This window comes from Streptomyces sp. NPDC088097, from assembly GCF_044741845.1.
In the GTDB taxonomy this organism is placed as follows: Bacteria; Actinomycetota; Actinomycetes; order Streptomycetales; family Streptomycetaceae; genus Streptomyces.
The window spans coordinates 456,650-514,320 of record NZ_JBIUTJ010000001.1 but is presented as its reverse complement, the minus strand read 5'-3'; the positions used below and the strand labels follow the sequence as shown (position 1 = coordinate 514,320).

At 73.2% G+C, this 57,671-nt stretch carries 47 protein-coding genes (2 of these 47 running past the window's edge); 23 read left to right on the top strand and 24 right to left on the bottom strand.

The annotated features are described in order from the left end of the window. The 3 genes from ACIOD1_RS02265 to ACIOD1_RS02255 form a co-directional block, all read right to left on the bottom strand. Positions 1-1,643: the 5' portion of a SpoIIE family protein phosphatase gene (locus ACIOD1_RS02265; protein WP_401899664.1), read on the bottom strand. It extends 598 nt beyond the left edge of the window; the window shows 1,643 of its 2,241 coding nt (coding positions 1-1,643); its start codon is at positions 1,641-1,643; its stop codon lies off the left edge, out of view. Between the two features lie 278 nt (positions 1,644-1,921). Beyond that, a complete protein-coding gene (locus tag ACIOD1_RS02260; protein WP_401899663.1) occupies positions 1,922-2,629 on the bottom strand; it encodes a DUF402 domain-containing protein in 708 nt (235 codons plus the stop codon). A 103-nt stretch (positions 2,630-2,732) separates the two neighbouring features. Then, positions 2,733-4,136 carry a class II fumarate hydratase gene (locus tag ACIOD1_RS02255; RefSeq protein WP_365617830.1) on the bottom strand — a complete coding sequence of 468 codons (1,404 nt, stop codon included), beginning with the start codon at positions 4,134-4,136 and terminating at the stop codon, positions 2,733-2,735. A 107-nt stretch (positions 4,137-4,243) separates the two neighbouring features. On the opposite strand from ACIOD1_RS02255, the gene ACIOD1_RS02250 reads away from it, so the two are divergent. Then, positions 4,244-5,782, top strand: coding sequence for a ricin-type beta-trefoil lectin domain protein (locus tag ACIOD1_RS02250; protein ID WP_401900439.1), 1,539 nt, complete (start codon positions 4,244-4,246; stop codon positions 5,780-5,782). A 95-nt stretch (positions 5,783-5,877) separates the two neighbouring features. Here the strand turns inward: ACIOD1_RS02250 and ACIOD1_RS02245 are convergent, their stop codons facing one another. The 3 genes from ACIOD1_RS02245 to ACIOD1_RS02235 all read right to left on the bottom strand — a co-directional run bounded on the left by ACIOD1_RS02245 (position 5,878) and on the right by ACIOD1_RS02235 (position 9,190). Beyond that, positions 5,878-6,684 (bottom strand): glycerophosphodiester phosphodiesterase, encoded by an 807-nt coding sequence (locus tag ACIOD1_RS02245; protein ID WP_401899661.1) that lies wholly within the window; start codon positions 6,682-6,684, stop codon positions 5,878-5,880. Positions 6,685-6,767: 83 nt separating this feature from the next. Further along, on the bottom strand, positions 6,768-7,370 hold the full coding sequence (locus ACIOD1_RS02240; RefSeq protein WP_365617824.1) for a hypothetical protein: 603 nt from the start codon (positions 7,368-7,370) through the stop codon (positions 6,768-6,770). 155 nt (positions 7,371-7,525) lie between these two features. Further along, complete coding sequence (locus tag ACIOD1_RS02235) at positions 7,526-9,190, bottom strand: fumarate hydratase (protein ID WP_401899658.1); 1,665 nt, start codon at positions 9,188-9,190, stop codon at positions 7,526-7,528. Between the two features lie 151 nt (positions 9,191-9,341). Between ACIOD1_RS02235 and ACIOD1_RS02230 the strand changes: the two genes are divergently transcribed. Together ACIOD1_RS02230 and ACIOD1_RS02225 are read left to right on the top strand one after the other, a co-directional pair. Then, positions 9,342-10,028: a DUF1707 domain-containing protein gene (locus ACIOD1_RS02230; protein ID WP_401900437.1), complete on the top strand. Its 687-nt coding sequence runs from the start codon at positions 9,342-9,344 to the stop codon at positions 10,026-10,028. Between the two features lie 150 nt (positions 10,029-10,178). Next, positions 10,179-10,589: a WhiB family transcriptional regulator gene (locus tag ACIOD1_RS02225; RefSeq protein WP_401899656.1), complete on the top strand. Its 411-nt coding sequence runs from the start codon at positions 10,179-10,181 to the stop codon at positions 10,587-10,589. 134 nt (positions 10,590-10,723) lie between these two features. Here ACIOD1_RS02225 and glpX read toward each other — a convergent pair whose 3' ends face one another. Then, complete coding sequence (glpX, locus tag ACIOD1_RS02220; protein WP_365617818.1) at positions 10,724-11,755, bottom strand: class II fructose-bisphosphatase; 1,032 nt, start codon at positions 11,753-11,755, stop codon at positions 10,724-10,726. Positions 11,756-11,979: 224 nt separating this feature from the next. Here glpX and ACIOD1_RS02215 point away from each other — a divergent pair, with 224 nt between their 5' ends. Beyond that, positions 11,980-12,510, top strand: a complete 531-nt coding sequence (locus ACIOD1_RS02215) for a DUF4245 domain-containing protein (protein ID WP_365618054.1) — start codon at positions 11,980-11,982, stop codon at positions 12,508-12,510. 106 nt (positions 12,511-12,616) lie between these two features. Here the strand turns inward: ACIOD1_RS02215 and ACIOD1_RS02210 are convergent, their stop codons facing one another. The 4 genes from ACIOD1_RS02210 to ACIOD1_RS02195 all read right to left on the bottom strand — a co-directional run bounded on the left by ACIOD1_RS02210 (position 12,617) and on the right by ACIOD1_RS02195 (position 16,289). Continuing rightward, on the bottom strand, positions 12,617-13,207 hold the full coding sequence (locus ACIOD1_RS02210) for a malonic semialdehyde reductase (protein WP_365617817.1): 591 nt from the start codon (positions 13,205-13,207) through the stop codon (positions 12,617-12,619). A 105-nt stretch (positions 13,208-13,312) separates the two neighbouring features. Further along, positions 13,313-13,534, bottom strand: a complete 222-nt coding sequence (locus tag ACIOD1_RS02205; RefSeq protein WP_365617816.1) for an exodeoxyribonuclease VII small subunit — start codon at positions 13,532-13,534, stop codon at positions 13,313-13,315. Positions 13,535-13,598: 64 nt separating this feature from the next. After that, positions 13,599-14,840, bottom strand: a complete 1,242-nt coding sequence (gene xseA / locus ACIOD1_RS02200; RefSeq protein ID WP_401899652.1) for an exodeoxyribonuclease VII large subunit — start codon at positions 14,838-14,840, stop codon at positions 13,599-13,601. A 33-nt stretch (positions 14,841-14,873) separates the two neighbouring features. Next, positions 14,874-16,289, bottom strand: coding sequence for an APC family permease (locus ACIOD1_RS02195; RefSeq protein ID WP_401899650.1), 1,416 nt, complete (start codon positions 16,287-16,289; stop codon positions 14,874-14,876). 86 nt (positions 16,290-16,375) lie between these two features. On the opposite strand from ACIOD1_RS02195, the gene ACIOD1_RS02190 reads away from it, so the two are divergent. Continuing rightward, on the top strand, positions 16,376-17,380 hold the full coding sequence (locus ACIOD1_RS02190; protein WP_365617810.1) for a 4-hydroxy-3-methylbut-2-enyl diphosphate reductase: 1,005 nt from the start codon (positions 16,376-16,378) through the stop codon (positions 17,378-17,380). A 21-nt stretch (positions 17,381-17,401) separates the two neighbouring features. Continuing rightward, the gene (ppgK, locus tag ACIOD1_RS02185) at positions 17,402-18,157 is read left to right on the top strand and encodes a polyphosphate--glucose phosphotransferase (protein WP_401899649.1); all 756 of its coding nucleotides are present in this window, start codon (positions 17,402-17,404) and stop codon (positions 18,155-18,157) included. Between the two features lie 58 nt (positions 18,158-18,215). On the opposite strand, the gene ACIOD1_RS02180 is transcribed toward ppgK, so the two are convergent. Beyond that, a complete protein-coding gene (locus tag ACIOD1_RS02180; RefSeq protein ID WP_365617807.1) occupies positions 18,216-18,650 on the bottom strand; it encodes a DUF6542 domain-containing protein in 435 nt (144 codons plus the stop codon). 174 nt (positions 18,651-18,824) lie between these two features. Between ACIOD1_RS02180 and ychF the strand changes: the two genes are divergently transcribed. From ychF to ACIOD1_RS02165, 3 genes are all read left to right on the top strand, one after another. Then, the gene (gene ychF / locus ACIOD1_RS02175; protein WP_365617806.1) at positions 18,825-19,913 is read left to right on the top strand and encodes a redox-regulated ATPase YchF; all 1,089 of its coding nucleotides are present in this window, start codon (positions 18,825-18,827) and stop codon (positions 19,911-19,913) included. Positions 19,914-20,104: 191 nt separating this feature from the next. Further along, positions 20,105-22,747 carry a BTAD domain-containing putative transcriptional regulator gene (locus ACIOD1_RS02170; RefSeq protein ID WP_401899647.1) on the top strand — a complete coding sequence of 881 codons (2,643 nt, stop codon included), beginning with the start codon at positions 20,105-20,107 and terminating at the stop codon, positions 22,745-22,747. Between the two features lie 92 nt (positions 22,748-22,839). Next, positions 22,840-23,523, top strand: a complete 684-nt coding sequence (locus ACIOD1_RS02165) for a DUF4232 domain-containing protein (RefSeq protein WP_401899645.1) — start codon at positions 22,840-22,842, stop codon at positions 23,521-23,523. A gap of 174 nt (positions 23,524-23,697) precedes the next feature. On the opposite strand, the gene ACIOD1_RS02160 is transcribed toward ACIOD1_RS02165, so the two are convergent. Beyond that, complete coding sequence (locus ACIOD1_RS02160) at positions 23,698-24,684, bottom strand: SMP-30/gluconolactonase/LRE family protein (protein ID WP_365617800.1); 987 nt, start codon at positions 24,682-24,684, stop codon at positions 23,698-23,700. A 77-nt stretch (positions 24,685-24,761) separates the two neighbouring features. Between ACIOD1_RS02160 and ACIOD1_RS02155 the strand changes: the two genes are divergently transcribed. From ACIOD1_RS02155 to ACIOD1_RS02140, 4 genes are all read left to right on the top strand, one after another. Next, on the top strand, positions 24,762-25,199 hold the full coding sequence (locus ACIOD1_RS02155) for a MarR family transcriptional regulator (RefSeq protein ID WP_365617798.1): 438 nt from the start codon (positions 24,762-24,764) through the stop codon (positions 25,197-25,199). A gap of 135 nt (positions 25,200-25,334) precedes the next feature. Beyond that, positions 25,335-26,510, top strand: a complete 1,176-nt coding sequence (locus tag ACIOD1_RS02150) for an alpha/beta hydrolase-fold protein (protein ID WP_365617797.1) — start codon at positions 25,335-25,337, stop codon at positions 26,508-26,510. A 337-nt stretch (positions 26,511-26,847) separates the two neighbouring features. Further along, a complete protein-coding gene (locus ACIOD1_RS02145) occupies positions 26,848-27,867 on the top strand; it encodes an alpha/beta hydrolase (protein WP_401900436.1) in 1,020 nt (339 codons plus the stop codon). Next, entirely contained in the window at positions 27,864-28,652 is a 789-nt protein-coding gene (locus ACIOD1_RS02140; protein ID WP_401899643.1) for a trypsin-like serine peptidase, read from the top strand. Before ACIOD1_RS02145 ends, ACIOD1_RS02140 begins: the two co-directional genes overlap by 4 nt. Positions 28,653-28,700: 48 nt before the next feature. On the opposite strand, the gene ACIOD1_RS02135 is transcribed toward ACIOD1_RS02140, so the two are convergent. From ACIOD1_RS02135 to ACIOD1_RS02125, 3 genes are all read right to left on the bottom strand, one after another. Further along, positions 28,701-29,618 carry an EamA family transporter gene (locus ACIOD1_RS02135; RefSeq protein ID WP_401899641.1) on the bottom strand — a complete coding sequence of 306 codons (918 nt, stop codon included), beginning with the start codon at positions 29,616-29,618 and terminating at the stop codon, positions 28,701-28,703. Positions 29,619-29,662: 44 nt separating this feature from the next. Next, a complete protein-coding gene (locus ACIOD1_RS02130; protein ID WP_365617790.1) occupies positions 29,663-30,481 on the bottom strand; it encodes an isocitrate lyase/phosphoenolpyruvate mutase family protein in 819 nt (272 codons plus the stop codon). 163 nt (positions 30,482-30,644) lie between these two features. Then, on the bottom strand, positions 30,645-31,766 hold the full coding sequence (locus ACIOD1_RS02125) for a threonine synthase (RefSeq protein ID WP_365617788.1): 1,122 nt from the start codon (positions 31,764-31,766) through the stop codon (positions 30,645-30,647). Between the two features lie 230 nt (positions 31,767-31,996). On the opposite strand from ACIOD1_RS02125, the gene ACIOD1_RS02120 reads away from it, so the two are divergent. The 8 genes from ACIOD1_RS02120 (at position 31,997) to ACIOD1_RS02085 (ending at position 41,978) form a co-directional block, all read left to right on the top strand. Further along, on the top strand, positions 31,997-33,571 hold the full coding sequence (locus ACIOD1_RS02120) for a S8 family peptidase (protein ID WP_401899638.1): 1,575 nt from the start codon (positions 31,997-31,999) through the stop codon (positions 33,569-33,571). 165 nt (positions 33,572-33,736) lie between these two features. Continuing rightward, entirely contained in the window at positions 33,737-34,936 is a 1,200-nt protein-coding gene (locus ACIOD1_RS02115) for a DUF4190 domain-containing protein (RefSeq protein ID WP_401899636.1), read from the top strand. A 137-nt stretch (positions 34,937-35,073) separates the two neighbouring features. Beyond that, positions 35,074-35,826: a GntR family transcriptional regulator gene (locus ACIOD1_RS02110; protein ID WP_365617782.1), complete on the top strand. Its 753-nt coding sequence runs from the start codon at positions 35,074-35,076 to the stop codon at positions 35,824-35,826. A gap of 217 nt (positions 35,827-36,043) precedes the next feature. After that, complete coding sequence (locus ACIOD1_RS02105; RefSeq protein WP_401899634.1) at positions 36,044-37,729, top strand: purine-cytosine permease family protein; 1,686 nt, start codon at positions 36,044-36,046, stop codon at positions 37,727-37,729. Between the two features lie 160 nt (positions 37,730-37,889). After that, a complete protein-coding gene (locus ACIOD1_RS02100; RefSeq protein WP_365617778.1) occupies positions 37,890-38,084 on the top strand; it encodes an SPOR domain-containing protein in 195 nt (64 codons plus the stop codon). Between the two features lie 27 nt (positions 38,085-38,111). Beyond that, complete coding sequence (locus ACIOD1_RS02095) at positions 38,112-38,576, top strand: (deoxy)nucleoside triphosphate pyrophosphohydrolase (RefSeq protein WP_365617776.1); 465 nt, start codon at positions 38,112-38,114, stop codon at positions 38,574-38,576. Positions 38,577-38,738: 162 nt separating this feature from the next. Continuing rightward, the gene (locus tag ACIOD1_RS02090; protein ID WP_365618052.1) at positions 38,739-39,167 is read left to right on the top strand and encodes an ATP-binding protein; all 429 of its coding nucleotides are present in this window, start codon (positions 38,739-38,741) and stop codon (positions 39,165-39,167) included. Between the two features lie 177 nt (positions 39,168-39,344). Further along, positions 39,345-41,978 carry a SpoIIE family protein phosphatase gene (locus ACIOD1_RS02085; protein WP_401899630.1) on the top strand — a complete coding sequence of 878 codons (2,634 nt, stop codon included), beginning with the start codon at positions 39,345-39,347 and terminating at the stop codon, positions 41,976-41,978. Positions 41,979-42,057: 79 nt separating this feature from the next. On the opposite strand, the gene ACIOD1_RS02080 is transcribed toward ACIOD1_RS02085, so the two are convergent. From ACIOD1_RS02080 to ACIOD1_RS02045, 8 genes are all read right to left on the bottom strand, one after another. Then, complete coding sequence (locus ACIOD1_RS02080) at positions 42,058-42,597, bottom strand: hypothetical protein (RefSeq protein ID WP_401899627.1); 540 nt, start codon at positions 42,595-42,597, stop codon at positions 42,058-42,060. A gap of 138 nt (positions 42,598-42,735) precedes the next feature. Then, positions 42,736-43,455 carry a PspA/IM30 family protein gene (locus ACIOD1_RS02075; protein WP_365617773.1) on the bottom strand — a complete coding sequence of 240 codons (720 nt, stop codon included), beginning with the start codon at positions 43,453-43,455 and terminating at the stop codon, positions 42,736-42,738. 109 nt (positions 43,456-43,564) lie between these two features. After that, positions 43,565-45,649, bottom strand: a complete 2,085-nt coding sequence (locus ACIOD1_RS02070) for a TPM domain-containing protein (RefSeq protein WP_401900433.1) — start codon at positions 45,647-45,649, stop codon at positions 43,565-43,567. A 151-nt stretch (positions 45,650-45,800) separates the two neighbouring features. Further along, positions 45,801-48,953 (bottom strand): protein kinase, encoded by a 3,153-nt coding sequence (locus tag ACIOD1_RS02065; RefSeq protein ID WP_401899624.1) that lies wholly within the window; start codon positions 48,951-48,953, stop codon positions 45,801-45,803. 64 nt (positions 48,954-49,017) lie between these two features. Further along, complete coding sequence (locus ACIOD1_RS02060; RefSeq protein WP_365617769.1) at positions 49,018-49,794, bottom strand: succinate dehydrogenase/fumarate reductase iron-sulfur subunit; 777 nt, start codon at positions 49,792-49,794, stop codon at positions 49,018-49,020. Then, on the bottom strand, positions 49,791-51,698 hold the full coding sequence (locus ACIOD1_RS02055; RefSeq protein ID WP_365617768.1) for a fumarate reductase/succinate dehydrogenase flavoprotein subunit: 1,908 nt from the start codon (positions 51,696-51,698) through the stop codon (positions 49,791-49,793). The genes ACIOD1_RS02060 and ACIOD1_RS02055 overlap by 4 nt, the downstream gene beginning before the upstream one ends. 1 nt (position 51,699) lies before the next feature. Beyond that, entirely contained in the window at positions 51,700-52,524 is an 825-nt protein-coding gene (locus ACIOD1_RS02050; protein WP_365617766.1) for a hypothetical protein, read from the bottom strand. Between the two features lie 150 nt (positions 52,525-52,674). Continuing rightward, the gene (locus ACIOD1_RS02045; RefSeq protein WP_365617764.1) at positions 52,675-52,914 is read right to left on the bottom strand and encodes a hypothetical protein; all 240 of its coding nucleotides are present in this window, start codon (positions 52,912-52,914) and stop codon (positions 52,675-52,677) included. Positions 52,915-53,277: 363 nt separating this feature from the next. On the opposite strand from ACIOD1_RS02045, the gene ACIOD1_RS02040 reads away from it, so the two are divergent. Together ACIOD1_RS02040 and typA are read left to right on the top strand one after the other, a co-directional pair. After that, positions 53,278-55,572, top strand: coding sequence for an ABC transporter family substrate-binding protein (locus tag ACIOD1_RS02040; RefSeq protein WP_401899620.1), 2,295 nt, complete (start codon positions 53,278-53,280; stop codon positions 55,570-55,572). 372 nt (positions 55,573-55,944) lie between these two features. Further along, positions 55,945-57,671 carry the 5' portion of a translational GTPase TypA gene (gene typA / locus ACIOD1_RS02035; protein ID WP_365617760.1) on the top strand. It continues 178 nt past the right edge of the window, so the window shows 1,727 of its 1,905 coding nt (coding positions 1-1,727); it begins with the start codon at positions 55,945-55,947; its stop codon lies beyond the right edge, outside the window.

The window sequence follows — 57,671 nt, the reverse complement described above, 5'->3', positions numbered from 1 at the left end:
CCGTCCGTGTAGAGCAGCAGGGTGGCCCCGGCCGGGGCGTCCAGCTCCACGGCCTCGAAGTCCACGCCGCCGACCCCGATGGGGGCGCCAGGCGGTACGCGGAGCACCTCGGCGCGACCGCCCAGGTGCAGGAGCACCGGCGGCGGGTGGCCGGCGTTGGCGATGGTGATCCGGTGCGAGACGGGGTCGTAGACCGCGTAGAGGCAGGTGGCCATCCGGTCGGAGCCGAGCCGCTGGGCCTGCTCGTCCAGGTGGTGCAGCACCTCCGCCGGCGGCAGGTCCAGCTGGGCCAGCGTCTGGGCCGTGGTGCGCAGCTGGCCCATGATCGCGGCCGAGGTCATGGAGTGGCCCATGACGTCGCCGACGACCAGCGCGACCCGGCTGCCGGGCAGCGGTATGGCGTCGTACCAGTCCCCGCCGACCCGGGCCGTCTCGGCGGCGGGCAGGTAGCGCGAGGCCAGCCGGACCCCGGTGGGCTGGGGGAGGCCGTCGGGCAGCATCGTGCGCTGGAGCTCGTCGGCGATGTACGCCTCGCGGCCGTAGAGCATCGCCTTGTCGATGCCGAGCGCGGTGTGCGTGGCCAACTGGGCGGCCACGAGGAGGTCGTTCTGCTCGAAGGCGTCCCGGTCCGGGGTGCGCAGGAACACCGCCGCGCCGATCACGCGCCGCCGGCCCCGCAGCGGGGCCAGGATGGCCCGCTGACCGCGCGGCACGGGGTGCTCGGAGCCCAGCAGCTCCGCGAGCGCGTCCTTGGCCCCCGCGGCCGAACCGAAGACGGGCCGTACGCCGCGCAGCACCTCGGCGAGGGCCCCGCCCGTCCGGATCTCGCACAGCTCGGCGGCCGGCAGGTCACCCTGCGGGCCGACCAGCGGCAGTTGGCTGAAGTCGAGTTCGCCGGAGGCCCCCGCGGCCCCCGCGCCCTCGGAGGAGTCCGCGGCCTGGGTGATCTCGTCGATCGGCCGGAGCCGGTCGGTGCGCCTGAGCCTCAGGACGACGGGTCCGACGGGCCGCTCGTCGCCCACGGGAAGCGGGTCGCGCAGGTAGACGAGGATGGCGTCGGAGAAGGTGGGCACGGTCGCCCGGCACAGACCGAGGACGATCTCGTCGAGGTCGATGCCGCGCGCGATCCGCCGGGTGGCGGCGCCGACGAAGCGCAGCCGGTCGCCCTCGCGACGTGCCACGCTCAGCTCGCCGCTTGCGGAGACCGAGCCGGAACCGGAGACCGGGTCGGAACCGGAGAGCGGCGGCGCCGTCCCCGACAAGGGCGCCGGTGTGGGCGCCGGGACCATTCCGGAAAGGGAACCGGAACCAGAACCGGAACCGGGGACGAGCGGGGACAGGGGGCCCGGTGCGGGCACCGCCTCCGCCTCGCGCCGGCCCGCGTTGCGGGCGGCCTCGCCGTCCCGGGTCCGGGCGTCCGCCGGTCCGGCGTCCGCCGGTCCGTGGCCGGCCGCGCCGCCGCCCGCGCCCGGGACCGTCGCGCCGCGCGAGCGCGGCACCTCGGCGCCGGCGGGCGGGGTCTGCGCATGCGTGCGTACGGCCTCGGCCGCCGCGCGGGGCGCCTTGCCGTGGCCGACCTCGTCCGTTCCTCCGCCGGAGGCAGCGGGCTGCGGGCCCTCCTGGGAGGTGGGGTACTCCGTCACGCGTGGAAGTCCGTCCGTTCGCGCTCGATGTGCGCTGCACTCAACTCGGTCAGTCGCGGTATACCCGCTCAGCGGCGGGGGCACCATCGCCCCCGGTATCCTCCCCCAGACTTCGTCCGGGAGTGCCCCTGTCCGGCTCGCCACCTCTCCCTCGGCGTGGACCTCCGGTCAAGTACCGTCCGCCCCGCGTCATTTGTGGCGGCGGGCCCGTAGGGCGCACCGCGCACGACCGGCGGAGGACGATCCTACGTTTGAACCCCGGGGGCGCATCAAGGGTCTCATGAGGTCATATGCGCCGGGGTGCGGTCCCAGTCCTCGGGGAGGGCCGGGACGGTCCAGGTCGGATCGGGTCTCCAATCCTCCCAGCCGTCACCGAACGGAGGGCCCCAGGCCTTGATCACGTCGAGGGCCGCACGGCCGGCCTCCTCGACGCGTCGCGCCTGTTCCGCGGCCATCAGGCCGGTCCGCTGCGCCTGCGCGAACTCGTCCTCGTCGCGCCACTTCCAGGTGCGGTCCGGGTAGACGGAGATGTCGAGGAAGTGGTCCACGGAGTCCACCCCGCCGGACCACCGCGCGCGCGGCTCCTCCAGGTTCACGTACCAGCTCTTGAACCGCCAGCCGTGTTCCCAGAACAACCAGACCGACCACGGCTCCCCGGGCCGGGCCAGCTTGAGCACCCCCGCCCCGTGCCAGCGCGACCGTACGGTGGTGCGCGGGGCGGTGTAGCGGGTCGCGAGGGGCTCCTCGTGGACCGGGGTGCCGTCCGCGAGCACGGGCTTGACGCATTCGGTGCCGGGGGCCATCCACACCGCGAGCAGTTCGTCGGTGTCGCGGACCACGGTCACCGGGCGGGCGATGTGCACCTGCCCCTCCAGCCCGGGGGCGTGGTCGCGGTAGCGCCAGAGGATCCGGTCCCCGGGCGCCCAGTGCGCGCCCCGCGTGAGGTCGTGGTCCGCGCCGCTCCGGGACCTGTGGGCAGCTGTCATGGGCAGATCTTAGGGCGGGCACCCCCCGAGTGGCCGCGGTGCAGGTCGCGGAGGGGGGCGGGAACGGTAAACGACCGGATTCGGCCCCTGCGCGGGGGCCCGCTCAGGGCTGGGTCATGCGCAGGACGTCGAGGGCCTCGTCGAGTTCGGCGAGGGTGAGCGCGCCCCGGTCCACGTAGCCGGACTCCAGGACGACCTCCCTGATCGTCTTCCGCTCGGCGAGGGCCTTCTTGGCGACCTTGGCGGCCTCCTCGTAGCCGATGTAGCGGTTCAGCGGGGTCACCACGGAGGGGGAGGACTCGGCGTACTCCCTGGCCCGCTCGGAGTTGGCGGTGATCCCGTCCACCGTGCGGTCGGCCAGCAGGCGGCAGCCGTTGCCGAGGAGGCGGACGGATTCGAGGAGGTTCCTGGCCATCACCGGGAGCATCACATTGAGCTCGAAGTTCCCGGCAGCGCCCGCCACGGCGACCGTCGCGTCGTTCCCCATCACCTGTGCGGCGATCATCAGCACGGCCTCGGGGACGACCGGATTGACCTTCCCGGGCATGATCGAGGACCCCGGCTGAAGATCCGGCAGATTGATTTCGGCCAATCCGGTGCGCGGCCCCGATGCCATCCAGCGCAGGTCGTTGCAGATCTTGGTCAGTGAGACGGCGATCGTACGGAGCATCCCCGAGGTCTCCACCAGCGCGTCCCGCGCCCCCTGGGCCTCGAAGTGGTTGCGCGCCTCGGTCAGCGGCAGCCCGGTGGCCGCGGCCACCTCGGCGATCACGGCCGCGGAGAAGCCGGGCGGGGTGTTGATGCCGGTGCCGACCGCCGTGCCGCCCAACGGCAGCTCGGCCAGCCTCGGCAGGGCCGCGCGCAGCCGCTCGACCCCGTAGCGGACCTGGACGGCGTAGCCGCCGAACTCCTGGCCCAGGGTGACCGGGGTGGCGTCCATGAGGTGCGTGCGCCCGGCCTTGACGACCCCGGCGAACTCCGTCTCCTTGCGCTCCAAGGCGGACGCGAGGTGCTCCAAGGCGGGGATCAACTCGTTGGCGACGGCGCCGGTGGCGGCGATGTGGATCGAGGAGGGGAAGACGTCGTTGGAGCTCTGCGAGGCGTTGACGTGGTCGTTGGGGTGCACGTCGCGCCCGAGCCGTTCGGTGGCGAGGGTGGCGATGACCTCGTTGGCGTTCATGTTGGACGAGGTGCCGGAGCCGGTCTGGAAGACGTCCACGGGGAACTGGTCGTCCCAGCGGCCCTCGGCCACCTCGGCGGCGGCCGAGCGGATGGCCTGCGCGACGTCCTCCTCCACCACGCCGAGCCGGGCGTTCACGGCGGCGGCCGCGGCCTTGATCCGGGCGAGGGCCTCGATGTGGGCGCGCTCCAGGCGCTGGCCCGAGAGGGGGAAGTTCTCCACGGCGCGCTGGGTCTGAGCCCGCCATTTGGCGTGCGCGGGGACCCGTACCTCGCCCATGGAGTCGTGCTCGGTGCGGTACGCGTCGGCCTGCTGATCGTCGGTCATGTCCTCAGCTTCCTCGAAAAGTTGAGCAATTGTCTTGTTCGAAGTGTTCCCAAGTCCGCTACCGGCCAGTAAATACCGTGGGTAACACCGATATCGCGGAGGCGTTCATGGCTCGTTCGGGTACCGGATCCAGGTTCAGATCTACCTTTGCGGCGGTCGCCGCCGTGGCGGCCGCCCTCGGTGGCACCGCCGCCATCACCCCCATGGCCCAGGCGGCCCCTGCCGCCCCGGGCTCCACGGCCCGCTCCGTCGCACCCCTGTCACCGGAACTGGAGGCGATCCGGGCGGCCGAGGCCACCAAGATCTACGGGGACCCGGCGGTCCGCCCCCTCGCGGAGCGCAAGACGGGGCTCATCTCGCTCGGCGACAGCGAGATCTCGGGCGAGGGCGTCGGCACCTACGACCCCGCCACGAACACCCCGACCAACCAGTGTCACCGCTCGCCCGACTCGGCCATCCACCGCACCGGGATCCCGGCCGACCTGACCTTCAACGTGGCCTGCTCCGGGGGCTACACCGGCAACATCCGGATCGGCGGCAGCAAGCAGTACGCCGACGAGCTGGTCCAGAGCGACAACCTCGCCGTCAAGGCCCGCAACACGAAGATCAAGATGGTGCTGCTCGTCGCCGGCGCCAACGACGACCTCCAGTTCGGCCCCGTCATGACCGACTGCGTCACCCGGTGGGTGCTCAGCCAGGGCACCTGCGAACCCAAGTACGGACCCGGCTGGCAGGCCCGCGTGGACGGCCTCAAGCCCAAGGTGGAGGCCACCGTCGCCGACCTGAAGACGGTCATGCGCGACGCGGGCTACGCCGACTCCGACTACAAGCTCGTCGTGATGGGCTACCCCAGCCCGATCGGCCCCGACTTCAACGACAACCCGAACTTCCCCGGCAAGCTCCCCGGAGGCTGCGGCGGCTACGACTCCGACGCCACCTGGGGCCGCAACTACGCCGTGCCCACCTTCGAGAAGGGCATGCGGGCCGCCGCCCTCGCCTCCGGCGCGATCTACCTGGACAACTCCCGCCTCTTCCACGGCCACGAGGTGTGCATGGAGGACACCTGGGCCCGCGGGCTCTACCTCGACCTCGGGGACCACTTCCCGTGGGACGAGAACACCGCCCGCCAGTCCTTCCACCCCAACTACCGGGGCCACGGCGCCTTCGCGTCCTGCTTGACCCAGCTCTACGCCTCCGGCCTGCGCGAGGCCTCCTGCGCCGACCCCGCGAGCACCGGCACCCCCGTCCTCCAGGCCGGGGCCTGGGACGACCTCTACACGCCCCTCAAGAACGAGGCCACCGGCAACTGCCTCGACACCTTCGGCGGCTCCAGCGCCAACGGCACCAAGGTGGTCGGCTGGGACTGCCACGGCGGGCGCAACCAGGGCTGGTGGTACGACTCCGCCCGCAAGGCCGTGCACGTCGAACTCACCCAGGACCGCTGCCTCGACGTCCCCGGCGGCTACACCGGCGGTACCGCCCTGGTCCTGTGGAACTGCCACGGCGGCGCCAACCAGCAGTTCGTCCGCGACGGCGCCACCCTGCGCCCCGCCGCCGCCACGGGCATGTGCCTGACGGTGTCGGCCGCGCACGAGCCGCTGCGCCTCCAGCCCTGCAACGGCTCGGCCAACCAGCGCTTCGCCTAACCCCCGCCCCCCAGGGGGCTCCACCGCGACACCGCGACACCGCGACACCTCCCCACCCGGCCGGCGCACCCCGGCCGGGTGTCACCGGCCGGGTCTCACCGGTCCGGCAGCGACTCGCGCACGTCACGCGGCCGGTTGGTGATGATCGCGTCCACCCCGAGCCGTACGCACAGCTCCACGTCCTCCGGCTCGTCCACCGTCCACACCCGTACCCCCAGCCCCTTCGCCCTCAGCCGGGCCACCAGCCCCGGGTCCCGTCGGACGAGGTCGATCCCCGGTCCCGCGTGGGTCGCGTACGGGGGACGGGCCGGGCGGAGCCGGCGCTCGACCAGGTGCACGGCGGGCAGGCCGGGTGCGAGCCGGTGCATCCGGTTCAGGGCGGTACGGGAGAAGCTCATCACCTCGACCAGGCCCGAGCGGCCGTCCGCCAGCCCGTGCTCCCGAAGCGTCCGCACCAGCTCGGCCTCCAGCCGCCCGCCCGCCCGCGAGGGGTGCTTGGTCTCCACGGCCAGGGCGACCGGCCGGGGCGCGTCCAGCGCCTCCCGCAGCAGCTCCTCGAAGAGCAGCACCCGGGACCCCGCGTGGGCGGGCCCCTTCCACGCCCCGAAGTCGAGCGCGGCCAGCTCCTCGTAGGTCATCGCGGAGACCGCGCCCCGCCCGTCGGAGGTCCGCTCCACCCGCCGGTCGTGCACGCACACCAGACGCCCGTCGGCGGTCAGCCGCACATCGCACTCCAGGCCGTCGGCCCCGTCGGCGACGGCCTGACGGTAGGCGGCGAGGGTGTGCTCGGGGTGCTCGTACGAGGCCCCGCGGTGGGCGATCACCCGGATGCGGGCGGCGTTCCGGTCGGCGTTCCGGTCGGCGGTCCGGAGGGAGTTCCGGAGGGAGGGCGTCAAGGTCATGGCGAAATCATGGCAAACCGGGGTGAACAGGCGACTTCGCCTCTGTGACCCCGACGTTAACCCCCCTCGCACGGCGGAGCCGATCAGTGGGGCAGCGGCGCCAGTGGCGCCGGGGTGACCGTGAAGCCGCCCTTGACGACCGTCGTGAAGGGGGCCAGGGCCATGCAGGTGCCCACCGTGGCCTCGGGGGGCGTGCCGTCGGGCAGCACGTCGACGTTGCCGACGCCCCACGAGAAGCCGAGGCGGTCGGGCTCGCCGTGCTGCCCGTCCTGGACGCTGATGCCGATCCGCTTGCCCACCTCGGCGCCGTCCCCGCTCGTGATCACCGCGCTGAGCGTCGCCGTCCGGCCTCCCGTGACCAGGCAGTCCACCTCGGCCTCCGAGGTGCGGGTGTCGCCGTTCGCGTCGGCGTGGTGGTGGACGGTCACCTTGCCGCGCGCGTCCGTCGGCAGGCCGTTGCGGGCGTCCGGGTGGTTCAACGGCCTGCTGAACGAAGCCGATTCGGCCTCCACCGTGAAGCGGATGTCGTCCTTCGGGACGTACGCGTACAGGACCGAGGCCGCCCCGTGGACGGCGGCGACCCGGGCCGCCGGGGCGGCGGCCGGACCGGGGGCGACTGCGGCGACGGCGGCCGACAGCGCGGCGGTGGAACCGGCGACGGCAAGGGTGCGGGTGCGGCTCTTCATGGTGAACTCCCGTGGTCCAGAGGCTCTTCGGCTACGGGTGAAGCCTCGCCGCGCAGCGCCCCGCGCTCCATCTGCCGATCGGCGGAAACGGGCGAGGGGCCCTCCGCCGATCGGCAGAGGGCCCCTCGCGGGACCGCTGTGGAGGTCGTGGGCCGCTACAGGCCCGGGCCGCGGACCGGGATGTGGGTGAACGTCGGCTCCGGGGCCGGGTTCTGGAAGAAGTCGTTGCCCTTGTCGTCCACGACGATGAACGCCGGGAAGTCCTCGACCTCGATCTTCCAGACCGCCTCCATGCCGAGCTCCTCGTACTCCAGGACCTCGACCTTCTTGATGCAGTCCTGCGCGAGCCGCGCCGCGGGGCCGCCGATCGAGCCGAGGTAGAAGCCGCCGTGCGCGCCGCACGCGTCGGTCACCTGCTGCGAGCGGTTGCCCTTGGCCAGCATGACCCTGGAGCCGCCCGCCGCCTGGAACTGCTCGACGTAGGAGTCCATGCGGCCGGCCGTGGTCGGGCCGAAGGAACCCGACGCGTAGCCCTCGGGGGTCTTCGCGGGGCCGGCGTAGTAGACCGGGTGGTCCTTCAGGTACTGCGGCATCTCGGCGCCCGTGTCCAGCAGCTCCTTGATCTTGGCGTGCGCGATGTCGCGCGCCACGACCAGCGGGCCGGTCAGGCTCAGACGGGTCTTGACCGGGTGCCGCGTGAGGGTCGCGAGGATCTCGTCCATCGGCTGGTTCAGGTCGATCGAGACCACGTCCGCCGCCTCGTCGAGGTGCTCGTCCGTCGTCTCGGGCAGGAAGCGCGCCGGGTCGGTCTCCAGCTGCTCCAGGAAGACGCCCTCGGCGGTGATCTTCGCGGTGGCCTGGCGGTCGGCCGAGCAGGACACGGCGATCGCGACCGGCAGGGACGCGCCGTGGCGGGGCAGGCGCACCACGCGCACGTCGTGGCAGAAGTACTTGCCGCCGAACTGCGCGCCGATGCCGATCTTCTGGGTCAGCTCGAAGACCTGCTGCTCCAGGGCCTCGTCGCGGAAGCCGTGGCCCAGCGGGGAGCCCTCGCGCGGCAGCTCGTCCAGGTAGTGCGCGGACGCGTACTTGGCGGTCTTGAGGGCGTGCTCGGCGGAGGTGCCGCCGACGACGATCGCCAGGTGGTATGGCGGGCAGGCCGCCGTGCCCAGCGAGCGGATCTTCTCCTCCAGGAACTTCATCATGGAGGCCTCGTTGAGGACCGCCTTGGTCTCCTGGTAGAGGAAGGACTTGTTGGCGGAGCCGCCGCCCTTGGCCATGAAGAGGAACTTGTACGCGCCGCCGTCGGTCGCGTACAGCTCGATCTGCGCGGGCAGGTTCGAGCCGGTGTTCTTCTCCTCCCACATGGTGAGCGGGGCCATCTGCGAGTAGCGCAGGTTCAGCCGGGTGTACGCGTCGTAGATGCCGTGCGAGAGCGCCGCCTCGTCCGCGCCCTCGGTGAGCACGTTCTGGCCGCGCTTGCCCATGACGATCGCCGTGCCCGTGTCCTGGCACATGGGCAGCACGCCGGCCGCCGCGATGTTCGCGTTCTTCAGCAGGTCCAGCGCCACGAACTTGTCGTTCGCGCTCGCCTCCGGGTCGTCGATGATCCGGCGGAGCTGGGCGAGGTGCGCGGGGCGCAGGTAGTGCTGGATGTCGTGGATCGCCTCTTCGGCGAGCTTGCGCAGCGCCTCCGGCTCCACCTTGAGGAACGTACGGCCGTCCGCCTCGAAGGTGGACACGCCCTCGGCGGTCACCAGTCGGTACGGGGTGGTGTCCTCGCCCAGGGGCAGCAGGTCGGTGTACGCAAACTCTGGCATGACGGCAGTCGTTCCTCACTCGGCAGGCGGCGCTGGCGACCGGTTTGGCAGCGCGGCTATCCAGCGTAGGACCTCCCCGCCGGCCGGTCGTTGTGAGGTAGGGCTCACTTGGCAGTATCGCGATCTATCGTGTCTCGCTATGCTGACCTCCGTGGACCTGGAAAAGCACCCCGCCGCCCCCGCCCCCGAGGCCCCCGCCCCCGAGGCCCCCGCCCCCGTGGGGCTGCGGGCCTCCGACGCCGATCGGGACCGGATCGCGCAGATCCTCTCCGACGCCCTCGCGGAGGGCCGGCTGACCGCCGAGGAGCACTCCGAGCGCCTCGACTCCCTCTACGCCTTCAAGACGGTGCAGGAGCTGGACGTCCTCGTACGGGACCTCCCGGGCGCCCCCGGCCCCGCCGCCGCGGCCTTCCCTGGCCCGGACCCGACGCCCGCGCGCGGCGGCCCCGTCGAGACGGTCGTGGCGGTGTGCAGCAGCGCCGCCCGCAAGGGCCGCTGGAGGCCCGGCGCCCACACCCGAGCCGTCTCGGTGATGGGCGACATCACGATCGACCTCACCGAGGCCGTCTTCGAGCAGCAGGTCACGGAGATCAACGTGACCTGCGTCCTCGGCAACGTGGAGGTGCTGGTCCCGGAGAACGTCACCCTGCGCGGCTACGGCAGCGGGGTCCTCGGCAACTTCGAGGTGCGCGGCACGGGCCACGGCGCCACCGACCCGCAGGCCCCGGTGGTGATCGTCCGCGGCTTCGCGCTGCTGGGCAACATCGAGGCCCGCCCCAAGTTCGGCGCCTTCCTCGTCGACCTCGCCGCGCGGCTGCGCAAGCGCCTGGACGGGTGAGCTTTCGCGCCCGCGTGCGCCGGGTCCGCGCGCGGATCGTTTTCGGTCGAACCTCCCGCGCCCGGTGGCACGCGGCGCTTAGGGGCACGCCCAGCGGGTAGGGACTGGTGCATCGTCTCTCGCTCGCGTATACGTCGTCAGGAGTAGACCGTGCCGCTTCCGCCGCATCAGTCCCTGCAGGCAGCCGTCGTCCAGGGCGTCCAGGGTCCCGGCGCGCGCCCGACCGTCGTGCCGAGGCCACGGGTGCCGGCCCGGGAAGAGGACGGCCCCTGGCACGCTGAGGCCGTCTGCCGCAGGGACGAGGCGGGTCTCTTCTTCGCACCGTCCAAGGAGCCCACCGCCGCCCGACTGGCCCGCGAGGAAGCCGCCAAGCGGGTCTGCGCGCGCTGCCCGGTGATGGTGGCCTGCCGGGAGCACGCGCTGCTCCAGCCCGAGCCGTACGGGGTCTGGGGCGGCCTCACCGCCGCCGAGCGCCGTGTGGTGCTGGGCCGCCGGCGCCGTCGGGCCACCGAACTGCTGCCCGGGGCCGCCGGGCCCGGACCGATCGCCGCGGCGGGCTGAGCGGACCCGCGCACCGGGGCGGACCCCGGCGCACGGGCCGCGCGTACCGCACGACGAAGGGGCGGACCCCCGCACAGGGTCCGCCCCTTCGTCGTGCCGCCCGCGGCCCCGGTGTCGGGGCCCGCGCGCCGCTCCTACTTGGCGTGGTCGAAGTCGATGGCGCTGTAGGCGCGCAGCTTCGACAGGCGGTGCGTGGAGTCGATCTGTCGGATGGTGCCCGACTTCGAGCGCATGACCAGCGAGGACGTGGTCGCGGTCTCGGCGCGGTAGTGGACGCCGCGCAGCAGCTCGCCGTCCGTGATGCCGGTGGCGACGAAGAAGACGTTGTCGCCGGAGACCAGGTCGCTCGTGTGCAGGACCCGGTCGAGGTCGTGGCCCGCGTCGATGGCCTTCTGGCGCTCGGCCTCGTCCTTCGGCCACAGCTTGCCCTGGATGGTGCCGCCGAGGCACTTGATGGCGCAGGCCGAGATGATGCCCTCGGGGGTGCCTCCGATGCCCAGGAGCAGGTCCACGCCGGTGCCCTCGCGCACCGCCATGACCGAACCCGCGACGTCGCCGTCCGAGATGAACTTGATGCGGGCGCCGGTCTCGCGGATCTCCTTGACGATGCCCTCGTGGCGGGGGCGGTCCAGGATGACGACGGTGACGTCCTCCACGGCCATGCCCTTGGCCTTGGCGACCCGGCGGATGTTCACCGAGGCGGGGGCGTTGATGTCGACGAAGTCGGCGGCCTCGGGGCCGGTGACGAGCTTCTCCATGTAGAACACCGCGGACGGGTCGAACATGGTGCCGCGGTCGGCGGCGGCCAGGACGGCGATGGCGTTCGGCATGCCCTTGGCGTTCAGGGTGGTGCCGTCGATCGGGTCGACCGCGATGTCGACCTCGGCGCCGGTGCCGTCGCCGACACGCTCGCCGTTGAAGAGCATGGGGGCCTCGTCCTTCTCCCCCTCGCCGATGACGACGACGCCGTTCATGGAGACGGTGGAGATCAGGGTCCGCATCGCGTTGACCGCGGCGCCGTCGGCGCCGAGCTTGTCGCCGCGCCCGACCCAACGGCCCGCGGCCATGGCGGCGGCCTCGGTGACCCGGACGAGTTCCAGGGCGAGGTTGCGGTCGGGGGCCTCCGGAGAGACTTCGAGCTGGGGCGGCAGGTTGTGCTCGGTCATCGGAGCGCACCTTTCTGTACGGCGACGGCCGGAAGTGAGGGTGCTCGAACTCTATCGGTACGTCGACATATTGAGCAGGGCGGGTCACGTATGAGCGGTATATCGGTCAGACCGTTGGCCTGAGCGAACACCTTGTGCTCCGACGCTTCCCCGTTCCGCGTCCGCCACACCCACCCCGGCGCTGATCGCGTCCGGCGATGCGGGACGATGGGGGCGTGGCAGGTATGAAAGGCAAGCAGACGATCTGGGACATGGTCCGGTCTCTGGCCGTGATCGGCGTGGTGGTGGCGGGGATCTACCTCTTCATCCCCCACGACGACGAGGCCGACCCGACCCGCACGGTCGACTACCGGGTGGAGACGCTCACGGCCCGGCGCGCGGCCCCGTACCCGGTGGCGGCCCCGGTGGGGCTGGCGCCGGAGTGGCGGGCGACCTCGGTGACGTACGAGCGCAGGAACGCGAACGCCTGGCACCTGGGCTTCCAGGACCCGGACCGGCAGTACGTGGCGGTGGAGCAGTCCAGCGACACCTCGGCCAAGTACCTGGAGCGGGTCACCCAGAAGGCCGAGGCCACCGGGCAGACCCAGCAGGTCGGCGACCTGGCCTGGGAGCGCTGGGACGGCGAGAAGTACGACGCGCTGGTGCGCCGCGAGCAGGGCTCCGTGACGGTCGTGACCGGGACCGCCGGCTTCGAGCGGCTCGGCGCGATGGCGGCGGCGCTGGAGTTCCGGCAGGGGCCGGAGGCCGCCCGGTAGGGGCGCCCGCGTCCCCGTACGCACACAACGCGAGAAGGCCCCCACCCGGGAATCCCGGGGCGGGGGCCTTCTCGCGTGCGTGCGGTCGCCGTACGGGCCCGTGGGCTCAGACGGTGGTGACGACCTGGTCGAAGTCCAGGCGCGGGGAGCGCGGGAACCAGGCGTCCTCGCCCGGCTTGCCGATGTTGACCACCATCAGCGGGGTGTGGTCGGCGTCCAGGAACTCCTTCTGGACACCGGCGAAGTCCAGACCGGTCATCGGGCCCGCGGACAGGCCGGCGGCGCGGACGCCGACGATGAAGTAGGCGGCCTGGAGGGCGCCGTTGACCAGGGCGGACTGCTCGCGGACCGGGCGCTCGGAGAAGAAGGCGTCCTTGGCCTGCGGGAAGTGCGGGAGCAGCTGGGGAAGCTCCTCGTGGAACTCGTTGTCCGCGGAGAGGATCGCGACCAGCGGCGCGGCGGCGGTCTTGGCCTGGTTGCCCTGGGCCATGTGCTTGACGAGGCGCTCGCGGGCCTCGGGTGAGCGGACCAGGGTGATGCGCAGCGGGGTCTGGTTGAAAGCGGTGGGGCCGTACTTCACCAGGTCGTAGATCGCCTGGACCTGCTCCTCGGTCACCGGCTCGTCGGAGAACGAGTTGGCGGTACGGGCCTCGCGGAACAGCAGGTCCTGAGCGGCGGCGTCGAGCACGAGAGACATCGGAAAGCCTTCTTCTGTACGGAGGTGAAGCGCGGTGTCTCCGACTGTACGGCGGAAGTAGATGAACTTTCAACTAAATCGGCCGGGGGTGGTCGGTGATCCCAATCACTCGCCGGGCTCCGCCGCCTCGCGGGCGGCCAAGGCCGAGTCCAGGCGGGCGCGGGCGCCCTCCAGCCAGTGCCGGCAGACCTTCGCCAGCTCCTCGCCGCGCTCCCAGAGCGCGAGGGACTCCTCCAGCGAGGTACCGCCCGCCTCCAGCCGGCGGACCACCTCCACGAGCTCGTCGCGGGCCTGCTCGTACCCCAGCGCCGTATCGGTTTCAGTCATTCCCGTTCCCACTCTCCATCGTATGTGTGCACTACAACCGCATGCGGCGCCCGGAGGCGTCCGCTCACGCGGACCCGCCGTCGGCCGGCGCCGCGACGCTCACCGCGACCGTCACCGCGAACTCGCCGGCCGCCACCCGCGCCCGCAGCGGCTCACCCGGCGCGACCTCCTCCGGCGCCCGCACCACGTGCCCGTCCGCCCGCTGGAGCACCGCGTACCCGCGCTCCATCGTGGCGGCCGGCGACAGGGCCACCACCCGGGCCAGGGTGTGCTCCAGCTCCGAGTCGGCGCGGTCCAGCAGGTGCCCGAGGGTGCGCCGGGTGCGGGCCAGGAGCGCCTCCAGCTCCGCCTCCCGGGTCTCCACCATCCGCTGGGGGTGGACGAAGACCGGGCGGGCGAGCGCGTGCGACAGGCCCCGCTCCTCGCGGTCCAGGAGCGAGCGCAGGGCGCGCAGCCCGCGGCCCTGGAGCTGGCTGACCCGCTCCAGCTCCTCGCCGACGTCCGGGACCACCTTCTTCGCGGCGTCCGTCGGGGTGGAGGCCCGCAGGTCCGCGACCAGGTCCAGCAGCGGGGAGTCCGGCTCGTGCCCGATCGCCGAGACCACGGGCGTACGGGCCGCCGCGACGGCCCGTACGACCTCCTCGTCGGAGAAGGGCAGCAGGTCCTCCACGCTGCCCCCGCCCCGGGCCACGATGATCACGTCCACGTCGGGGCGCGCGTCCAGCTCCTTGACGGCCTCGATCACCTGCGGCACCGCGTGGACCCCCTGGACGGCCACGTTGCGGACCTCGAAGCGGACCGCCGGCCAGCGCCGCCGGGCGTTCTCCAGGACGTCGCGCTCGGCCGCCGAGGCCCGCCCGACGACCAGCCCGATCAGCTGCGGCAGGAACGGGAGCGGCTTCTTGCGGTCGAGCGCGAAGAGGCCCTCGGCGGCCAACGACCGCTTGAGCCGCTCCAGCCGGGCGAGCAGCTCGCCGATGCCGACCGGGCGGATCTCGGTGACCCGCAGGGAGAGCTGCCCGCGCGGGGCGTACCACTCGGGCTTGGCGAGGACGACGACCCGCGCGCCCTCCGTGACCACGTCCGCGACCTCCTCGAACACCTGGCGGAAGCAGGTCACGCTGACCGAGATGTCGTGGGAGGGATCGCGCAGGGTCAGGAACACCACCCCCGCCCCGGGCCGCCGGGACAGCTGGGTGATCTGCCCCTCCACCCACACCTGGCCGAGCCGGTCGATCCAGCCGCCGATCAGCCGGGAGACCTGTCCGACCGGGAGCGGCGCGTCCGCCGACGTGTTGAGAGCCATGCAGGCAGGCTAACCGCCCCGGCTGACAGCGTCTCAGGGACGGGGCCCCGCGTCGGGCCCCTCGGCGGCCCCGGCCGTCCCCGCCGCCCCCGCGCCGGGCGTGCGACGGCCGCGCTGGGCCACCAGTACCGCCAGGCCGATCGCCAGCCAGACGGCCCCGACCACCTGGGCCGTCCAGGACGCCTCCACGATCACCGCGACCGTCACCAGGGCGCCCAGTACCGGGACGACCAGGTGCGGCAGCCAGCGCGGCGGCCCCTCCTCCCGCCGCACCACGAACCAGCCCACCACCGAGGCGTGCAGGAGGGTGAAGGCCACCAGCGCCCCCACGTCCACCACGGAGACCAGGTGGTCGAGGCCGTCGTCGCGCCGGGCCGCCCACACCGCCGCCACCAGCGTCACCGTCGCCGCCACCAGCAGCGCCGCCCGCGGGGTCCCGTCCGAGGTCCGCGCCAGCACGCGCGGCAGTCGCCGCTCACGGGCCATCGCGAACAGCAGCCGCCCCGCCGCGGCCTGCCCGGCGAGGGCCGCGAAGGCCGCCCCGATGGCCTTGCTCACCGCCACCAGGTCGTGCAGCCAGCCCCCGACCGAGGCCTCCACCGCGTTGTAGAAGGCGGGCCCCTGCGCCGCCGGGTCGGCGGCCAGCTCCGCCGAGGACACCGGCGTGAGCAGGGCCGCCAGGTAGGTCTGTGCGACGAACAGGGCCCCGGTCAGCGCCAGGCAGAACAGCACGGCCCGGGCCACCTTCGCCGAGCCTCCGGTGACCTCCTCGGCGAAGGAGGCGATGGCGTCGAAGCCCAGGTACGACAGGACCGCGACCGACACCGCGCCCAGCACGGCCGCCGTGCTGAAGCCGAGGGAGCCGTCACCGGACAGCGGGGACAGCCAGCCGCGCCGGGGCCCGTCCTGGACGAGCACGGTCACCGCCGCCACCACGAACACCAGCAGCACCACGATCTCCAGGGCCAGCACCGCGAAACCCACGCGCGCGGCCGCCCGTACGCCCCAGAGGTTCAGGGCGGTGGTGATCACCACGGCCAGCGCCGTCCACACCCACCGGGAGACCTCCGGGACCAGCGCGTTCATCGCGATCCCGGAGAAGAGGTACGCGACGGCCGGGATGAGGAGGTAGTCCAGCATCGCCATCCAGCCGGCGATCAGCCCCGGCCCCTCCCCGAGGCCCTTGCGGGCGTAGGTGAAGACCGAGCCGGCCTGCGGGGCCACCCGCACCATCTGCGCGTAGGAGAAGGCGGTGAAGGCCATGGCCACGGTCGCCACGAGGTAGACGAGGGCCACGGCCCCGTGCGACTTGGCGTCGAGGGTGCCGAAGATCCCGACCGGGGCCATGGGGGCGATGAAGAGCAGGCCGTAGACGACCAGATCCCGGAACCCGAGACTCCGCCGGAGCGCCGTGGAGGCGGGCGCGGCGGAATCGGTGGCGGATGTCATCGTTCCTCCGGGGTAGGGCCGGGACGGACGTTCGACCAAGTCTGTGTCGAACGGGCGACGTCCGGCCTGCTGGAGACCCCCGTACGATGGACGGCATGACTGCTCCCGCCCCCGCTGCCGCTTCCCGCCGCGTCCTGCTCGCCGCCCCGCGCGGTTACTGCGCGGGCGTGGACCGAGCCGTGATCGCCGTCGAGAAAGCCCTTGAGCAGTACGGTGCGCCGGTCTACGTGCGCCACGAGATCGTGCACAACAAGTACGTCGTCCAGACGCTGGAGAAGAAGGGTGCCATCTTCGTCGAGCGGACGGAGGAGGTGCCCGAGGGCTCCATCGTGATGTTCTCCGCGCACGGCGTGGCGCCCGTGGTCCACGAGGAGGCGGCGCGCGGCAGGCTCGCGACGATCGACGCCACCTGCCCGCTGGTCACCAAGGTCCACAAGGAAGCCGTCCGGTACGCCAACGAGGACTTCGACATCCTCCTCATCGGCCACGAGGGCCACGAGGAGGTCATCGGCACCTCCGGCGAGGCCCCCGACCACATCACGATCGTGGACGGCCCCGACGACGTCGCGGGCGTCGAGGTGCGCGACGAGTCGAAGGTCGTGTGGCTCTCCCAGACCACGCTGTCGGTCGACGAGACCATGGAGACGGTCGACGCGCTGAAGACCCGGTTCCCGCTGCTGGTCTCCCCGCCGAGCGACGACATCTGCTACGCCACCTCGAACCGCCAGGCCGCCGTCAAGGTCATGGGCGCCGACTCCGACCTGGTCATCGTCGTCGGCTCGAAGAACTCCTCGAACTCCATCCGCCTCGTCGAGGTCGCCCTGGACGCCGGCGCGCGCGCCGCGTACCTGGTGGACTTCGCGAGCGAGATCGACGAGGCCTGGCTGGAGGGCGTCACCACGGTCGGCCTGACCTCGGGCGCCTCGGTGCCGGAGGTCCTCGTCGAGGAGGTCCTGGAGTGGCTGACGCTGCGCGGCTACGCGGACGTGGAGATCGTCAAGACGGCCGAGGAGTCGATCGTCTTCTCCCTGCCGAAGGAACTGCGCCGCGACCTGCGTGCGGAAGCAGCCGAACTGGTAGCCGACAAGTAGTTCCTTTCGTACGGTATGTCCATGCAGATCATGGGTGTGGACATCGGCGGATCCGGGATCAAGGGCGCTCCCGTGGACCTGGAGCGCGGCGAACTCGCGCAGGAGCGCCACAAAGTACTGACACCGCATCCGGCCACCCCCGAGGGGGTGGCCGCGTGCGTGGCGGAGGTGGTCGGAGCCTTCGACTGGAAGGGCCCGGTCGGGGTCACCTTCCCCGGCGTGGTCACGGACGGGGTCACCCGCTCGGCGGCCAACGTCGACAAGTCCTGGGTGGGCACGGACGCGGCGACGCTGCTCTCGCGGGAACTCGGCGGGCTGCCGGTGACGGTCCTCAACGACGCGGACGCGGCGGGCGTCGCCGAGATGACGTACGGGGCGGGGCGCGGGATCGACGGCACCGTGATCCTGCTGACCCTGGGCACCGGCATCGGCAGCGCCCTCTTCCGCGACGGCCTCCTCGTCCCGAACACGGAGCTGGGCCACCTGGAGCTCAAGGGGCACGATGCCGAGACCCGGGCCTCGGTCAGGGCCAAGGAGGACGGGGACCTGAGCTGGGAGCACTGGGCGCACCGGCTCGACAAGTACCTGGCCCACGTGGAGATGCTGTTCTCGCCGGACCTGTTCATCCTCGGCGGCGGCGTCAGCCGCAAGCCCGAGAAGTTCGTCCCGCTGCTGGAGGGGATCCGGGCGAAGATCGTCCCGGCCGAGCTCCAGAACAACGCGGGCATCGTCGGCGCGGCGATGGCGGCCCGCAAGCACGGGACGGCGCCCGCGTAGGGCCGCGCGGGTTCCCCGCCCGGGGGACCCGCGTACTGCTTCGTACCTCTTCGTACCGCTAGGCGGGGCTGCTCCGCCGGGCCGCGGCGGCCCGGCGGCGTCCGCTCAGCGCCGCGCGGCGCCCCAGCGCGATCAGGGCGGCGGCGAGGGTGCCCGCGTACAGCCACCCGGCGTGCAGGGACAGCGCCGAGACCACGCCCATGAGGTGCCCGCCGAAGCCGCCGGAGCCGCCGGAGACGAGCCAGACCCCGGCGGCGAAGGCGATGGGGGCCGAGACGGGCGCGGTGACCAGGTCGGCCGGCCGGACCCAGACTCCGACGGCGGCGGCCACGGGCAGGAACAGCAGCCCGTAGACGAAGAGCGAGGAGTCGAACAGCAGCCGGCAGACCCCGGCGACCAGGAGCATCGCGGCGCACGCGAACAGCCCGGCGCCGAGTCCGGTCAAGCGGGGCCGGGGCAGCCGGCGGGCGGCGGCGGGCCGGGGCCGACGCACCTGAGGGTGAGGTACCGAACGCGTTTTGTAGTGCTCCACCGCACCAAAGTAGGCGGCCGACCCCCACGGAAGCCCCCCGGACACGCGTACAACACGTGTCCGCTCATCGGAAAGTAAACTGTCCGACGGCCCACTCCGGGTCGCCGCCCCCTCCAGCTACGGGAAGTCGCCAACGTGTCGCTCACGATCGGAATCGTCGGCCTGCCGAATGTCGGCAAGTCGACCCTTTTCAACGCCCTGACCAAGAACGACGTGCTGGCGGCCAACTACCCGTTCGCCACGATCGAGCCGAACGTCGGCGTCGTCGGCGTCCCGGACACGCGTCTGGCCGTCCTCGCGGGCATCTTCGGCTCGCAGAAGGTCCTCCCGGCCACGGTGGACTTCGTCGACATCGCGGGCATCGTGCGCGGCGCGTCGGAAGGCGAGGGCCTCGGCAACAAGTTCCTCGCGAACATCCGCGAGTCCGACGCGATCTGCCAGGTCATCCGCGCCTTCAAGGACGAGAACGTCGTCCACGTCGACGGCAAGGTCTCGCCGAAGGACGACATCGAGACGATCAACACCGAGCTGATCCTCGCCGACCTCCAGTCGATCGAGAAGGCCGAGCCGCGCCTCACGAAGGAGTCCCGCCTCCAGAAGGAGAAGGTCGCGGTCCTGGCCGCGGTCGTCGAGGCCAAGGCGATCCTCGAAACCGGCGACACCCTCTTCTCGAAGGGCATCACCAAGGGCACGGAGAAGGGCGACCTCCTCCACGAGCTGCACCTCCTGACCACGAAGCCGTTCCTGTACGTCTTCAACGTGGACGAGGACGAGCTGACGGACGAGGCCTTCAAGGACGAGCAGCGCGCGCTGGTCGCCCCGGCCGAGGCGATCTTCCTGAACGCCAAGCTGGAGGCGGAGCTCATCGAGCTGGAGGACGACGAGGCCCTCGAACTCCTCCAGTCGGTCGGCCAGGAGGAGCCGGGCATGGCCACCCTCGGCCGCGTCGGCTTCGCCACCCTGGGCCTGCAGACCTACCTGACGGCCGGCCCGAAGGAAACCCGCGCCTGGACCATCAGGAAGGGCGCGACCGCCCCGGAGGCGGCGGGCGTCATCCACACCGACTTCCAGCGCGGCTTCATCAAGGCCGAGGTCATCTCCTTCGCCGACCTGGTCGAATGCGGCTCGGTCGCCGAAGCCCGCTCGAAGGGCAAGGCCCGCATGGAGGGCAAGGAGTACGTCATGCAGGACGGCGACGTGGTGGAGTTCCGCTTCAACGTCTGACGTTTCGCGCGCAGGGCGGAAGGGGCCGGGCTACCCGGTGAATCGGCCCCTTCGTGGTTCTTCGCGCGGTCGCGTGGGGAGCGCTCGGACAGCTCCCGTCCGTCGGGCCGGGGGTGGCGGGGGTTGTTCGGTGGGGTGGTTCGGGGTGCGTATCCTCGGGGTTTGGTGGTGGGGAACGCGGGGGGTGGCGGGTGGAGTTTCGGCTGCTCGGGTCCGTGGCGCTGGTGACCGGGCGCGGGGACGTGGTGCCGGGGCCCGCCAAGCGGTGCAGTCTGCTCGCCATGCTGCTGCTGAGGCCCAATACGGCCGTGCAGGTCGGCCGGTTGATCGAGGCGCTCTGGGAAGAGGAGCCGCCCGCCCACGCCCGGACCGTCCTGCAGGGGCACGTCTCGCGGTTGCGCGCGCTGCTCGCCGAGCACGGGGCGCGGGAGTACGGGGTCGAGATCGCCACGCAGGGGGCGGCGTACGTGCTGCGCGTGCCGGAGTCGCTGGTGGACGCGCACCGCTTCGAGGAACTCGTCGGGCTCGCCGGGATGCAGGGCGGACCGGCCGACACCGTGAGGATGCTGCGCGAGGCGCTCTCCTTCTGGCAGGGGCCCGCCCTCACCGGAACCGTGCAGAGCCTGCACCTCCAAGGGGCGGCCGGCGGTCTGGAGGAGCTGCGGATCGCCTCGGTGGAGGCGCTGGCCGAGGCGTACGGGCAGCTCGGTGAGCACGGCCGGGCCGCCGCCGTGCTCCGTACCGAGGCCGTCGCGCACCCGCTGCGGGAGTCCCTCGCGGCCGCGCTGATGCTCGCGCTGGGCCGCTCGGGCCGGCAGTCGGACGCCCTCGGCTGGTACCACCGCACGCGCCGGCTGCTCGCCGAGGAACTCGGTGTGGACCCGGGCGAGGTGCTCGCCGGGGCCTACGCCACCCTCCTGCGCTCCGCCGAACCGGCGCCCGTCCCCGACCGGCCGTCCGACCGGCCCGCCGTCCCCGAGCTGCTGCCGCGCCCGCCCCGCGGGTTCACCGGCCGGGCGGCCGAACTGGCCGTGCTCGACGGGGTGGTGGGCGCCGACGAGGCGCCCGTCTGCCTGGTCACCGGCCCCGCCGGCGTCGGCAAGACCGCCTTCGCCGTCCACTGGGCGCACCAAAGGCGCGCGGACTTCCCCGACGGGCGGCTCTTCCACGACCTGCGCGGCTTCAGCGACGCGCCGCCGTCCGAACCGGGCGTGATCCTGCGGGAGTTCCTCCTGGCCCTCGGGGTGGCGCCGCAGCGGATGCCGGAGACGGCCGACGCGATGGGCGCGCTGTTCCGCTCGCTCACCGCGCGGCGCCGGCTGCTCGTCGTACTCGACAACGCACGCTCCTCCGAGCAGGTCCGGCCGCTGCTGCCCGGCGGTGACCACTGCGCGACCGTGGTCACCAGCCGCGACCGGCTCGGCGGCCTGATCGCCTCCGACGCCGCCCGCCCGGTGCCCCTGCGGCACCTGCCGCCGGACGCCTCGGCGGCGCTGCTGACCAGCGTGCTCGGTACGGAGCGGGTCACGGCCGAACCGGAGGCCGCCGCGCGGCTGGCCACGCTCTGCGACGGGCTGCCGCTCGCCCTGCGGGTGACGGCGGCCCGCCTCGCCGAGCGACCGCAGTGGACGCTCGACGAGATGGCCGCCGAGCTGGCCGACGAACAAGGACGGTTGGCCGCCCTCAACGTGGAGGACACCGGGGTCGCCGCCGCGCTGCGCCTGACCGTGCAGCAGCTCCCCGACTCCGCCGCCCGGATGTTCCGCTCCCTGGGTCCGCACCCGGGCTCCGACGTGGACCGCTTCGCCGCGAGCGCGCTCGCCGGGACCTCGCCCGCCCAGGCCTCGGCGGACCTGGACCGGCTCGCGGCGGCCCACCTGCTCACCGAGTCCGTCCCCGGCCGCTGGGCCGCGCACGACCTCGTACGGCTCTACGCCCGTCAGGTGGCCCCGCAAGCGGACCCCGCGGGCGTGCGCCGGCTCCTCGACCACTACCTCGCCACCGGGCTCGCGGCGGACGCCGCCGCGGAACCGGGCTCCCAGCCCTGCTTCACCGTACCCGCCGACTTCCGACGGCCGCCGGCCGTACGGGAGTTCGAGGACCGCTGCGCCGCCATGGCCTGGTACGAGGCGGAACGGGCGGCCCTGAAGGGCGCGGCCCTGACCGCCGCGGAGCTGGGCCTGCACGACCGGGCCTGGCGGCTCGCCCTCGTCCCGTGGCCGCTGATGCTGTGGCGGATCCGGGACGGCTGGACCCCGCTCCTCGAAGCGGGACTGGCCTCGGCGCGGGCCGAGGGCGACCTCGCCGCGCAGTCGCGCACGCGAGCGCTGCTCGGCTGGGTGCTGCACGAGGAGGGCCGGGACGTGGAGGCCCTCGTCCACCTGGAGGAGGCGCCCGGGCTGGCCGCGCGGGCCGGGGACCCGATCAGCGAGGCGATCGCGTACGTCAACCTCGGCGTGGTCCTGGACGGCGTCGGGGAGCGGTCCCGCGCGGGCGACCTGATGGCCCGGGCCGTCTCGCTCGCGGACCGGATCGGCCACCCCTCGACCCAGGTGCTCACCCTTCACCACCTGGCGCGCCACTGCCTGGACGAGGGGGCGTACGAAGCGGCGCTCGGGCACGTCACCGGCGCGGAGCGGCTCGTCTCGCCCGACGCGAAGGTCGGCCGGGCCCAGTTGCAGATGACCCGGGGCGAGGCCCTGGCCGGACTCGGCCGCCCGGCGGAGGCCGCCGACCTGCTGGGACGGGCCGCCGCGGCGGCGGAGGCGGTCGGGTTCACCGAGGGCGCGGAGCGGGCGGCGCGGCTGCTGTCGCGGCTGCCGGCGGATCGTTAGCGACGCGCAAGCGGGACGGCAGCGCGACCCCGGAAGCTGTATCCAGCACCGAACGCGGGGCCGACCGATCGTCACGGGGGAGACCCACCACCATGCGCACCCACCGGAAGAACACCGTCCTGGTCCTGGCCGCCGCGGCCGTCCTCTCGCTGGGAACGACCGCCTGCGGCGGGACCGGTGGCGCCTCCAAGGCCGCGCCGCACACGAAGGCCCCGCCGGCGGGCGGGCAGTCGACGGACGGCGCGGGCGGCGCAGGCGGCGCGGTGGGCAAGGACGGCGCGACGGCCGACGGTACGGGCAAGGCCGGCGGCCCCGCGAAGGTGACGGGCACGGTGTCCAAGGACGCTCCCGCGTGCGCCGCCAAGGACGTCAGGATCACGGTGGCCAAGGCGGACGAGGTCCCCACCGAGCACGTGGTCCTGACCGCCGTCAACGCCTCGGGCCGCGCCTGCCGGCTCTTCGAGTACCCGCTGATCGCCTTCGGCGACGTCCAGACCGCCAAGGACGTCCCGGCGGTCGCCAAGAGCAAGCCGGCCGCCCCGATCGTGCTGAAGGCCGGCGAGCCGGCGTACGCGAACGTACGGGTCGCGGGGGGCGGGGCCCACGAGGGCAACAAGGTCGTCGCCCGGTTCAACGTGAACCTGTTCGCGGCGAACGGTCCCGCGGAGGGCAGCGTCGTCGTCACCGCGCCCGCCGGCGGCATCGCCGTGGACGCGGCGGCCGCCAAGACCGGCTACTGGACGTACGAGCTGCGCAACGGCGCCGACGACTTCTGAAGGGGACGCGCGGACGTCTGCCGCCACCCCCACCAGATGCGCGGCCCACGATGCTCTCGGCCACTGCCCCCGGCGGTCGAGTGAGGAACGGCCCGACCCGCCACCAGGCGGGTCGGGCCGCCCTTGTCCCCGGACCCGCGCGGGTCCGCAGGGAATGCCCGCCTGGAAGCCCGCCTAGAAGCCGCGGACCGAGGCGATCGTGAACGCCGTCGGGGACCCCGTCGACGGGGTCATGGGGCCGCCCTTGTCGAACTGGGAGCGGACCACCAGGGTGGCGCCCCGGCCCCGGGCCAGTGTGGTCGGGATCTGGAGCGAGGGGTCCGTCACGGTGCGGGTCAGCCGGGCCCGGGTGCCGTCCGCGGCGAGCTGCCAGCGGGTCAGGGTGTTCGGGATGTTGTGGGCCACCCGGAGCGTGCCGTCGGGGGAGAGGTCGAGGCCGTCGGCGAACTTGAGGTCGCCGCCGGTCAGGGCGACCCGGCTGAGGGCGCCCGTGCGCAGGTCGACGCGGTGGAGGTCGCCCGCCGTCATGTCGACGGCGAGGAGGTAGCGGCCCGCCGGGTCCGAGACGATGCCGTTGAGCGCGAAGCTGCCCGGGGGCGAGGGGGTGAGCTGCCCGCTGAGGTCGTAGGCCGCCGTCAGCGGGCCCGAGCCGGCGCGGACCTGGGCGGGGGTGACCCGGTAGATCACCGAGCGGACGCTGTCCGTGAGGTAGGCGGTGCCGTCCGGGGTGAGGGTGAGGTCGTTGAGGAAGCGCGGGTCGGTGCCCGGGACCTCGAAGTGGGCCAGGCGCGCGCCGGTGCGGGTGTCGTACACGGCGACCCCGGCCGTGGAGTCGGTGACCCACAGGCGCCCCCGCGCGGAGTCGACGCGCAGGCCGTTCGCCGTGTGCCGGCCGTCCGTTCCGGCGGGGAGGAAGACCTCGGCGACCCGGGTTCCGGGGCGGGCGCGGTAGACGGTGCCGTCCGCGTACGAGCCGACGTACGCCGTGCCCGTGCGCGGGTCCGTGGCTATGCCCTCCGGGTAGACCTTGGTGCCGGGGAGCGTGAAGGCCGTGGTGACCCGGGGCGGGGAGGGGGCGGGCGACGCGGAGGCGGTGGTGGTGGCGAGGGCGGCCGTCAGGGCGAGGGCGGCGACCGGCAGGAGCTTCGGGAACGACGGCACGAGTGAGCCCTTTCGAAGAGGTGTTCCCGAAGACTAGTTAGAGGTCTAATGATTGGCAAGGGTCGTAGGATGCCCGCATGACCTCCATGCCCCCCGAGGAGCGCATCGGCTCGCACGTCAAGCGAGCCGAGCAGGCGCTCCTCGCGGCGAAGAACACCGCCTGCAAGCCGGCGGCAGTAACGGTTCCTCAGTACGCCGCCCTGCTCTGGCTCGCCGAGAAGCCCGGCCTCTCCGCCGCCGGCCTGTCCCGGCTGTGCGGGGTGACGCCGCCGACCATGAACACCGTCCTGAAGAACCTTCAGGAGCGCGGGCTCATCGAGCGGACCCCCCACGAACTGCACCGCAACGTGTTGGAGACCCGACTCACCGACGAGGGGCGCGCCGTGATGGAACGGGCGGACGAGGGGGCCGTGCGCGTCGAGCGGGCGCTCGCCGCCGCCTTCTCCGCCGAGGAACGGGAGCGGCTCCTGGAGCTGCTGGGGCGGTGCGCCGAGGTGCTCGACACCCTGCGGTGACCCGACCGACCCCTGGTGTTCGGGGCGAGTTTTTGCCTGCGCTTGGAACTTTCCGGATGATTCGCACATCCAGATAAAGGGATGTACGCCGCTCTGTCCCGCCCGGGGCAGGCACGACCGTTCGGAGCGAAGTCCGTGCACGAAGACCCGCAGCAGTCCTACGGCCGGGAGCCCGAGCGGGATGGGGAGCGCGGCGGGCGCCGGAAGGCACGGCGCGCGCGGTGGATCGGCGCGGGCGTCGTCTGCGCGCTGCTGCTCGGCGGCACCGGCTTCGCGGCGTGGAAGAACGAATGGTTCTCCGGCAACGGCGAGGCCGTCAGCTTCGGCGGGACCGACACCCCGGCGGCCGGCTCGGGAGGCGCGTCGGGCTCCGGTTCGGGCGCCGGCTCCGGCTCCGGTCAGAAGGGGGGCTCGGCCGCGCCCTCCACCCCGGCCGCGCCCACCGGCGACCCGGACGTGCTCCTGCCGTCGGGCCCGAAGTCCGAGTTCAAGCAGACCGCCAAGCTCGACGACGGCACCGTCATAGCCAAGACCCGCCTGGTGGGCGCCAAGTCCGGCTTCGAGGGCGACGTCTGGGTCTGGACCCCGAAGGAGTACGGCGACCCGAAGTACGACAAGAGCGCCTTCCCGGTCCTCATAGCCCTCCCCGGCGGCAACGGCTTCCCGACCAACTACTGGGCCGACCGCAGCCTCGGCCTCCAGAAGGCGATCGCCGAGGGCGTCCAGGCGGGCACCAGCCTCCCCTTCATCCTGGTCATGCCGGTCCTCAACCCTGACAACAAGTACTACTACGACGGGGCCGACATACCGGGCCAGCCCAAGATGGGCAGCTGGATCGCCGAGGACGTCCCGGACTTCGCCCGCGCCAACTTCCGCACGTACAAGTCCCGCGACGGCTGGGCCTTCATGGGCTCCTCCTCCGGCGCCTTCGTCGGCATGAAGACCCTCCTGCAGTACCCGGACCGCTTCAAGGCCGTGATCGCCAGCGGTGGCGAGATCACCCCCGACTCCCCGCTCTGGAAGGGCCACCAGGCGGAGATGGACGCGAACAACCCTGAGAAGCTCGCGCAGAAGCTGATCGACGCCAAGGGCCCCGAGGTCTACATCAACTTCCAGATCGGCACCAAGGAGTCCGGCCGGGCGCGGATGACGACCTTCGTCCAGCAGTACGGCAAGGGCCCGGTCAAGACAACCATCCGCGACATCCAGAACGGCGAGCACAACGGCTGGCACTACGTGCGCGGCATGAAGGAAGGCTCGCTGGAGTGGGTCAGCAAGGTGCTGAAGGGTCCCAAGCCCGAGGCCGGCTGACCCGCCCACCCGGCTCGCCCGCCGGTCCGCCGGCTCCCGTGACCTTCCGCCACGTGGCCCTCGCCACGTCGCCCCGGTCCCAGGCAACCCCTACGGTCGTTCACACCTCTGTACAGGTGTGTAAGGGGGACCAATCGGTCCGACCCGCGCCCAACCAGGGCGCCGGAGAAGGAACGGGAACAAATCCGTGCAGCAAGACCAGCAAGGCGACGGCGGCTCGACGACCCAGGACGCCGGGGCGCCGCACGACGGCCCCACGACCGAGGACCGCACCGCGCCCCACGACGGCCCCACGACCGAGTCGGGGCCCGACAGCGCCGGCCGGCGGCCCGGGCGCCTGCGCAAGACCCTGATCGGTGGCGGGATCGCCGCCGTCCTCGCCGCCGGGGGCGGCGGGGCGTACGCCTTCGGGCTCTTCTCCGACCTGGGGGAGCCCGTCTCCTTCGGGAAGACCCAGGAGTCGGCCGCCGCGGCCGAGGACATCCGGCCCGGCGTGCTGATGCCCACCGGCCCGAAGGCCCCGTTCGCCCGCACCAGCAGGCTCCCGGACGGCACCCAGATCGGCATGACGACGCTGACCGGCCCGAAGTCGGGGTTCAAGGGCGACGTGTGGGTGTGGGTGCCCAAGGAGTACGACGACCCGCGCTACGCCAAGAGCGCCTTCCCGGTGCTGATCTCCCTGCCCGGAGGCCGCGGCTACCCCAAGAACTACTGGGGCACCGGCCCCGCCCTCGGCCTCCAGCAGGCCGTGATCGACGGGGTGAAGGCGGGCACCAGCCTGCCCTTCATCCTCGTCATGCCGGTGATCAACGCCGACACCAAGCACCACTTCGACGGCTCCGACATCCCCGGCCAGCCCAAGATGGGCACCTGGATGGCCGATGACGTGCCGGATTTCGCGAAGGCCAATTTCCGCACCTTCACCTCCCGCGACGGCTGGGCCTTCATGGGGTCCTCCTCGGGCGGCTTCGGCGCCTTCAAGAACGTCATGAAGTACCCCGAGCGCTTCAAGGCGGTCATCGCCAGCGGGGTCGACTTCGTCCCGGACTCCCCGCTGTGGAACGGGAACCGCCAGGCCATGGACGCGAACAACCCCGAGAAGCTCGCCGAGAAACTGATCAAGGCGGGCGGCCCGGACGTCTACGTGAACTTCCAGATCGGCACCAAGGAGAGCGGTCGCGAGGCGGCCGAGCGGTTCATGCGCACGTACGGGAGGGGCCCCGTGCACACCCGGCTCCAGGTGATCCAGGATGGTGAGCACAACGGGAAGTCGTACGTGCGTGGCATGAGGGAGGGCTCCCTGGAGTGGATCAGCAAGGTGATGCGAGGACCGACCCCCGACCCCGGCGTGGGATGAGCCCGGTGGTGAAGGGGGTCTCCGCGGCCGCCGCCGCCGGGATCGCGGCCGTGTGCGCGGTCGTGTTCCTCAAGGCGTCCGGCGAGAACGCGGTGCACCCCTTCCCCACCGTCGGCGTGCTCATGGCGGGCGGCGAGCACTGGTGCACGGCGAGCGTGGTCGACAGCCCCCGGGGCAACGTCGTCGCCACCGCCGCGCACTGCGTCGCCCCGGCCGGCGAGGACGGACAGCCCGGTGAGGTCGCCCACGACGGCCTCGCCATCGGCGAGCTGTCCTTCGCGCCCGCCTTCTCCGGCGAGGGCGCGGGGACCCAGCCCCTGGGGGTGTGGAAGGTCCGCTCGATCCACGTGGACGAGCGCTGGACGAAGTGGGGCGACGACACCGCCGACTTCGCCTTCCTGACCATCGAGCCCGACGCGCAGGGCCGCAGCGTCCAGGACCGGGTGGGCGCGGGCGAGGCCCCCAAGGCCGACTGGACCTCGGGCTACGAGCGGGAGGTCACCGTCGTCGGCTACCCCGAGTCCGACCACAACCCGCACAACCGGCCCGTCTCCTGCACCACTCGGACCGCCCACGACGCGGACGACCCCGACATGCTCTACATGAGCTGCTCGGGCTTCTGGACGGGCACCAGCGGCAGCCCCTGGATCGCCGACCGGGGCGGTAGCGGGCAGCCGGGCCGGCTGATCGGGGTGCTCAGCGGCGGTGACACGGACGTGGACTCCACGGCCGCGCTCTACGACGAGAAGGCCAAGGCGCTCTACGAGCGGGCGGCCAAGGGCTGAACCGGCGGCGCGCCCGCCGCTCCGGCCGCCCCCGGCCCGAGCGCCCCGCTACTTCTTGCGCTCCGTGCTGACGATCGCGCCCACCGAGGCCACCACGATCGCGCCGCCGACCAGGATCGGCCAGGTCAGGGCCTCGTCCAGGATCAGCGCGCCCAGCGCGACGGCCACGACGGGATTGACGTACGCGTACGTGGCCACCAGCGACAGCGGCGCCCCCGACCGGAGCAGCCACGCGTACGCGGTGAAGCCGACCACCGAACCGATCAGCACGAGGTATCCCAGGGCCACCCAGGAGGCGGTGGAGAAGGAACCGAGGTCGAGGCCGTGGTGCTCGCCGCGCAGCACCCCGACCAGGACGCCGGCGCTCCCGCCCGCGAGCATCTGGTAGGCGCTGCCCGTGAAGGGGTTGGTCGGCAGCGGCAGCTTCGATCCCGAGAAGGTGCCCAGCGACCACAGCACCGACGCCACCACGACCAGCAGCACCCCCGACAGCCGGACCTCCCCGCTGAGCCCCGGGCTGGTCAGGACCGCCAGCCCCGCGAGCCCTACCAGCACCCCGAGCAGCGTCCGCAGCGGGGGCCGGTCCCCGGTGAGCGCCCGCAGGACGACCACCCACATCGGGACGGCGGCCACCAGCAGCGCGGCCAGCCCGGACGGCACGGAGGTCTCGGCCAGCACCACCAGGCCGTTGCCGCCCAGGATCAGCAGCAGGCCGACCACCACCGCCGAACCGACCTGCGCCCGGGTGGCCTTCAGCGCGGCCGGCCCGAACCGCCAGGCGACGATCCCGGCCAGCACCAGCCCGGCGGTGATGAAGCGGAACCCGGCGGAGAGGAAGGGCGGCATCGTCTGCACGACGATCCGGATGCCGAGGTAGGTCGAGCCCCAGACGACGTACACGAGACCGAGGGCGGTCCACACCGAGGCGGGCGCCGGGCGGCTCTTTACGGGGGTCAGGGTGCTCATGGCCGGATCCTACGGTCGGTGGCCCCTGCATGCTTCCCGGTATCTCAGCCCTTGAGCAGGCCGTTCACCTCGCCGTACGGGAGGGAGTGCGCGAGCGCCCCGTACGTCCCGTCGGCCAGCAGTTCCTCGGTGGCGCGCCGCACCAGGGCATAGGCGGCCTCGGCCACCCACGCGCCGAGGCTGACCCGGGCCACGCCGAGGGCGCCCAGCTCGGAGACGGAGGGGGCGGAGGGGCCGACGAGCACGTTGAGCGGGGCGTCGACGCCCTTGGCCAGCTCGGTGAGGACCGCGGGATCCAGGACGCCCGGGACGAAGACGCCGGAGGCGCCGGCGGCGAGGTAGGCGGCGGCGCGGCGCAGGGTCTCGTCGAGCCGGGTCTCCGGGGCGCCGAGGCCGAAGAGGTACGTGTCCACGCGGGCGTTGATGTAGAGCGGGACCCCGGCGGCGTCGGCGGCGGCGCGGGCCGCGGCCAGTCGCTCCGCGTGCTCGGCGGGGGCGCGGTTGCCGTCCTCGATGTTCACGCCGACCGCGCCGGCGGCCAGCACCCCGGCGACGGTCTCGCCGACGGCGGCGGCGTCCACGCCGAAGCCGCCCTCGATGTCGGCGGTCACCGGCACGGACACGGCCGAGGCCACCCGGGCGATCAGGTCCAGGGCGCGGTCCCGGGAGAGGGCGTCACCGTCGGGCGCCCCGAGGGACCAGGCCACCCCGGCGCTGGTGGTGGCGACGGCGGCGGCCCCGGCGGCCTCCACGAGACGGGCACTGGCCACGTCCCAGGCGTTGGCCAGGGCGAGCGGGGCGGCGGGCGTGTGCAGGCCGGCGAAGGCGGTGGCGCGGGCCGCGAGGTCAAGGTGGTTGCTCATGGGGCCAGTTCACCAGCCGCACGGGGTCCCGGCCGGCGGATTTCCGTCGCCGTCCTTCCCGGACCCCGGACCCCGGACCCCGGGCCCGGACCCCGGACCCCGGGCCCGGACCCCGGACCCCGGACCCCGGGCCCGGAGCGCCCCCTCGGAGCGGCGGTTCGGGTCAGTGGGGCGCGGAGGGCAGGCCGGACTTGGTGCCCGAGCCGCAGAGGGGGATCACCGTGGTCCGGCCGCGCAGGGGGTCGTCCGGGGCGTGCGGACCGACGGCCGCCCAGCAGGCCGCCGCCGTCGGCTCCACGTAGAGGCCCCGGCGTGCCAGGTCCCGCTGGGCCTCGCGCAGCCGGTCGTCCGGGACGGTCAGGAAGGTGCCGCCGGACTTCCGCACCGCGGCCAGGATCTGCCGGGCCCGGGGCGGGGCCGGGATGGCGATGCCCTCGGCCAGGGTCGGCAGCTGGGGCACCGGCTCGGCGTCCTGCGCGCCGGCCGCGAAGGCGGCGGCCAGCGGGGCGACCGCCTCGGCCTGCACCGCGATCAGCGCGGGCGGCCGCACTCCGCGCCGGGCCAGCTCCTCCACGGCGAGGGCGGCGCCGAGCAGCAGCGTGCCGTTGCCGACCGGGACGACGAGGGTCTCCGGGAGCCGGCCCCCGAGCGCCTCCCAGATCTCGTACGCGTACGTCTTCGTCCCGTGCAGGAAGTAGGGGTTGAAGACGTGGCTCGCGTAGAAGACCCCCGGCTCGTCGGCGACCTCCCGGGCGGCCAGCGCGGTGGCCTCGCGGCCGCCCGGCACGATCCGTACGGTCGCGCCGTGCGCCCGGATCTGTTCCGTCTTCTTCTCCGAGGTGCCCTCGGGCACGAAAACTTCACAACGCAGTCCGGCCCGCGCGCAGTACGCCGCCACGGAGGTCCCCGCGTTGCCGCTGCTGTCCGCGACCACCCGCTCCGGGGCCAGCCGGCGGGCCACCTCCGCGAGCATCACCGCGCCCCGGTCCTTGAAGGACAGCGTCGGCATCAGGAAGTCGAGCTTGGCGTGAATCCGCTCCGCCAGCGGCACCAGCGGGGTGTGCCCCTCGCCCAGGGACACCGAGAACGCCCCCGGCAGGGGCAGCGCGGCCGCGTACCGCCACAGGGAAGGGGGCCCGGCCGCCGGTTCCAGGGCGCCGGCCGGATCCGGTGCGAAGTCGAGGTCCCAGGGTCCGGCGCAGAGCGGGCAGCACCACGGGGCGGTCCGCACGTCCGCGCGCGTTCCGTCCTCGGGGCAGAGGTAACCAGGCAGTGCGTGCGACATGTGCGGAGCGCCTTTGCTCGTTCATGGCCGTTGTATGGCACGGATGTTACGCGTCCGTTGTCCTCTTGTGGGATGACGCACGGCTGGGTCAACCTTTCGGAGGCGACGGGCCGTTGGGCTCTTCGAATTGTCATGGGCATGCCGTCCTGTCCTCGGGCATGCCCGCACGTGCTCCGGGCCCCACCCGCACACCCCCCGCAACGCACCACCCAATGAGGAGGACCCCTCACATGTCCGTGATGCGTCACACCCGCCGGAAGTTCGCCGGCATCAGCGCGACCGCCGTCGTGGCCCTCGCGCTCGGTACGGCCGCCGCGTTACCCGCCTCCGCGGCCGACTCCGGCCCGCAGGGCGTCATCGAGAACGCCGGAGTGGCGGGCGCCGTCCCCGGCAGCTACATCGTGACCCTGAACGACTCGGCGGCCCGCTCCACCGCCCCGAGCGGCAAGGCCGTCGCCCAGCGCTACGGCGCGAAGATCGACCGGACCTACAGCGCGGCCCTCAACGGCTACTCCGTCGAGCTCTCCGAGGCGCAGGCCCGGAAGCTCGCGGCGGACCCGGCCGTCAAGTCGGTCGTGCAGAACCGCGTCTTCACCGTCGACGCCACCCAGCCCAACCCGCCGTCCTGGGGCCTGGACCGCATCGACCAGCGGGCCCTCCCGCTGAACCAGAGCTACACCTACCCGGACAGCGCCGGCGCGGGCGTGACGGCCTACATCATCGACACCGGCGTCCGCACGACGCACCAGGACCTCGGCGGTCGCGCCTCCGACGGCTACGACGCCATCGACAACGACAACACCGCCCAGGACGGCCACGGCCACGGCACGCACGTGGCCGGCACCGTCGGCGGCACCACGTACGGCGTGGCCAAGAAGGTCAAGATCGTCGGCGTCCGGGTGCTCGACAACAACGGCTCGGGCACGACCGCCCAGGTGGTCGCGGGCATCGACTGGGTGACCCGCAACGCCGTCAAGCCGGCCGTGGCCAACATGTCGCTGGGCGGCGGGGCCGACTCCGCGCTCGACACCGCCGTGCGCAACTCCATCGCCTCCGGCATCACCTACGGCGTGGCCGCGGGCAACGAGTCCACCGACGCCTCCACCAAGTCGCCGGCGCGGGTGGCCGAGGCCATCACGGTGGGCGCCACCACCAACACCGACGCCAAGGCGAGCTACTCCAACTACGGCACCATCCTGGACATCTTCGCCCCCGGCTCCTCCATCACCTCCTCGTGGGGGACGGGCGACACGGCGACGAACACCATCTCGGGCACCTCGATGGCCACCCCGCACGTCGTGGGTGCGGCGGCCCTGTACCTCGCGCAGAACCCGGGGAGCACCCCGGCGCAGGTCCGTGACGGCCTGGTCGCGGCGGCCACCCCGAACGTGGTGACCGGCCCCGGTACGGGTTCCCCGAACCGCCTGCTCAACGTGGGCGCCGGCACCACCCCGCCGAACCCGGGCACCCGCTTCGAGAACGCCGCCGACTACGCGGTCAACGACAACTCCACCGTGGAGTCGCCGATCACCGTCAGCGGGATATCCGGCAACGCTCCGGCGACGCTGAGCGTGCCGGTCGACATCACGCACACCTACGTCGGTGACCTGAAGGTCGACCTGGTCGCCCCCGACGGCACGGTCTACAACCTGCGCAACCGCACCGGCGGCAGCGCGGACAACATCGTGGCGACCTTCACCGTGAACGCCTCCTCCGAGGTGGCCAACGGGGTGTGGAAGCTGCGGGTCGCCGACCTCGCGAGCGCCGACACCGGGAAGATCGACTCCTGGGCCCTGCAGTTCTGAGGGCTTCGAGCGGGACGTGAACCGGCCACCGTCCGGGCGGCCGGGCGGCCGGCGCGATAGGGGCCGGATCGCGCGATGAACGCGGGGGCGACCGATTTCTCGGTCGCCCCCGCTGCGTACGATTCGCGCATTCGTTCGCCCCCGCCGTCATGGAGTCCCCGCCCTGTGAGCACGCCGCCCGCTCCGCAACCCCCCTCCGGCCAGGGCCCCGAGCCCCACCACCCGGGCCTCCCGTCCTCGCCGCCGGTGTGGGGCGCGCCCGCTTACGGATACCCGGTCGCGCCCGGGTACGCGTACGGATACCCGGCCGCGCCCGGGTTCAGCGGCTTCGCCGTCGCGTCCCTGCTGGTCGGACTGCTCTGCCTGCCGCCGCTGGGGATCGTCTTCGGGGTGATTGCCCTGGTGCGGACGGCGGGGGGCCGCGAGCGAGGCAGGGCGCTGGCGGTGGTGGGCCTGACGGTCTCGACGGCGATGACGGGCGTCCTGGTCCTCGGCGTCGTCCCCCGACTGGGCGGCTACCTCGACCGGGCCGCGGTCGCGATCGCCTCGCAGCGGCCCGAGGGCCGGCCGGTCGATTCCCGTGCCCTGGGCGTCGGCGACTGCTTCAACGTCGAGGGCGGCGACCTCTTCGGCGCGGACCCGCGGCCCTACCGGATCGCCTGCGAGGAGGTCCACGACGCCGAGGTGACCTTCGCCGGCGCGCTCCCCCTGGCCGGTGCGCCGGAGGATTCCGCGCTGGACCGGGCGGCGCGGGAACGGTGTTGGATGGCGGAGGACGATTACGTGAGGGACACCTGGGCCCTGCCCGCGGACGTGCAGATGATCTACTACGGGCCCTCGGAGGAGGACTGGCGCGACGGGTACGAGAGGCTCTTGTGCGTGCTCGGCACCCCGGACGGGGAGCACCGCGGGAGCCTGCGCGTGCGCGAGGACCTGACTCCCGAACAGACCGCCCTGACGAACACGCTGAACACGGTGGACCGGGCGCGGCTGGGCAGCCCCGACCCCGAGGTGGAGAACGCCCTGGCGGAGTACCGGGAGTGGGCGGGTCGGGTCGAGACGGAGCTGGGCCGGGAGGCCCGACTGCTCGCGGAGCCGGTGGAGCCGGCGGCGAGTGCGGCGGCGGCCGCGCAGCTGAAGGCGGTGGAGGCGAGCCGCGCGCACTGGCGACGGGCAGCGCGGGCGAGGGGGGCGAAGGAGTTCCGGGTGGCGTGGGACGCGGCGCGGGCCCCGCTCGACCCGGAGACGGAGAAGGTGTTGCGGGGGGCGTTCGGGCTGGCGACCACGGTTCCGGAGTGGCTGTCGGACTATGTGGAGGGTTCTGGTCCGGATGGCGGGGGAGGTCCGTCGTCGGAGTCGATCTGAAGTCCATCGGGTAACGCGCGGTAGCGGGTTTGAGTGACCTGGCTTCATCACTTCGGGTGAAACTCTGGCCCGTGCTTGCGCACTTCAACCGTCGGTTGCCAGGGTGTAGCTGTCTGTCAACCTGATGGGAGTGGCCAGTGACTTTCGGTGAGCAGCCGGCCTATCTGCGCGTCGCCGGGGATCTGCGACGGAAGATCGTCGATGGGTCCCTGCCCCCGCACGCCCGCCTCCCTTCCCAGGCCCGGATCCGCGAGGAGTACGGAGTCTCCGACACGGTGGCCTTGGAGGCGCGCAAGGTCCTCATGGCGGAGGGCCTGGTCGAGGGCCGCTCGGGATCCGGTACGTACGTGCGCGAGCAGCCGGTGCCCCGGCGGGTCTCCCGTTCCGGCTACCGGACGGGCGGCGCCTCGACGCCGTTCCGCCAGGAGCAGGCGGAGTCGGGCGCCCGCGGCACGTGGGAGTCGAACAGCGAGCAGGCGGGGGCGCCGACCGAGATCGCCGAACGGCTCGGCATCGAGCCGGGGGACCGGGTCATGCGCACCCGGTACGTCTTCCGCGACGCGGGGGAGGCGATGATGCTCTCCACCTCCTGGGAACCCCTGGCCGTGACCGGTCGGACCCCGGTGATGCTGCCGGAGGAGGGGCCGCTGGGCGGCTCGGGAGTGGTCGACCGGATGGCGGCGATCGACGTGGTCGTGGACAACGTGGTCGAGGAGGTCGGGGCCCGGCCGGGCCTGGCCGAGGAGATCATGTCGCTCGGCGGGGTGCCCGGACACGTGGTGCTGGTGGTCAGCCGCACCTACTTCGCGTCGGGCCGGGCCGTGGAGACGGCGGACGTGGTCGTCCCGGCGGACCGCTACCGGCTCGCCTACCACCTCCCCGTACGGTGACCCGGCCGCACGCCGCCCGCACGCCGACCGCGTCGGGCGGGCGGCCGGAGGGCGGTGGGCGCGTACGGGACGGCGGTGAGGGGCCCGGGGCGCGGGCTCGCCCCGGCGGCCGGCGGTGACGGGCTCGCCCCGGCGGTGACGGGGTGAGTCGGGCGTAACGCGCGGGCAATGCCGGGGTGTGACGGGTCGTCACGCGCGGGCCCTACATTCCGGCGCTATGACCGACACCGCCCCCGCGCCGCAGGCTCCCGCGCCGCCCCGCCGCAGCTACGCCAAGCTCGCCGCAGACGAGAGCCGCGAGGACTACTCGTTGCGGTACGCCCCCCAGTCCTTCCGACGCTGGAGCCCCGCCACCGTCGCGGGCACCGCGCTCGGCGGGATCGCCTACCTCGCCGACTTCGCCATCGGCGCCTCGATCGTCTTCGCCTACGGGTTCACCAGCGGGGCCGCCGCGATCCTGGCCGCCGCCGTGATCATCTTCCTGACCGGCATCCCCATCGCCCGCGCCTGCGCCACGTACGGCCTGGACATGGACCTGGTCACCCGGGGCGCCGGCTTCGGGTACTTCGGGTCGACGCTGACCTCCCTGATCTACGCCTCCTTCACCTTCATCTTCTTCGCCCTCGAAGGCTCGATCATGGCCCAGGCCATGCACCAGGCCTTCGGCCTCCCGGTCCAGATCGGCTACCTGCTCACGACGTTGATCGTCATCCCGATCGTGTTCAAGGGCATGGGCGCCCTCGCCAAGGTGCAGGCGTGGACCCAGCCCGTCTGGCTGATCGGCCTCGTCCTGCCCTTCCTCGTCCTGGCCTTCGAGTCCCCGGACTCCTGGGGCGCCTTCGCCCACTTCGGGGGCACCGAAGGGGCCGGCTCCGGCTTCTCCTGGATCGGCTTCGGCTTCGGCACCGGGATCGCCCTGTCCCTCATCGCGCAGATCGGCGAACAGGCCGACTACCTGCGGTTCATGCCCGCCAAGACCCCCGCCAACAGGCGGGTCCGGCGCCTCGCCGTGCTCGCCGCCGGCCCCGGCTGGGTGATCATCGGCGCCGCCAAACAGCTCGGCGGGGCCTTCCTCGCCTTCGTCGCCCTCGAAGCGGTCGGCAAGACCCACGCCCTGGAGCCGATCGCCCCGCAGGTAGAGGCGCTGCGCCCCTGGCTCGGCACCTTCGCGCTGCCCGCCGCCGCGCTCTTCGTGATCGTCTCCCAGGTGAAGATCAACGTCACCAACGCCTACAGCGGCTCGCTGTCCTGGTCCAACTTCTTCTCCCGCGTGACCCATCGCCACCCCGGCCGCGTCTGGTACATCTTCCTGAACCTCGCCATCGCACTCACGCTGATGGAGATGAACATGTTCGCGATGCTCGGGAAGCTGCTCGGCTTCTACTCCAACGTCGGCATCGCCTGGATCGCGGCCGTCGCCGCCGACCTCGTGATCAACAAGCGGCTGGGACTGAGCCCGCCCTACATCGAGTTCAAGCGCGCCTACCTGTACGCCGTCAACCCGGCGGGTTTCGGCGCGATGGTGATCGCCTCCGCCGTCTCGATCCTCGCCTTCTTCGGGCTCTTCGGCACCTACGCGGAGGCCTTCTCCACCTTCATCGCCGCCGGACTGGCCCTCTCCCTGTGCCCGTTGATCGCGTGGCTGACCAAGGGGAAGTACTACCTCGCCCGTCCGAACACGGTGAGCGGCCCCGGCGCACGGGTCGAGGACGTCACCGCGACGCACACCTGCGCGGTGTGCGAGACGGCGTACGAACTCCCGGACATCGCCGACTGCCCCGTCTGGTCCGGACCGATCTGTTCCCTGTGCTGCTCCCTCGACGCCACCTGCGGTGACGTGTGCCGCAAGGAGCCCCGAGGGGGCGCGGTGATCCTCCCGATGCCCTCCGTACGCCGGGGCTGAACCGGCGCGGACGGCCATTTCGTACGCCTGGCCGGATGCGTACGCCCCCCAGGTACCTCTTCGTGAAAAACCGTATCCGCTCAGTAAAGGTCGGGCGTAAGCTCGGGCATATGCGCAATGCGGTTTCCCGGTCAGGTACATCGGCGGAGGGTGAAGCTCGATGAACGACAGCGGTGCCCTGCTTCCATGGCTGGTCATACGTCAGGACGACAACGGCAACCGCTACCGGGTGGGTCGCTACTCCACCCGGGCCGAGGCCCAGAAGGTCGTCGACAGCCTCGACGACCGGGGTCACAAGCAGCTCTACTGGGTCGAGCGGGTCGGGCAGGGGAGCCAGACCGCCACGACGAACTGACGTCAGGCGCCGGCATAGGCTCCGTCCATGACTGTACGAGTGGTCGTGGGCGGAGCCCTTTGTCATGACGGGCGCCTGCTGGCCGCCCGGCGCAGCGCGCCCCCCGAGCTGGCCGGCCGCTGGGAACTCCCCGGCGGCAAGGCCGAACAGGGGGAGTCCGTCCCCGAGGCGCTCGTGCGCGAACTGCGCGAGGAGCTCGGCGTCGAGACCGAGGCGCTGGAGCGGATCCCGGGGGAGTGGCCGCTCAAGCCCGGGCTGGTCCTGCACGTGTGGACCGCGCGCCTGCTGGCCGGGGAGCCCGCCCCGCTGGAGGACCACGACGAACTGCGCTGGCTCGGCCCGCACGAGCTGGACTCGGTGGACTGGCTCGACCAGGACCGCCCTGCGGTCGAGGAGGCCGGACGCCGGCTGCGCGCCGCCGGCGACCATGCGGGCGGCGGCGATCACGAGGGTGGCCGTGGGGATCACACCGGGGCGCGCCGGGGCGCGTGAGGGTCGCGTTCTAGGCCGTCTGCGCCACAGTGCGCCGTGCGTGGGGGATCGGGTGGGATCGGGTGGTACGGCGCCCCGAATGTAGGGTATGTCGCTATTGTCCCTATCTCGTCCCTCCTTCGTCCCCGACGAACCGGACTGGGGTCGATGGTGGCCCGGGAAGTGATCGGCGTGATCGACACAGACGGCGAATGCGCCGAGTGGGCCTTTCCCGCCGAGCCCGGTGCCGTCCGCACCGCCCGCCATGCCGTGCGCGGCACGCTGCGTTCCTGGGGCCTCGACTCCGTCGGCGACGTGACCGTCCTGCTGGTCAGCGAGCTGGTGACCAACTCCCTGCGCTACGCCTCCGGCCCCATCGGGGTCCGCTTGGAGCGCCGCAACCCCGACGGGGAGGGGCTCGTGGGAGGGCCCGCCCTGCTCGTGGAGGTTTCCGATCCGCTTCCGGACCCGCCGCGCGAGCGGGTGGCCACACCGGACGACGAGGGGGGGCGCGGGCTACACCTCGTGGCCGTGTCCGCGCAGCGCTGGGGGACCCGGCACGGGAAATCGGGGAAGACCGTGTGGTTCGAGTTGGCTCTTCCTGGTGAGTAACAAGGGGAAGGGTGGCAAGGGGGTCTCCCGGTGGCGCAGCCTGGGGGAGACCGCCGGGCATGGCTGAAAAACAACGGGACCCTTTTGTGATCGTGAACGCCGTGCCGTACGGGGCCGTGGTGCTGAATACTTCGGTCATGGCCGGTCCGGTTGCGGTGAGCTGGAGGGGACGGTCGCGTGAGCGAGATACCTGCGCAGGCACATCAGGCCCGGTTGTCCGGGGAGGCGTGGCACGACTCCTTGTGGCACAGCAGCCCGCCTGGCTCGATATATGACTACATAAAGGTCGCTTCCTTCTCGATCGGTCCGGACGGGCTCGTCGACCAATGGAGCCTGCGCGCCGAGGAGCTGTTCGGGCTCACCGCCGCCCAGGCGGTCGGGCGCGACCCCGTCGAGGCCTTCATGCCGCCCGAGCTGCGCGCGGGCGGTCATCGCAAGGTCGCGGAGATCCTCGACGGCAAGGAATGGACGGGCCTGGTCCCCTTCCGGATCCCGGGCGGCGACGGCGCGCACGGGGTCGCGGAGATCTATGTGATGCCCACCCAGACCGAGAGGGCCGAGCGGGCGGCACTGTGCGTGGTCGTGGACGTCCGCGCGCTGCGACGTATCGAATCCGATCTGGCTGCCTCGCAGGCGATATTCGGTCAATCACCCTTCGGCTTCCTGCTCTTCGGCACGGACCTCACCGTGCAGCGCGCCAACAGCCGTTTCGCCACCGTCTTCGGGGGCGCCGTGGAGGAGCACCGCGGCCGGACCGTGCACGACTACCTCCCCGCCCACCAGGCCGACCGCATGACGGAGGCCCTGCGCCGGGTCCTGGAGACCGGCGAGTCCGTCACCGACCTCCGCATCACCGGGGCGGCCCCGGGCGGCCGGGGCAGGGGCGAGCGCCACTGGTCGATCAACCTCTACCGGGTGCACGGCGGCACCGGCCGTCCGATCGGGGTCGCGGGCCTGGGCACCGACGTCACCCGCCGCCACCTCGCCGCCCGCGAGGCCGCCGGGGTCCGGCGCAACCTCGCCCTGCTGAACGAGGCCGGGCACCGCATCGGCAACTCCCTCGACCTGGAGACCACCGCCCGCGAACTCCTCGACGTCACCGTGCCCGGCTTCTGCGACCTGGCCGCCGTCGACCTCTACCAGGGGTTGCTGCTCGGCGACGACGACCGGCCCGCCCGGCCGCAGGGTCCGGGGATGCCCTCGCTGCCCGGGCAGGGGACCGGACGGGCCCCGTCGGCGCCGCTGCGCCGGGTGGCCTTCTCCTCCGCGGTCTCCGACGCCCCGCTGTCGGGGCCCGGACCGCTGGTGGCCGTGGGGGAGGTGCACCGGTACCCGGCCGCCTCGCCCGGCGCGCTGGCCCTGCGCACCGCCCGGCCCCGACTGGTGGCCGGGGGCGGCGCGGACGACCTCGTCCAGTCCACGCTGATGGTGCCGTTGGTCGCCCACGACACGGTGGTGGGCCTCGCGCAGTTCTCCCGTACGAAGGGCAGCGAGCCCTTCGGCGAGCGCGACCGGGCCGTCGCCGTGGAACTCGCCGCACGGGCCGCCGTCTGCATCGACAACGCCCGCCTCTACCGGCGCGAACACGAGCGGGCCCTGATACTGCAACGCAGCCTGCTGCCCCCCGGCGACCCGGAGGCGGCCGGCCTGGACATCGCCTGCCGCTACCTGCCGGGCAACGCGGCGACCGAGGTCGGCGGGGACTGGTTCGACGTGATCGAGCTGCCCGGCCACCGCACCGCCCTGGTCGTCGGCGACGTGATGGGTAGGGGCCTGCGGGCCGCCGTGGCGATGGGCGAACTGCGCACCGCCGTACGGACCCTGGCGCTGCTCGACCTGGAGCCGGCCGAGGTGCTCACCGCCCTCGACGAGATCGCCCGCGGGCTCGGCGCCCCCGGGGGCTCCCAGCAGGCCTCCCGGGCCGCCCTGCACTCCCGGGACGCCGACCGCTCCGAGGTGTACCTCGCCACCTGCGTGTACGCCGTCTACGACCCGGTCACCCGGCGCTGCACCATCGCCAACGCGGGCCACATGCCGCCCGTGCTGGTCGAACCGGCCGACGAGGGCGGCCTGCCCCGCCCCGGGCTGTTGTTGGAGATCCCGACCGGGATGCCGCTCGGCGTGGGCGGCGAGCCCTTCGAGGAGGTCGAGGTGGAACTGCCCGAGGGCGCCCTCCTGGCCCTCTACACGGACGGGCTGGTCGAGTCCCGCGACCACCCCCTGGAGGAGGGGCTGCGCGGACTGCGCGAGGCGGTCGCGGATCCGTCCCGCCCGCTGGAGGAGGTCTGCGACCACGTCCTGGACACCCTCCCCACCCGGCACGGCGAGGACGACATCGCCCTGCTCATGGCCCGGGTCCAGGGGCTCCCCTTGGACGCGGTGGGGGACTGGCAACTGCCGCGCGAGGCCCGCTCGGTGGGCCGGGCGCGGGAACTGGCCCGGGCGAAGCTGCCCGGGTGGGGGCTGGAAGGGCTGCTCGACACCACGGAGTTGCTGGTCAGCGAGCTGGTCACGAACGCCCTGCGGTACGGGGAGGGGGAGATCCGGCTCCGTCTGCTGCTGGACCGGACCCTGGTCTGCGAGGTCTGGGACGCCAACCTGGCCCAGCCGCGCCGCCGCCGCGCCCGGGACACCGACGAGGGCGGCCGGGGCCTCCAACTGGTCGGCCTGCTCTCGGCGGGCTGGGGCACGCGCCGCACCCACCGGGGCAAGACGGTCTGGTTCGAACTCCCGCTCCCGATGCCGGGCGGCCCGGTGCCCGAGACCGGCACGGAATTGTCGGCGGAGGAGTTGCTCGGCCTCTACGGGTGAGGGCCGGTCTACGGGTGACGGCCGGCCCGAACGCCTCCCACCGGGGCCCCGCGGCGTGCGCGGGGCCCCGGTGGCGCGGTCAGTAGCCCCAGCGCGCCCGGCTGCCGTCCGGACGGCAGTGGATCATGCGGCCGTTGCCGGCGTGGGTGGAGCGGCCGACATCGGCGTCGCGGCAGAACTGGCCCGCGTTGTAGCAGTTGCCCGCGTTGGAGACGATCTCGCAGTCGGCGGTCGCGGGCTCGGCCGGCGCCTTGGTGGTCGGCTTCGGAGCCGGCGCGGGCGCCGTCCGGGAGGGGGCCGGCGCCGGGGTCTCGTACGCCTTCGCGTCGGAGGCGACCGTCGGTGACGGCGGCGGCGGCGGGGGCGTGGGCGTGGCGGAGCCGGCGGAGGGCGTGGGCGACGGGCTCGGTGTCGGCGAGGCCTCGGGCGTCGGCGTGACGCTCGCCGAGGCCGTGGGCGGCGGAGCGGGATCCGCGGGCCCCTTGTCCGTGGCGGGGCCGCAGGCGACGGCGACCCCCGCCACCAGCAGGGCCACCAGCGCCCGCCTCAGCGGGCCCCCCGGCCGCCCGGATCCGTGGACTTCGTTGGCTCTTCCGCTCGCGCGGACGGCGCTGTGCATCGGTACCCCCACCTGAAGCCGTACAAATGATTCACATCATATGAACGGCTTTTCGGTGGAACTCGGACTCGACACAATCGTGACCTGAGGGACGGGACGGACGGGACGGACGGGCGCCGGCCGTCGACCGAAAGGGCGTCAGGCCGCCTTGCCCGCCTTGAGCGCGGCCAGCCGGGCCTCGATCTCCGAGGTCTTGCCCAGGTCCTCCAGGGACTCGAACTGGGCGTCCAGGGACGAGGCCGCCAGCTCCTGCTTGCCCATCGCCATGGCCTCCTCGCGGCGGACCTTCTCCTCGAAGCGGTTCAGGTCGCTCGTCGGGTCCAGGACGTCGATGTTCTTGACCGCGTCCATCATCGTGTTCTGCGCCTGCGCGGTCTTGGCGCGGGCCACCAGCTCGTCGCGCTTGGCCTGGAGTTCCGTCAGCTTGCCCTTCATCGCGTCCAGGCCCGACTTGAGCTTGTCCACGACCTCCGTCTGCGCGGCGATCGTCGGCTCGGCCGTCCTCGCCTCCTTCTCCGACTGCATCTGCCGGCCGAGGGCCACCTTCGCGAGGTTGTCGAACTTGTCGGCGTCCGCCGCCGAACCGCCGGCGCGCAGCTCGTCCGCCTTCCGGCTCGCCGCGAGGGCCTTGCCGCCCCACTCGGCGGCCGCGTCCACGTCCTCCTTGTGGTCCGCCTCCAGCATCCGCAGGTTGCCGATGGTGGTCGCCACCGCCTGCTCCGCCTCCGAGATGTTGTTCGTGTAGTCGCGGATGAGCTGGTCGAGCATCTTCTGCGGATCCTCCGCCTGGTCCAGCAGCGCGTTGATGTTCGCCTTCGCGAGCTGGGTGACGCGGCCGAGGATGGTCTGCTTGCTCATGACGGGTCTCTCCTGGTGCGTGAAGGATGGTTCCCGGGAGTCCTGTTGGTCCCGTTGGTGTTGGGGGACTTGGGGGACTTGGGCCTGGGCGACCGGCGCGGTCCTGCGGTCAGAAGCGGCCGCCACCGCCCATCCGGCCCCGCGTGCCGCCCCCGCCGAAGGAGCCCGGTCCGCGTCCGCCCCCGCCTCCGCCGAAGCCGCCCCCGCCGAAGCCGCCGCCCCGGCCGCCGCCGAAGCCGCCGCCCCGGAGGATCTCGCCCAGGATGATCCCGCCGAGCACCGCCCCGCTCTGGCCGCCGCCGCCCCGCCGGCCCGCGTACGGGTCCTGGTACGCCCGTACGTCCTGCTCCGCCAGTTGCTGAGCCTGCCGGGCGAGGGAGTCCGCCTGCTGGGCCTCCGCCAGTGCCCCCGGCGGATCGGACCGCTCCAGCGACACCGAGCGCTCCAGGTGCCGTTGGGCCTCCGCCAGCCTGGTCCGAGCCTGGCTGCCGACCGCGCCCCGGCTGGTCGTGACGTAGTCCGTCGCCGCGCCGATCGCGCTGCGGGCCGACAACAGGGCCTGGTCCAGCAGGCCGGCCGCCCGCCGGCGCCCGCTCTCCTGCTCCCGGGCCCCGGCCAGGGCCTCGTCGAGGGCCGCGTCGGCCTCCTCGACCCGGCGCAGGGCGTCGATCGGGTCGTACCGGCCCGCCTCCGTCTCCCGGCGCACCTCGGCCAGCACGGACTCCGCCCGCCCGATCCGGCCGCGCAGGTCCGCCGTGGAGGTGCCGGCGGCGGTGCCGGTCAGCAGGCCGCGGGCGTCGGCGAGGTCGGTCTCCGTCTCGCTCAGGGCCCCCGGCAGCTTCCCGGCGGCCTCCGCCAACTCCTGCGCCCGCCGCTCCACCGCGTCCACCAGGGTCGTCGCCTGCTCCACCGCGCCCTCGGCGGCCCGTACGTGCACGGCCGCCCTGCCGTTCTCCCCGCCGGCCAGCGCCGCGCGGGCCTCGCCGAGGTGGGTGGTGGCGAACAGCATCCGGTCCTCGGCCTGTTCCGGGTTGGACGCCACGGGCGCGGCCGCCGAGTCCGCGTACCGGCCGGTCAGGGCCGTCAGGGTGGCCTTCGCGGTGGTCGTCCGGCCGGCCAGCGCCCGGAAGCGTTCCTCGACGGCGGCCAGCGCCTGCGGGGCGTTCTTCTGCAGGTCCCGCAGGCGGTCGAAGTCCTCGGACTCGGCGTCGAGCCGGCGGCTCGCCTCCGTGCACCGCGCCACGATCTCGTCCAGCATCCTGCGCCGGGTGGCGTCGTCCTCGGGATAGGCGTCGTCCAACTGCTGGCGCAGCCTGAAGGCCTGGGTCAGCTCGCTCTTCGCGTGCTCCACGACCGTGGTGAAGGTCCCGACCGCCTCCTCGCCGAACTGGGCCGAGGCGAAGCCGAGTTCCTCTGTGCTGGTGCGGATCGCGTCGTCGGTCTCCACGAGCAGCGCCTTGGCCCGGGAGTCCAGCTCGGGCAGCGGGGTCGGCTCGGCCCGCTGCCCGTCCCAGCCCGGATGGGCGGTCGCCGTCGCGCCCCCGCCGCCCCTGCCGCCCCGGCCGCGCTTGCGGCGGGAGTACGCGTAGGCCCCGAAGGCGCCGGCCGCGCCGACGACGACCACCGGGAGGACGAAGTCGCCCGCCCCGTCCGTGCCGCTCGCGCCGCCGCCCGGATCGGCCTCGCCGGGGGTGATGGCGGGCGTCGGCACGGGCTGCCCGCCCAGGACGGCGGCGTAGCCGTTCGCGGCCCCGACGGCCGCCCCCGCCCAGTCGTTCTCCCGCAGGGCGGGCTCGATGGCGGTGCGGGCCACCTCGGCCAGCTGCGCCTCGGTGAACCCCGAGTCCACATCGGCCGAATAGGCGTACTGGCGGTCCCCGGTCGCCACCGCCAGCAGGACGTCGTTCTGGCCGAGGCCGTTCTTCTGCGCGGTCGCGTCCGCCCAGCTCTGTGCGGAGCGCCCGGAGAAGTCGTTCACGTAGGCGACGAACAGCTGCACCTTGCGATCCGCGTACAGCTTGTCCAGCGCGGCCGTGACGGCGGGCCGCCGGTCGCCCAGGGCCCCCACCCGGTCCGTGATCTGCCCCTGCCGGGACAGGGTGACGGGATCCTCGGCGCGGGCCTGCGGCGCTCCGACGAGGCCCCAGCCGCCGAACGCCAGGAGCGCGGCGGCCAGGGCCGGCGCGGAGCGCACCCAGGCCCTGCGGCGTGCCCGGCGGCCGTTCGTCTCGCGGGTCTGGCTTCTCGGCGGATACACATTTGGCAGGCTATGGGCACCTTCGTACCCCCGCACCCGGAGCGGAGCCCGCCTCCGCCCCGGCGGGTACGGGGGTCCCGGGCGCGGATCAGGGCGGGGTGAGGGCCGTCAGGGCGGGGAGGGAGACGAGCAGGGCCGTGGTGGTCAGGGCGGCGGGGCCCAGCGCTGCCGAGGGGTGCTCCCAGGGGCGGCCCGGCTTGCCCGAGTCCGTCGACAGGCCCGTCACGGACGGCAGCCCCGCCCGCCCCAGCAGACCCCGCCGACCGCCGTGCGCGGAGCGGACGTACAGCACCCCGCGCCGCACGCCGAGCAGTTCGAGCCCGCAGTGCGGCCCCTCGCGCCGGGTCACCTGCCGCTGCCAGCGCACCGAGCCGCTCTCCGCGTCCAGGGCGAACACCACGTCGCCGCCCTGTTCGGGGCGGTACGCGGCCACGTACACCGCCCCCTCCTCCACCAGCGGCGCCCGCGCGGCCGGCGTGCCGGGGTCGAAGCGCCACAACTCGTAGCCCCGGCGGCGCTCCAGGGCCCGCACGAGGTTCCCGTCGAGGACGTGCACGGGCCCGCCGGCCGGACCCGCCGAGGCCGGACCCGCCGGGGCCGACCCCGCCCCGGAGCCGTACCCGCGCGGCCAGGACCACAACGGCTCCCCGCTCGGCAGGTGCAGCGCCCGCAGCCGGCCCCCCTCCCCGAGGACCAGGCACTCCCCGGACACCGTCACCGTGCGCGGAGCGGCGAACGGCAACGGCCGGCGCCACACCCGCGCGCCGTCCGTCCGGTCCAGGGCGGTCAGCTCCCCGTCCGCCGCGTACAGCAGCAGCGTCCCCGCCAGGGTCAGCGCGCCCGGCTCCGGGGCCTGCGGCAGCTCCCGCCACCAGCGCACCCGCCCGTCCGCCGGCTCCCGGACCACCAGCCGGCCCTGGGGCCCCGCGCCCGACTCCACCACCACGCACACGGAGTCCGCGTCGGCCGCGCACCACACCCGCTCCGGCTCCGGCAGGGGCCACGCCCGCACCCCCTCGTCGGAGTGCGCCGTCCAGCGCTCGGCGCCCGTCGCGCCCGTCACCGCCCCCACCCCGGACCCCGCCGCCCACACCACACCGCTCCCGGCGGCGAACAGCGCCTCCGGGACCACCTCCCCGCGCCACAGCTCCTCGCCCGGCCCGGGCCACCGCCCCGGGGGCAGGGGCGGCTCCGCGCCGAGCAGCACCGCCACCCCGGGCGGTGGGGGCGCCCCCGGGTCCGCGGCGGCGGCGGCCAGCCAGGGCGCGCCCGCCGTGCAGTCCCGAGCGATCCAGGCCAACTCGCGCCCCCGCTCGGCCGGGTCGGTGAGCCGCCGGGCCGCGGCGACCCGCTCCCGGGCCGTGGCCGGCTCCAACACCGGTTCGGCGCCGTCCGAGGCCGGCTCCCGGGCGGCCTCCAGGGCGGCGCGGGCCGCCTCCCGCTCCCCCTCGGCGCCGGCGTCACCGCCGGGCGCGCCCGCCGCCCCCTCCAGCTCCGCCAGCGCGACCCCGGCCAGTGCCAGGGCCCGCGCCGACCCGGCCTGGTCCCCGACGCCCGACCGTTCGCCCGCCACCCGGCACAGGGCCCGCACCCGGGCCCCGCCGGTCGGGAGCCGCTCCGCCAGCCGCAGGGCGGCCGTCAGGTCCTGCCGGGCGACCACCGTGACGGTCTTGGCCTCCGTCGCCGCCCGCACCACCGGGCTCCGGATCATCGACAGGTACCCCTCGGCCCGGACCGGATCGGCCGCCACGCTCGCCAGCGCCGCCCGGGCCAGGACGGCCTCCTGCGCCGGGCCGCCCGCGAAGTGCCGCCGGGCCAGCCGCACCCCGCGCTCGGGGGCCACCGCCGCGAGCTCCTCGGCGACCTTGCGCAGCCGACCCGTCCGGGCCGGCCCGGACACCGTGAACAGCGCCTGCTGCGCGTCGGTCAGCACCCGCTCGGTGCGCGCCGGGGCGTCCCGCGAGATCCGCCGGGCCAGCCCGGTCAGCAGCCCCGCGACGCGCGCCCCGTCGCCCTCCCCGTCGGCCCACGCCCACAGCTCCGCGTCCGCCAGCAGCCGGCTCGCCAGACCCGCGTCGAAGCGGGCCGCGGCCTCCGCCGCGAGGGCGAGCCCCTCGGTGCGGGCGGCTCCGGCGCCGGGCGGCAGGGCGGTCAGGATCCCCTCCGCCTCGCGCAGCAGCTCCCGTACGAACTCCCGTACGTCGGCCGGTATCCCTCCGCCCGGCTCCACGGGCGCGGGCTCCCCGCCGACGGAGCGCGCGGCCGTGCCCCCGGGAACCCCCGCCGCGACCCCGACCGGCACCCCGGCCACCGCGACGACCGGCACCCCGGCCACCGCGACGGCCGACACCCCGGCCACCGCGACGGCGGGTTCCACGACGACCGCGAGGGTCGGCTCCACGGCCACCTCCCGCAGGGCCGCCGCCACCCGCGCCGCCGACTCCGGCCGGTCGGCCGGGTCCTTGGCCAGCAGCGCCAGGACCAGCCGGTCCAGCTCCGGGGAGAGCGCCACCCCGGCCTCGCGCAGCGACAGCGGCGGGTCCTCCACGTGCCGGCGCATCAGTGCGTACACGGGCTCCGACGACCCGAAGGGCGGCCCTCCGCTCAGCAGGGCGTACAGCACGCACCCCAGCGCGTACAGGTCGCAGCGGGCGTCCACGTGCTCGCCCCGCCACTGCTCCGGCGCCATGTACGGCGGGGTGCCGAACATCCGCCCCGTCACCGTCCAGCCCGCCGTCGCGTCGGCGGAGTGCGCGATCCCGAAGTCGCAGATCTTGAGCCGGCCCCCGGGCAGCAGGAAGAGGTTGCCGGGCTTGAGGTCCCGGTGGACGACGGCCTGTTCGTGCGCGGCGGCGAGGGCCTCGGCGGTCTGCGCGGCCAGGTCCACCGCCACGGCCGGCGCGAGCCCGTCCGTCTCCCGGGCCAGGACCGCCGCCAGGTCCTCCCCGGAGAGCAGCTCCATCACGATGAACAGCCGGCCGTCGTGCTGCCCGACGTCGTGCACCACCGTGATGCCGGGATGCGTGAGCCGCGCCCCGATCGTGGCCTCGCGACGGAAGCGGGCGATCAGTTCCGCGTCGGTCGCGGCCTCCAACAGCACCTTCACGGCCACGGCCCGGTCCAACGACCGGTCGTGGCCGCGCCACACCTCGCCCATCCCACCCGCACCGAGCCGCCGGTCCAGCCGGTACCGGCCCGCCAGTAGATCCCCCACCCGCACCGCGAAGCCCCCTGACACCACGTCAATCGACGGTTACCAGGGGGCATTGTCCACGGCGGAGGTGTCGGCAAGGTGTGGCGTGCGGCTACCGGCCCTCGCCCCGGCGCAGGATCTTGTCACCCAGCCAGACCAGGGGGTCGTACTTGCGGTCCACCGCCCGCTCCTTCAGCGGGATCAGTGCGTTGTCGGTGATCTTGATCCCCTCGGGGCAGACCTCCGTACAGCACTTGGTGATGTTGCAGAGGCCCAGGCCGTGCTCCTCCTGGGCGGTGCGCTTGCGGTCCAGCCCCGCCTCGGCGGCCGCGTCCAGCGGGTGCATGTCCAGCTCCGCCACCCGCATCAGGAAGCGCGGACCGGCGAAGGCCGACTTGTTCTCCTCGTGGTCGCGCACCACGTGACAGGTGTCCTGGCACAGGAAGCACTCGATGCACTTGCGGAACTCCTGTGAGCGCTCCACGTCCACCTGCGCCATCCGGTACTCGCCCGGGGCCACCCCCGCCGGCGGCACGAAGGCCGGGACCTCGCGCGCCTTCGCGTAGTTGAACGAGACGTCCGTGACCAGGTCCCGGACCACCGGGAACGCCCGCAGCGGCGTGATCGTCACCGTCTCGTCCCGGTCGAAGGTCGACATCCGGGTCATGCACAGCAGCCTCGGCCGACCGTTGACCTCCGCGCTGCACGAACCGCACTTGCCCGCCTTGCAGTTCCACCGCACCGCCAGGTCCGAGGCCTGGGTGGCCTGGATCCGGTGGACGATGTCCAGGACCACCTCGCCGTCGTTGACCTCGACGGTGAAGTCCCGCAGCTCCCCGCCCTCCGCGTCGCCGCGCCACACGCGGAAGGCGGCATCGTATGCGCTCACTCGTACATCTCCTCTTCGGCGAGGTACTTGGCCAGCTCTTCCTTCTCGAACAGCGCGAGCAGGTCCGGGCGGATGGGATCGGTCCGGGTGCGTACGAGGGCGATCCGGTCGGCCGCCGGATCGACGGGCCCCGGCCCCGGCTCGACGGGGCGGCACAGCAGGTTCACCGGCCGCCACTCCCGCTCCATGGCCGGGCAGTCCTCCCGGGTGTGCCCGCCCCGGGACTCGGTGCGCTCCAGGGCGGCGCGGGCCACGCACTCGCTGACCAGCAGCATGTTGCGCAGGTCCAGGGCGAGGTGCCAGCCCGGGTTGAACTGCCGGTGCCCCTCCACCCCGGCGCGGGCCGCCCGTACCCGCAGGGCCGCGAGCCGCTCCAGCGCCTCGGTCATCTCCCCGGCCCGGCGGATGATCCCGACCAGGTCGTTCATCGTCGTCTGCAGCTCCTGGTGGAGCGTGTACGGGTTCTCCGCGCCGTCCTCCGCCCGGAAGGGGGCCAGGGCCTCGGCCGCGGCGGCGTCCACCTCGGCCTGGGACACCAGCGGCGGCGCGGCGGCCGAGGCGGCGTGCCGCGCCGCGTGCAGCCCGGCCCGCCGGCCGAAGACCAGCAGGTCGGAGAGGGAGTTCCCGCCCAGCCGGTTCGAGCCGTGCATGCCGCCCGCGACCTCGCCCGCCGCGAACAGCCCCGGCACCCCGAGGGTGGCGGCGGTGTCCGATTCGACGGCGATCCCGCCCATCACGTAGTGGCAGGTCGGGCCGACCTCCATCGGCTCGGCGGTGATGTCCACGTCCGCCAGCTCCTTGAACTGGTGGTACATCGAAGGCAGCCGCCGCTTGATCCTCTCGGCCGGCATCCGGGTGGACACGTCCAGGAACACCCCGCCGTGCGGGGAGCCGCGCCCCGCCTTGACCTCGGAGTTGATGGCCCGGGCCACCTCGTCGCGGGGGAGCAGCTCGGGCGGGCGCCGGTTGTGGTCCGGGTCCTCGTACCAGCGGTCGCCCTCCTCCTCGGACTCCGCGTACTTCTCCTTGAAGACGTCCGGGACGTAGTCGAACATGAACCGCGTGCCCTCGCTGTTGCGCAGCACCCCGCCGTCGCCGCGCACCGACTCGGTGACGAGGATCCCCTTCACCGAGGGCGGCCAGACCATGCCGGTCGGGTGGAACTGCACGAACTCCATGTTCAGCAGGGGCGCCCCGGCGAGCAGGGCCAGCGCGTGGCCGTCGCCGGTGTACTCCCAGGAGTTGGAGGTGGTCTTGAAGGACTTGCCGATCCCGCCGGTGGCCAGCACGACCGCCGGGGCCTCCAGGACGAAGAAGCGGCCGCTCTCGCGCTCGTAGCAGAAGGTGCCCGAGACCCGGTCGCCGTCCTTGAGGACCCTGGTGACCGTGCATTCCTGGAAGACCTTGAGGCGGGCCTCGTGGTCCCCGAACTCCTTGAAGTCCTCCTGCTGGAGCTGGACGATCTTCTGCTGGAGGGTGCGGATCAGTTCCAGACCGGTCCGGTCGCCGACGTGCGCGAGGCGCGGGTACTCGTGGCCGCCGAAGTTGCGCTGGGATATCCGCCCGTCGGGGGTCCGGTCGAAGAGCGCGCCCCAGGTCTCCAGCTCCCAGACCCGGTCCGGGGCCTCCTTCGCGTGCAGTTCGGCCATCCGCCACTGGTTGAGGAACTTGCCGCCGCGCATGGTGTCGCGGAAGTGCACCTGCCAGTTGTCCCCGCTGTTGACGTTGCCCATGGAGGCGGCGATCCCGCCCTCCGCCATCACCGTGTGGGCCTTGCCGAACAGGGACTTGCAGATCACGGCCGTACGGGCGCCCCGCTCGCGGGCCTCGATCGCGGCCCGCAGTCCGGCGCCGCCCGCGCCGACCACGACCACGTCCCACTGCTGCCGTTCCACTTGGGCCATGTCAGAAGATCCTCGGGTCGGTGAAGGTGCCGGTGGCCAGCAGGTACACGTAGAAGTCGCAGGCGGCCACGCTGATCAGGGAGGCCCACGCCAGCTGCATGTGCCGGGTGTTGAGCCGGCTGACCCAGCCCCACAGGCGGTAGCGCACCGGGTGCCGGGAGAAGTGCTTCAGGCGGCCGCCCATGATGTGCCGGCACGAGTGGCAGGAGAGGGTGTACGCCCAGATGAGGACGATGTTGACGAGGAACAGCACGGTCCCCAGCCCCATGTGGCCCCACGCGTAGTGCGCGTCCCGGAAGGTCAGCACGGTGTCGTAGGTGAGGATGCCCGCGACCGGGAGCGCCGCGTAGAAGAAGTACCGGTGCATGTTCTGGAAGACCAGCGGGAAGCGGGTCTCGCCGGAGTACGAGGCGTGCGGCTCGGCGACCGCGCAGGCGGGCGGCGAGGCCCAGAAGCCCCGGTAGTAGGCCTTGCGGTAGTAGTAGCAGGTCAGCCGGAAGCCGAGCGGGAAGACCAGGACGATCAGGGCGGGGGACAGGCCCCACCAGCTGCCGAAGAGGTCCCAGTTGGGTCCGCCGCGCATGGTCGCGCAGTTCTCCGCCAGGCAGGGGGAGTAGAAGGGCGAGACGTAGGGGGCGGCGTAGTAGTGGGCGTCGGAGAACGCCCGCCAGGTCGAGTAGACGATGAAGGCGAGCAGCCCGGCGGCGGTGCCGGCGGGCGACAGCCACCACCGGTCGGTCCGCAGGTGCCGGGCCGCGATGGCGGCCCGGGAGGGTCCGTGGACGCCTCCGGGCCGCTGCTGGGGTGGTTCCGTGCCTGTGGCCAAGGGGAACTCCGGGTGGAGTGATGAGGGGTGGCCCAGGAGGCCCGGCGGCGCGTGCGGCCGGGCCAGATGGGGTGGGCGCTCGTGCGGACGGACGCCGGAACGCGCGGGCCGGAAGGCCCCGCCGGGACGACCCGGGCCCGGCAAGATCCGCTAGGGCGCGCGCCGGTCGCGGACGCCCAGGCCCTCGTCGTCGGAGTCCGTCCACAGCGAGCTGTCGTACGGGGTGTCGGGGACCGGGACCATCACCGGGGCGGCGCCGGTCGGCTTCGGGCCGGGCGCGCCGGGCGGGCGCGGGGCGGCGTCCCCGACGTCACGCTCCAGCCGCTCCACCGAGCGGACCAGCTCGTCGAGGTTGCGGCGTACGGCACTCAGATCGTCTTGCAGGGACATGACGTGACCCTCACTTCCGCGGGTGCGGTGCAACGCTCACGGGCGCCTGCGAGTGTCGCGCCTCCCGTCCCCGGTTGTGAAGGGACGTGCGGCGATTGCGGGCGCGCAGGCCGGAACCGTGCGCCCCTTTCGACCCCGGTTTTGACCCCGGTCCCTCCCCCTCCCGGGGGGAACGCCCGCCCGTCCGCAAGCGGGATTGGTCCGCACGGGTGGGGTTCGCGGCGTGGCGCGGGTGCGCTCCGAAGGACCTGGGGGTGGGTGGATTTCAGTGGGTTTCGCACCAGTGTGATCAGCTCCATATACCGCCGAACGTGATCACCACCCGCCCTTGTCACGGCCCACGCCCCGCCGGAGGTACCACCCATGACCCCCATGACCCAGAGAAGGCGCAGGTCCTTGGCGCTCCTCACCTCGGGAGTCCTTGCACTGCCGCTCCTCGCGGGCTGCGGAGCGGGTGACGACGAGGGCGGACCGGCCGCGGCGGGACCCGACATCGCGACGACGGCCCGCGACCGGATCGCCGACGGCGGCGTCCTGCGCTGGGCGGTGGACGGGCTCCCCGAGACCCTGAACACCTTCCAGGCCGACGCCGACGCCACCACCTCCCGGATCGCGGGAGCCGTGCTGCCGCAGCTGTTCGTGCTCGACGCCAAGGGCCGGCCGGTGGCCAACCCCGACTACCTGGAGAAGGCCGACGTCGTCGAGCGCGAGCCCAAACAGGTCGTCCTGTACAAGCTGAACCAGAAGGCGGTCTGGAGCGACGGGCGCGAGATCGGCGCCCCCGACTTCGTGGCCCAGTGGCGCGCCCTGAACGGCAAGGACTCGGCGTACTGGACGGCCCGCAACGCCGGCTACGACCGGATCGAGAAGATCGAGCGCGGCAAGACGGACCTGGAGGTGAAGGTCACCTTCAACAAGCCGTACGGGGACTGGCGCGCCCTGTTCACCCCGCTCTACCCCAAGCAGGTCACGGGCACCCCGGACGCCTTCAACGAGGGCGCCCGCGGCGCCCTGAAGGTCACCGCCGGCCCCTTCGGCCTCGGCGCCATCGACAAGAAGACCGGCACCGCGGCCCTCACCCGCAACCCCCGCTGGTGGGGTCGCACCGCCAAGCTCGACACCCTCGTCCTGACGGCGGTGCCCCGCGCCGGCCGCCCGGCCGCGCTGGCCGCCGGGAAGCTCGACCTGGCGGAGATCGACCGGGCCGGGGCCGACCGGATCGCCCTCGCGCACCGCGACGCGGGCAAGACCACGGGGGCCCACGGCCCCGGCGCCTCCCTCACCCCGGCCCAGGCGACCCTCTCCTGGGCGCTGGCCCACGGCGCCGACGAGGGCAAGGCCAGGGAAGAGCAGGAGATCCGCGAGAAGAACGCGGCGGCGGTCAAGAAGTACGCGGACGAGCAGGGGGCCCTGGGCGGCTTCACGGTCCGCCGGTCGCTGGAGCCCGCCTACACGCAGCTCGCCATGAACGGCGCCTCCGGACCGCTGTCCGACGAGCGGGTCCGGCGGGCGGTGGCCCGCGCCCTGGACCGTACGGCGCTGGCCGAGATCGTCCTCAAGCCGCTCGGCCTGCCCGCGAAGCCGGTCGGCAGCCACCTGGCGCTGGCCGGGCAGCAGGCGTACGCCGACAACAGCGACGCCCTCGGCGGCCAGGACACCCAGGCCGCGCAGGCCCTGCTCGCGGACGCCGGGTGGCGCCGGGGCGGCAAGATCACCGAGCCCGTCGGGGCCAAGGCGGGCGCCGAGAGCACCCAGGACGACTCCAAGACGCCGGCGGGCCCCGCGAGCCCGGCCGGACCGGGCACCGGCAACGACGGCCTCTACATCGTGGGCCAGGACGACGGCCGCAACGGCGGGCGGCCCGCCCTCCCCGAGGGGGAGCGGACCTCCCCGGTCCTCGCCCCCGGATCGCTCGCGGCCGAGCAGGAGCACGTACTGCTGACCCAGGCGCGCGGCCTCGACGACGCCAAGGCCGCCGCCGCGCCGGCCGCGCCCGCCGAGGCGGAGCAGGGCGCCGAGGGCGACGACAAGGAGCCCGCCAAGGCGAGCCCGGCCCCCGCCCCGGCCAAGCAGACCCGCACCTCGGGCGCGATGCTGGCCAAGGACGGCAAGCCGCTGAGCCTGCGCTTCGTGCTCCCGGCCGGACCCGGTTCGGAGGCGCTGCGCACGGTGGGCGAGCGGATCTCCCAGATGCTCCAGAAGGTCGGGATCAACACCGAGCTGAAGAAGGTCACGGACGAGTCCTTCTTCAAGGACCACATCGCCTCCGGCCAGTACGACCTGGCGCTGTACTCCTGGCCCGCGACGGCCTTCCCGGCCACCGACGCCCGCCCGATCTTCGCCAAGCCGGAGCCGGCCGCCGACGGCTCGCTCCTCGTCGAACAGAACTACACCCGGGTCGGCACCGACCAGGTCGATCAATTGTTCGATCAGGCGCTCGGCGAGCTGGACGAAGCGAAGGCGCGCGAGCTGATGCGCAAGGCCGACGCCCGGATCTGGGCCGCGGCCGGCTCCATCCCGCTCTACCAGCGCCCCGAGCTGGTCGCGGCCAAGCCCGGTCTGGCCAATGCCGGCGCCTTCGGTCTGGGCGCGCCCCGGTTCCAGGACATCGGCTGGAAGAAGCCGGCCACGGCCGAGGACGCCGAGAAGAACGGCTAGCCGCTGCCGCGGAACAACTGCCGGCGCGAAGAACCTGCGGGGAGGAGAAGTGGTGAAAAAACGGGGCCTGTCGGGTTGACGCACGGGTCACAAGCTCAGAAGTGACTCAAGTCCCTTGCCCGCCGGATCCCCCGGCGGGCAAGGTCGTAAGTACCCGTTGACCCGCATGAACACAGGCTCCCCCCACGACCCGGGCTCCCCACCCACAGCCCGGTCGCGCTCAGTCCCCCGGCCTCTTGACAGACCCCCCGGCAGGCAGTTCCCGCCACGCGACGTACGATGGGGTAAGGCCGTGGCAGGTTTTCCGCCCGGTCGAGGCTCGCGTGCCGGACCGTACGCGTCGCCATCCACGATCCCGGGAGAAGCGCCGAAGTGCCCACGCGCCACGACATCCGTAACGTCGCCATCGTCGCCCACGTCGACCATGGCAAGACGACCATCGTCGATGCCATGCTCAAGCAGGCCGGTGCCTTCGCCGCCCACCAGCACCTCGACGACCGCATGATGGACTCGAACGACCTGGAGCGTGAGAAGGGCATCACGATCCTCGCCAAGAACACGGCGGTGAAGTACCACCCCAAGGACGGCGGGGCGCCCATCACGATCAACATCATCGACACCCCCGGCCACGCCGACTTCGGTGGTGAGGTCGAGCGCGGTCTGTCGATGGTGGACGCGGTCGTCCTGCTGGTGGACGCCTCCGAGGGCCCCCTGCCGCAGACCCGCTTCGTGCTGCGCAAGGCCCTGCAGCAGAAGCTGCCGGTCATCCTGTGCATCAACAAGACGGACCGCCCGGACTCCCGGATCGACGAGGTCGTCAACGAGACGTACGACCTGTTCCTGGACCTGGACGCCGACGAGGACCAGATCGAGTTCCCGATCGTCTACGCCTGTGGCCGTGACGGCGTCGCCTCGCTGACCAAGCCGGAGGACGGCACCGTCCCCCCGGACAGCGACAGCCTGGAGCCGTTCTTCTCCACCATCCTGGAGCACGTCCCGGCCCCGGTGTACGACGAGGAGGCCCCCCTCCAGGCCCACGTCACCAACCTGGACGCCGACAACTTCCTCGGCCGCATCGCGCTCGTCCGCGTCGAGCAGGGCGAGCTGCGCAAGGGTCAGACCGTCGCGTGGATCAAGCGTGACGGCACGATCTCCAACGTCCGCATCACCGAGCTGATGATGACCGAGGCGCTCACCCGCAAGCCGGCCGAGATGGCGGGCCCGGGTGACATCTGCGCGGTCGCCGGTTTCCCCGACATCATGATCGGCGAGACCCTGGCCGACCCGGAGAACCCGATCGCGCTCCCGCTGATCTCGGTCGACGAGCCGGCGATCTCCATGACCATCGGTACGAACACCTCCCCGATGGTCGGCCGCGGCGGCAGCGGCAAGGGCGCGGACGCCAAGTCCGCGGTCAAGGACCGCAAGGTCACCGCCCGCCAGGTCAAGGACCGCCTCGACCGCGAACTGGTCGGCAACGTCTCGCTCCGCGTCCTCGACACCGAGCGTCCCGACGCCTGGGAGGTCCAGGGCCGTGGTGAGCTCGCGCTCGCCATCCTGGTCGAGCAGATGCGCCGCGAGGGCTTCGAGCTGACCATCGGCAAGCCGCAGGTGGTCACCCAGCAGATCGACGGCAAGGTGCACGAGCCGGTCGAGCGCATGACGGTCGACGTCCCCGAGGAGCACATGGGCGCGGTCACGCAGCTCATGGGCATCCGCAAGGGCCGCATGGACAACATGTCGAACCACGGCTCCGGCTGGGTCCGCATGGAGTTCGTCGTCCCGTCGCGCGGCCTGATCGGCTTCCGTACGGAGTTCCTGACGGGCACGCGCGGCACCGGCATCGCCCACTCCATCCACGAGGGCCACGAGCCGTGGTTCGGCCCCCTGGTGACCCGTAACAACGGTTCCCTGGTCGCCGACCGCTCCGGCTCGGTCACGCCGTTCGCGATGATCAACCTCCAGGAGCGCGGCGTCCTGTTCACCGACCCCGGCACCGAGGTGTACGAGGGCATGATCGTCGGCGAGAACTCGCGCTCCGACGACATGGACGTGAACATCACCAAGGAGAAGAAGCTCACCAACATGCGTGCGGCTTC

Bases quoted from the DNA above. Each gene is read 5' to 3' on its own strand.
- ACIOD1_RS02250 (WP_401900439.1), top strand. From the start codon at position 4,244: ATGGCTCGTTCGGGTACCGGATCCAGGTTCAGATCTACCTTTGCGGCG.
- ACIOD1_RS02125 (WP_365617788.1), bottom strand. From the start codon at position 31,766: ATGTCGCACGCACTGCCTGGTTACCTCTGCCCCGAGGACGGAACGCGC.
- ACIOD1_RS02245 (WP_401899661.1), bottom strand. From the start codon at position 6,684: ATGACCTTGACGCCCTCCCTCCGGAACTCCCTCCGGACCGCCGACCGG.
- ACIOD1_RS02045 (WP_365617764.1), bottom strand. From the start codon at position 52,914: ATGTCCCTGCAAGACGATCTGAGTGCCGTACGCCGCAACCTCGACGAG.
- ppgK (WP_401899649.1), top strand. From the start codon at position 17,402: ATGCAGATCATGGGTGTGGACATCGGCGGATCCGGGATCAAGGGCGCT.
- ACIOD1_RS02255 (WP_365617830.1), bottom strand. From the start codon at position 4,136: ATGACCGACGATCAGCAGGCCGACGCGTACCGCACCGAGCACGACTCC.
- ACIOD1_RS02195 (WP_401899650.1), bottom strand. From the start codon at position 16,289: ATGACATCCGCCACCGATTCCGCCGCGCCCGCCTCCACGGCGCTCCGG.
- ACIOD1_RS02120 (WP_401899638.1), top strand. From the start codon at position 31,997: ATGTCCGTGATGCGTCACACCCGCCGGAAGTTCGCCGGCATCAGCGCG.
- ACIOD1_RS02165 (WP_401899645.1), top strand. From the start codon at position 22,840: ATGCGCACCCACCGGAAGAACACCGTCCTGGTCCTGGCCGCCGCGGCC.
- ACIOD1_RS02235 (WP_401899658.1), bottom strand. From the start codon at position 9,190: ATGCCAGAGTTTGCGTACACCGACCTGCTGCCCCTGGGCGAGGACACC.
- ACIOD1_RS02210 (WP_365617817.1), bottom strand. From the start codon at position 13,207: ATGTCTCTCGTGCTCGACGCCGCCGCTCAGGACCTGCTGTTCCGCGAG.
- ACIOD1_RS02205 (WP_365617816.1), bottom strand. From the start codon at position 13,534: ATGACTGAAACCGATACGGCGCTGGGGTACGAGCAGGCCCGCGACGAG.
- ACIOD1_RS02080 (WP_401899627.1), bottom strand. From the start codon at position 42,597: ATGCACAGCGCCGTCCGCGCGAGCGGAAGAGCCAACGAAGTCCACGGA.
- ACIOD1_RS02135 (WP_401899641.1), bottom strand. From the start codon at position 29,618: ATGAGCACCCTGACCCCCGTAAAGAGCCGCCCGGCGCCCGCCTCGGTG.
- ACIOD1_RS02105 (WP_401899634.1), top strand. From the start codon at position 36,044: ATGACCGACACCGCCCCCGCGCCGCAGGCTCCCGCGCCGCCCCGCCGC.
- ACIOD1_RS02190 (WP_365617810.1), top strand. From the start codon at position 16,376: ATGGACGGCATGACTGCTCCCGCCCCCGCTGCCGCTTCCCGCCGCGTC.
- ACIOD1_RS02260 (WP_401899663.1), bottom strand. From the start codon at position 2,629: ATGACAGCTGCCCACAGGTCCCGGAGCGGCGCGGACCACGACCTCACG.
- ACIOD1_RS02215 (WP_365618054.1), top strand. From the start codon at position 11,980: ATGAAAGGCAAGCAGACGATCTGGGACATGGTCCGGTCTCTGGCCGTG.
- glpX (WP_365617818.1), bottom strand. From the start codon at position 11,755: ATGACCGAGCACAACCTGCCGCCCCAGCTCGAAGTCTCTCCGGAGGCC.
- ACIOD1_RS02100 (WP_365617778.1), top strand. From the start codon at position 37,890: ATGAACGACAGCGGTGCCCTGCTTCCATGGCTGGTCATACGTCAGGAC.
- ACIOD1_RS02040 (WP_401899620.1), top strand. From the start codon at position 53,278: ATGACCCCCATGACCCAGAGAAGGCGCAGGTCCTTGGCGCTCCTCACC.
- ACIOD1_RS02130 (WP_365617790.1), bottom strand. From the start codon at position 30,481: ATGAGCAACCACCTTGACCTCGCGGCCCGCGCCACCGCCTTCGCCGGC.
- xseA (WP_401899652.1), bottom strand. From the start codon at position 14,840: ATGGCTCTCAACACGTCGGCGGACGCGCCGCTCCCGGTCGGACAGGTC.
- ACIOD1_RS02140 (WP_401899643.1), top strand. From the start codon at position 27,864: ATGAGCCCGGTGGTGAAGGGGGTCTCCGCGGCCGCCGCCGCCGGGATC.
- ACIOD1_RS02055 (WP_365617768.1), bottom strand. From the start codon at position 51,698: ATGGCCCAAGTGGAACGGCAGCAGTGGGACGTGGTCGTGGTCGGCGCG.
- ACIOD1_RS02240 (WP_365617824.1), bottom strand. From the start codon at position 7,370: ATGAAGAGCCGCACCCGCACCCTTGCCGTCGCCGGTTCCACCGCCGCG.
- ACIOD1_RS02095 (WP_365617776.1), top strand. From the start codon at position 38,112: ATGACTGTACGAGTGGTCGTGGGCGGAGCCCTTTGTCATGACGGGCGC.
- ACIOD1_RS02075 (WP_365617773.1), bottom strand. From the start codon at position 43,455: ATGAGCAAGCAGACCATCCTCGGCCGCGTCACCCAGCTCGCGAAGGCG.
- ACIOD1_RS02155 (WP_365617798.1), top strand. From the start codon at position 24,762: ATGACCTCCATGCCCCCCGAGGAGCGCATCGGCTCGCACGTCAAGCGA.